This is a genomic window from Oliverpabstia intestinalis, assembly GCF_009696065.1.
In the GTDB taxonomy this organism is placed as follows: Bacteria; Bacillota; Clostridia; order Lachnospirales; family Lachnospiraceae; genus Oliverpabstia; species Oliverpabstia intestinalis.
On sequence record NZ_VUMS01000023.1, the window covers coordinates 1 to 44130 of the forward strand.

Below are 44130 nucleotides of genomic sequence, written 5' to 3' on the forward strand. Positions count from 1 at the left end.
ATTTTAAAAAGAACTTTCGAGGAATGTGTTTCACTGTTCAGTTATCAAAGATCAGTTTTGCATTGCCGTTTGTCTCAAACAGCTTTGCTATTATATCATGTCGTTTCCTGCCTGTCAAGAACTTTTTTCAACTTTTTTGAAGTTGTTTTTGTTTCTCTCTTGCAACAACTTTGATATCTTATCACATCCAACCGGCTGTTGTCAAGAACTTTTTTTCATTTCTTTTTTATAGTTCTCTGTCAGACGCAACTCGCTTATGTTATCACGAGCCTTTTCAGATGTCAAGAACTTTTTTCATTTCTTTCCATCAACGCAGAAGGAGGGATTTGAACCCTCGCACGGCGCAAACCGTCTATACCCTTAGCAGGGGCACCTCTTCAGCCACTTGAGTACTTCTGCACGTCACTGATTACTCAGTGAGCAAAATCAATTATACTAAAACATTTTACATTTGTCAACGGTATTTTTTACATTTCTTCAAATTCTTTAATTGTTTCTTCGATTCGTTGTTTTACCATCGCCGCAATCTCCGTTGTCTTCATCCCCTGGTATTTTTCATACTGGATTGGCTCCAGAAAATGTACCTGTACCGTCAGCTTCTTAATAGAATTCGTATCAAAGGATTTGTACGAATCGATCAGAGCCACCGGCACGATGGGGCACTGGGCTTTGACTGCACTTTTAAAACTCCCGCCTTTAAAGTCCAGAAGCTGATTTCCCTTCCGGCTTCTGGTTCCCTCGGCAAAGATCAGATAGTTCCGGCCTTCTTTCACTTCTTCTGCTACCTGTTTGATCACCTGCAACCCCTGACGTAGATCATTTCGATCTAACGGAATGGCTTTCATGCAGGCAAAGACCTGTTTTAAGAACGGTACATTCTCCACTTCTTTTTTCATCACTACCGAAAACGGACGTGGGCAGACTTCGAGTATTGCCAACACATCATATAGCCCCTGATGGTTTGGAAAAAACATGAATCCATCCTGCTTCGGGATGTTTTCCACTCCATAGGCATCGATGGTGATACGACCGCCGATATTCGCCCGGCGGTCGATCATTTTTAATATCTGATATCTTTCTTCTTCGGTGTATTTTTCTACGTGGGCTGCCGTATAGCACAGTTTAAACCAGCCATACGGAACAAACCACAGATTCCGTAACACCATTAACAGAATTCGTTTCATTCTTCAGACTCCGTATCTTCCTGTTCGTTTACTTCTGTATTTTCTTCTTTTTCCCGTACTTTTGCGATACTCGCAACAGAAACTTTCTCATCCAGGTTCATCAGTTTGACACCAGATGTGATTCTTCCCAGAATTGAGATATCCGAGCAGGCAATCCGGATAATGATTCCTTCGGTGGTGATCATCATTACTTCATTGTCATCATTGACTGCCTTTACCCCTACCACATTACCGGTCTTTTCAGTAATCTTATAGCATTTCACACCTTTTCCGCCACGATTCTGTACGGAGAATTCGCTCATGGAGGTACGTTTACCCATACCTTTTTCCGATACGATCAGAAGGTAATCACCCTGGGAGCACAGCTGCATGCCGATGATTTCATCCCCGTCACTAAGGTTGATACCACGAACACCCATGGATACTCTTCCGGTGCTTCTGACATCCGTATCTTTAAAGCGGATACACTGACCGTATTTGGTTGCCAGAATGATATCTTTCTTGTTATCTGTGAATTTTACTTCGATCAGTTCATCGTCATCTTTCAGAGAGATAGCCGCAAGACCTGTCTTTCTGACATTTGCATAATCCTGGATCGGTGTTTTCTTCACGATACCGCTCTTGGTTGCCATGAACAGGTACTGACCCTGGCTGTAATCTTTCAGGGACAGAACCGCTGTGATCTTCTCGCCCGCCTGTAACTGTAACAGGTTGATGATTGCCGTACCACGGGCAGTTCTTCCTGCTTCCGGAATCTCATATGCTTTCAGGCGGTACACTTTACCCATGTTGGTAAAGAACATCAGATAATGATGGGTCGTTGTCATCAGCAGTTCATCGATATAATCGTCCTCGATAGTCTGCATACCCTTGATACCCTTGCCGCCACGGTTCTGGCTTCGGAAATTATCTACGGTCATTCGTTTGATATAGCCTAATTTTGTCATGGTAATGACGGTATTTTCATTCGGAATCATATCCTCCATGGAAATATCGAACTCGTCAAATCCGATGGCTGTCTTTCTCTCATCACCGTACTTTTCACTGATAGCAAGGATCTCCTCGCGTATCACGCGAAGCAGCAGATTTCTGTCTGCCAGGATGGCTTCCAGTCTGCGGATACGAGCCATCAGTTCTTTGTATTCTGCTTCCAATTTTTCTCTTTCCAGACCGGTCAGTGTACGAAGACGCATATCTACGATGGCCTGTGCCTGTGCATCGGAAAGTTCAAAACGTTCCATCAATCTGGCTTTTGCCACCTGAGTATTCTCAGAACCACGGATGATACGAATCACTTCATCGATATTATCCAACGCCTTTAAGAGCCCTTCCAGAATATGAGCACGTTCTCTTGCTTTGTTCAGATCGTACTGGGTTCTTCTGGTCACAACCTCTTCCTGATGAGCCAGATAATGTTTCAGTATCTCCATCAGATTCATGACCTTCGGCTGGTTGTTGACCAGTGCCAGCATGATCACACCAAAAGTATCCTGTAACTGCGTATGTTTATACAGTTTGTTTAACAGTACATTTGCATTGACATCTCTTCGCAGTTCGATGCAGATACGCATACCTTCTCTGCTGGAATGGTCATTCAAAGCGGTGATACCGTCTATTTTCTTTTCTTTTACCAGATCTGCGATTTTTTCGATCAGTCTGGCTTTGTTGACCAGATACGGAAGTTCCGTAACAATAATCTGGCTCTTTCCGTTTGGTAATGTCTCAATATTCGACACTGCGCGGACACGGATCTTGCCGCGGCCTGTCCGGTACGCTTCCTCGATACCTCTGGTTCCAAGGATCGTTGCTCCGGTTGGAAAGTCCGGTCCTTTTACAATCTTTAAGATCTCTTCGATCTCGGTATCCCGGTTTTCTTCCACGATATTATCAATGATCTTCACCACCGCAGCAATAATCTCTTTTAAGTTATGTGGCGGAATGTTGGTCGCCATACCTACCGCGATTCCGGAGGTACCGTTTACCAGAAGGTTCGGATAACGGGCCGGAAGTACCGTCGGCTCTTTTTCTGTTTCATCAAAGTTCGGAGCAAAGTCCACGGTATTTTTATTGATATCCGCAAGCATCTCCATGGAAATTTTACTCAGACGCGCCTCAGTATATCGCATGGCAGCCGCGCCGTCTCCATCCACAGAACCGAAGTTTCCATGGCCGTCAACCAGCGGATAACGGGTGGACCAGTCCTGTGCCATATTAACCAGGGCTCCATAGATAGAACTGTCACCGTGCGGATGATATTTACCCATGGTATCACCAACGATACGTGCGCATTTTCTGTGTGGTTTATCCGGACCGTTGTTCAATTCAATCATAGAGAACAGTACTCTTCGCTGTACCGGCTTTAATCCGTCTCTGACATCCGGCAGCGCACGGGATGCGATGACACTCATGGCATAATCGATATACGATTCTTCCATTGTCTTTTTCAGATCCACCTCATGAACCTTGTCAAAAATATTGTCTTCCATCTTTTTCTCCTATTCGTAACTGTTCAGTACCTTCAAGGAATATTTCTTACTGAACAGTTATCTTTTTCATCCTTTGGATTAAATATCAAGATTTTTAACTTTTAATGCATTTTCCTCTATGAACTCACGACGCGGTTCTACTTTATCTCCCATCAGAGTGGTAAAAGTAAGGTCAAGTTCCGATGAAGTCTCATCGTCCATGGTCACACGAAGAAGCACTCTTCGCTCCGGATCCATGGTGGTCTCCCACAGCTGATCCGCATCCATCTCACCCAGACCTTTGTATCGCTGGATCTTGTTGTTACCGTCTCTTCCGATCTCAGTCAGGATATTATCCAGTTCCTTATCGTCGTATGCATACCAGATTTTCTTATTTTTCTCAATTTTATACAGCGGTGGCTGCGCCAGATACACATATCCCTGTTTGATCAGTTCCGGCATAAAACGATACAGGAACGTCAACATCAGGGTAGCAATATGTGCACCGTCCACATCGGCATCGGTCATGATGATGATCTTGTGATACCGCAGTTTGGAAATATCGAAATCTTCATGGATACCGGTACCAAATGCAGTGATCATGGCTTTGATCTCCGCATTGCCGTAGATTCGATCCAGACGGGCTTTCTCCACATTCAGGATTTTTCCACGAAGCGGCAGGATCGCCTGGGTTGCACGGCTTCTCGCTGTCTTGGCAGAACCGCCGGCAGAATCCCCCTCTACGATGTAGATCTCACAGTTTTTGGGATCTTTATCCGTACAGTCTGCCAGTTTTCCCGGAAGAGACAATCCTTCCAGTGCAGATTTTCGTCTGGTCAGATCACGGGCTTTTCTCGCCGCATCTCTGGCACGTTGTGCCAGTACAGATTTGTCCACGATGGTTTTTGCCACAGACGGATTCTGCTCCAGAAAAATCTCCAGCGTTCTGCTTACCACCGCATCCACTGCACCTCTCGCCTCACTGTTACCCAGCTTCTGTTTTGTCTGTCCTTCAAACTGCGGTTCTTCAATTTTTACACTGATGATGGCGGTCAGACCCTCACGGATATCTTCCCCTGCCAGTTTTTCGTTTTCTTTTAACAGTTTGTTTTTCCTGGCATACTCATTAAAAGTCTTTGTCAATGCATTACGAAATCCAACTACATGGGTTCCGCCTTCCGGTGTGGTGATGTTATTAACAAATCCATAGGTGGTTTCATTGTAGGAATCGTTATGCTGCATCGCCACTTCCACCGCCACGCCGTCTTTGTTTCCCTCACAGTAGATAATTTCCGGATATAACGCTTCCTTACTACGATTTAAGTACGTAACGAATTCTTTGATTCCGCCCTCGTAATGAAACTCTTTGACCAGTTCCTTTTCTCCACGCTCATCAGTAAGACGGATTTTTAATCCTTTGGTCAAAAATGCCATCTCACGGAATCTCTGTTTCAGGGTATCAAAATCAAACACCGTTTCTTCAAAAATCTCTTTATCCGGCAGAAACGATACCATAGTTCCTGTTTTTTCCTGCTCACACTCTCCGATGACTTTTAATTTGTATATGGTTTTTCCCCGTTCATATCTCTGACGGTATACCTTGCCCTCATGGTAGATCGTAACTTCCAGCCACTCGGAAAGTGCATTGACTACGGATGCACCTACCCCATGAAGTCCTCCGGATACCTTGTATCCTCCACCGCCAAATTTTCCTCCTGCATGAAGGATGGTGAATACAACTTCCACGGCCGGAATCCCCGCTTTGTGATTGATTCCCACAGGGATACCCCTTCCGTTATCTATGACGGTAATGGAATTATCTTCCTGAATTTTGACATCGATTACATCACAAAATCCAGCCAGTGCCTCATCAACTGCATTATCTACAATCTCATAGACCAGATGATGAAGTCCGCGGATCGATGTACTTCCGATGTACATACCGGGTCTTTTTCTGACCGCTTCCAAACCTTCCAATATCTGGATTTGATCTGCTCCGTATTCTGTACTCATCCTTATCCTCCTAAATTTTTATTTAAAAATCAATTTTTCCTTCGGTCACCCGAAATACTCTGTCAATCGAAAAATTATTCTCGATCAGTTCATCCAGACCAGTACATGTGATCACCGTCTGGATATTGTGAATGCTCTGCAGCAGATAATTCTGCCTGCTGCTGTCAAGCTCCGACAACACATCGTCCAGAAGAAGGACCGGATGATCCTTCGTCACCTTTTCCACCAGATAGATTTCTGACATTTTTAAAGAAAGAGCTGCCGTACGCTGTTGCCCCTGAGAACCATACTTTCGAATATCGATTCCGTTGGTCTGTACACAAAAATCGTCTCTGTGAGGACCTACGGACGTCACACGGAAACGAAGATCTTTTTCTCTCGCACTCTGCAGTTTTTCTTCAAATACTTTCTCTTCCACATCCGGTTCATACAACAGCCGGATCTCTTCTTTCTTCCCGGTCAGGTTGCTGTGGATCTGCCGGATAATCTCTCCCAGTTCTTCCATAAACTGCCTTCTCAGAGAAATGATCTTCTTCCCGTAAGAAACCAGCTGCATATCCCACACATCCAACGTCTCCGTCAATCCGGGCTGAAAACCGATGTCTTTTAACAGCTTATTTCGCTGATTTAACACCTTATTATAACTCGTCAGCTCCTGTAAGTAAACTTTATTTAACTGACAAAGTTCCAAATCCATAAATCTTCTCCTCTCGGAAGGCCCGTTTTTGATGATATTCAGGTCTTCCGGAGAGAATGCCACAAGATTCACGATGCCGAAAAGTTCTGCTGCTTTCCTGATCGGAATCCCGTCGATGGCGATGCCTTTGGCTTTATTTTTTTTCAGATGCATATCGATCTTATGCGATACACCATCCTTCTTTACCATCATCCTGATATGTGACTCGTCCTGTTCAAACCGGATCATCTCTTTATCCTTACTTCCCCTGTGAGATTTTGTGGTTCCGCAAAGATAAACAGCCTCGAGCACATTTGTCTTCCCCTGAGCATTATCTCCATAAAGGATATTCGTCCCCGGGTCCAGAACAATAGACAGTTCCTCATAGTTTCGAAAATTTTTCAATTCCAACGATTCAATGTACATACTTTTTATTTTTCAATCCGCAGTTCCTGTCCGTCAAAAGAAACCACATCTCCGTCGTATAATTTTCGTCCTCGTCTTATGTCAACCTCGTTGTTTACCTTTACTAAACCATCCTGGATCACCAGTTTGGCTTCCACGCCGTCTTCCACCAGGTTCGCAGCTTTCAACGCCTGCCCGAGTTTGATATATTCGTCTCTCAGTTTAATTATTTCCATTTTTTCTCACTTTCTTACCGTGCGGTATTAAAATTCACCGGAAGAATCAGATAAATATAGGATTCTTCTTCGTTTTTGATGAAACAAGGAGCCTTTGGATTGACCAGATAAATAGAAATTTCTTCATCATCGATCACTTTCAGCGCGTCGATTAGAAACTTTGGATTGAATCCGATCATAATATCTTTTCCTTCTTTATCGATATCGATTTCTTCATTCATGGAACCCATCTGGGAATTGATGTTCAGCTGCATACCGGTATCATCGATCGTAATAATGATCGGTTTTTTGTCACCTTCTTTTACAAAAAGTGTGGCACGGTCGATACAATCGAGGAATTCCCGTTTATTAATCTTCACTTTTGTCTCATAATCGCTGGAAAGCATCTGATCGATCCGGAAATATTCTCCTTCGATTAGTCTGGAAACAACTACTGTATCATCAAATTCAAAAACAATATGATTGTCTGTAAAGAAAATCTTTACCTGATCTTCTACTTCACCCGAAAGGATCTTGCTGATTTCATTTAATGTCTTTCCAGGAACGACAACCTTTCTTGAAGGGTAATTATTTTTCAATTCAATTTTCCGAATAGCGATCCGGTGACCGTCCAGTGAAACTACTTTCAAGATATTTTCTTTCATTTCAAAGAGTTCGCCGGTCATTAGTTTGTTATTTTCATTTGCTGCAATTGAGAATATTGTCTGACGAATCACCTCTTTTAATGTAAACTGCGAGATTTCAATACCTTCGCTACGTTCAATAACTGGCAGATAAGCGAAATCATCTCCAGATTTTCCTGGAATTGTGAATTTTGCTTTTTCACAGGTAATTGTTGTATTCAGGTTAGTATCTGTTTGAATGCAGACATCACTGTCCGGAAGTTTACGGATAATATCAGAAAAAAGTTTTGCATCAAGAGCAACAATACCTTTTTCTTCAATGATACCTTTCACTTTTGTTTCAATACCCAGTTCCATATCATTAGAGGTAAAAGTGATTTCCGTTGCAGAAGCATCTATCAGAATACATTCTAGAATGGGCATGGTTGTTTTAGAAGAAACAGCCTTCAGTGAAATGTTGACGCTCTTTAATAATTCGTTTTTGGCACAGATTAATTTCATAATGTGAATAACTTCCTTCCCTGAACCCGAGGGCTCATGTATAAAAAAATAATAAGAAATTCGTAGTATTCGTAGTAGAGGCTGTGAAAATGTGTAAAAGCAGTATCAGCCCCGAAAATATAAGGAATTTTCCATTGGATAACTGTGTGCATCCTGTAGAAGATGCCTGTGTATGATTTGTGGATGCCCGAAGCCCGATTACTTTGTCCACACAACATACACAGGGAATTCACAAACAGAATGTGGATAACTCATACTTTCTAGGAAGGGCATTTAATTTCCCGGCTGAAGCTTTTTCTTCAGAATTTCAATTGCTTTTTGAGTTGTCTGTGAATTCTGTAATTCCTGTTCGATTTTGTCGCAACCGTGCATGATAGTTGTATGATCACGATTTCCCATACACTGACCGATGGATTTCAGCGGAATATTGGCCAGCTCACGGCAAAGATACATGGCAATCTGCCGAGGATAGACGACTTTACTGTTTCTTTTTGTACCAATAATATCCTCCGGTGTGATGTCATAATGTTCGGCCACAGCATTGATGATATATTCCGGAGTGATGATCTTCTTATCATTTGGAGAGATGATATCTTTCAGTACGGTTTCGGCCAGCTCCATCGTAACTTCCCGTTTTTCCAGGTTTGCATAAGCGATAATTTTATTTAAAGATCCTTCCAGTTCACGAATATTGGACTTAATGTTCTTGGCAATATATTCAATAATGGAATCATCCAGGTTGTAACCGTCCATTTCTTCTTTTTTCCGGAGAATCGCAACACGGGTCTCGTAGTCAGGAGAAGAAATATCAGCCAACAGTCCCCATTCAAAACGAGAACGGATACGATCTTCGAGAATTTCCATATCTTTTGGTGGTTTATCACTGGAGATAATGATCTGTTTTTTAGCACTGTGCAGAGCATTAAAGGTATGGAAAAATTCTTCCTGTGTAGATTCTTTTCCGATGATGAACTGGATATCATCGATCAGTAAAACATCGATGTTTCGGTACTTTTCACGGAATTTTGTCATTGCGGTATTGTTACCGTTTCGGATTGCTTCGATCAGTTCATTTGTGAATTCCTCACTGGTGGTATACAGAATCTTGGTGGAAGGATTTCTTTCTAATATAAAGTGTGCAACGGAATGCATCAGATGAGTCTTTCCAAGACCAACACCTCCATATAAAAAGAGAGGATTGTAGATTTCTCCCGGAGATTCTGCCACGGCCAGGGATGCAGCATGGGCAAATTTGTTGTTGCTTCCGACGACAAAGGTATCGAAGGTGTATTTTGGATTCAGGTTTGCTATTTCCATGCTGGTATTATAATTAGTAGAAACAGGGACGTCTTTTTCTACATTTTGTATATCTTCCGGCAGGACGAACTTAATGTCGTAGTCGGACCCGGTTAGTTCTGAAATAGCAACTTTCAGTGGGAGGGCGTACTTTTTGCTGATATAGTTAAGTCCAACCTGCTGAGAAGGAACCAGTATGGTAACCACCTGGTCATCGATACTGTGAATCGTCAGCGGTTTTAACCAGGTTTTAAAAGAGACATCTGATAATTCGTGTTCTGTCTTTACTGTTTCCAATATTTCGTCCCATTTTTCGTAAATAATGTTCATGATTTCCTCCATAAGTGCAAGGCAGCTGATAGAACGAGCTACTTTCTCTACCATATCTTATAATAAAATGTGGATTTTAGCAACGACTAAATGTGGATAAGTCGATAAAAAAACAAAGGACAAATACTTATCCCGTGGATAAATAAAAAGGCAGCGGAAGTTATGCACATAGAAAAAGACAGAAAAACAGGGAATTATGGGAATTGTCCAAAATGTATACACATCAAATACAGTAGTTATCCACAAGTTATCCACATCGGGTGGATAACTTACGTAAACCATGTGTACAGTCGGTGTAAAGATGTGTGTAACCGAATATGGGAATCAGCAGTGTTCTATCCAGGGCAGTATTATCTGCGGGAACAGCAGGAGCAGGAGATACTTATTTTAGCAATAAATTGAAAAAAATCAGGAAAAAACGGCGATTTTACTTGACGTAGCATTTATTTATGAATATAATTGAAACGATGTTTTCTGACATACATGAAAAGACGATCATAACCGAATAATGGATATTAAAGGAGGTGCCTTAGATATGAAAATGACATTTCAGCCGAAAAAGAGATCCAGAGCAAAAGTTCACGGATTCAGAGCAAGAATGAGTACAAAAGGTGGCAGAAAAGTACTGGCTGCCAGAAGATTAAAAGGAAGAAAAAGCTTATCAGCATAAGACATAAGACCGCATACATTGTGGTCTTTTCTTCTATCTAAAAGATTTAAAAAAATTTTCTTTAAAGGTAAGGAATTTCTATGAAATATAAAGATGCAGAGAGCTTAAAAAAGAACAGAGATTTTCAGCTGGTATATAAAACAGGAACATCTTATGTAAATAAATATTTAGTCATGTATGCAAGAGAGAATCAGCTGGGGAAAAACAGAATCGGAATCTCCGTCAGTAAAAAAGTGGGCAACAGTGTAGTGCGCCACCGGCTCTGCAGACTGGTAAGAGAAAGTTACCGGCTGCATGAGGATGTATTTCGTAGAGGGTTTGATATTGTTGTGGTAGCCCGCGTGAGTGCAAAAGAGAGAACGTTTCGTGAGATTGAGAGTGCATTCCTACACCTTGGCAGGTTACATCACCTTGTAGAAAAGGAAGAACATGAAAGCAATATTGATTAAAGGAATCAGATTCTACCAGAAATATATTTCCCCTTTAAAGAGTACCAAGTGTCCTTATTTTCCGTCCTGTTCGCAGTACGGACTGGAGGCAATTGAAAAATACGGAGCGTTTAAGGGCTCTCTTTTAGCGCTATGGAGGATCTTACGGTGTAATCCGTTCTCCAAAGGCGGAGTGGATCCGGTTCCGTAGATTGATGTAATGGGAATTACATTTAAGGAGGAAACATAATTGAATATCGTAATGACGAAGGTTTCGATGCCTATTATCGGATGGGTAAGTGAAATTCTGGGATGGATGATCAATGTGATATACAGCGGTCTTGAACTGATCGGGATCACAAACATCGGTTTGTCCATTATTTTATTTACACTGGTTGTATATCTTCTGATGACTCCGTTGCAGATCAAACAGCAGAAATTTTCCAAGTTAAATGCTGTTATGCAGCCTGAGATCCAGAAGATCCAGAAGAAATACAATGGTAAAAAAGACCAGGATTCTATGATGAAGCAGAATGAGGAGATCAGTGCTGTATATCAGAAATATGGTGTATCTCCAACAGGAAGCTGCGTACAGCTGTTGGTTCAGATGCCGGTTCTGCTGGCTTTGTACCAGGTAATCTATCACATTCCTGGATATATCTCCGGAGTAAGAAACGTATTTACCGGACTGACCGCAAAGATAATGTCTGTCGATGGATTTGGCAGTATCATCAGTCAGTTCTTAACCGACAACAAGATCACAATGACCGGAATCTCAGCCAATACAGAATTTACCAAGACAACAACGATTGATTTTCTGTACAAACTGTCCCCGTCACAGCTGGAAAAATTCTCACAAATCAGCGATTTCAGCGGATTTTCCGATCTGTTCGATAAAGTAGCGCAGCAGACCAGCCATATGAATACGTTCCTGAACCTGAATATCTCAGACACCCCGCTTGCCATCATCAAGAGCGGTATGGCACAGGGCGGAGCAGCAGGATACCTTCTGGTATTTTCCGCTGCCATGGTTCCGATCCTTGCATGGCTGACACAGTGGATGAACTACAAACTGATGCCACAGCCACAGCAGGCAGCGAACAGTGAACCGAGTGCAATGGAAGCTTCTATGAAGAGCATGAATACGTTCATGCCGATCATGTCTGCCGTATTCTGTTTCTCTTTCCCGGTAGGTATCGGTATTTACTGGGTAATCGGTGCTGTGATCCGTTGTATCCAGCAGCTGGTGATCAACCGTAAGATGGAGCAGATGGATATGGAAGACCTGGTTCGCCGGAATCAGGAAAAGATGAAGAAAAAGATGGAAAAAAGAGGTGTGTCTGCACAGCAGATCAACCAGCAGGCAAGAATGAATGCAAGAAACATTCAGGCACCTGATAAAACATCCGGTCTGAGTCAGGAAGAAAAAGCTGCACAGAGAAAGAAAGCAACGGAATATTATAATAACGCCAATGTAAAACCGGGCAGCCTTGCTGCCAAGGCAAACATGGTAAAACAGTTTGATGAAAAGAACACAAAGAAGAAATAGGGGGAGAAAGGGCTATGGAATTCAAAGAGATTACTGCGAAAACCGTTGATGAAGCCATCACAAAGGCTTGTCTGGAGTTTGAAACTTCCAGTGATAACTTAGAGATTCAGGTTGTCCAGGAGGGTACTTCCGGTTTCTTGGGATTTATCGGCAGCAAACCTGCCGTGATTAAAGTTCGTAAAAAGGTGCAGGAAGAAGAGTTTGACATCTTAAAAGAGCTTGCAAAAGAAGAGAAAAAGGAAAAGAAAGCCCCTGTTAAGGAAGAAAAGAAAGAACCCAAAAAAGAAATCAAAAAAGAAACGAAACCGGTAAAAGAGCAGAAAAAAGGAACTGTCACAAAAACACAGACAGAGAACAAGGAAGTAAAACCGGTGGCAAAAGAAGCGCAGCCGAAGCCGGAACCGAGAAAACCGGTTGTCCGTACCGAAGAACAGGTACAGCAGATGAAACAGGATGCAGAAAAATTTCTGACCGGCGTATTTGGTGCAATGGAACTTCCGGTGGAGATTACCATGAACTATGATAAGACCGCCGACTGCCTGGAAATTGATTTTGCCGGAGAGGATATGGGTATTCTGATCGGTAAGAGAGGACAGACACTGGATTCTCTGCAGTATCTGACCAGCCTGGTTGTCAACAAAGAGCAGCAGGACTATGTCAGGGTGAAAGTAGACACAGAAAACTACAGAAGCCGCAGAAAAGACACGCTGGAAAACCTGGCAAAGAACATTGCTTTCAAAGTGCGTAAAACAAGAAAGCCGGTAGTGTTAGAACCAATGAATCCTTATGAGAGAAGAATCATCCATTCTGCACTGCAGGGAAACAAGTACGTGGAAACATACAGTGAGGGCAATGAACCTTACCGTCATGTAGTAGTTGTTTATAAAGGTAAATAAGTTGTTGAATGGAAAAGATGTTATTTCACGGGGTGTGAGTAGCATCTTTTCCTGCTTTAAGAAGAATATAATGCTCTGAAAGGAGTAGGACAGAGATGACAGGAGATACGATTGCAGCAATTGCCACAGCGATGAGTGCTTCAGGAATCGGTATTATCCGTATCAGCGGTGACGATAGCATGGAGATCATCAGCAAAGTATACCGCTCAAAGGGCGGAAAAAAGCAGATAAAAGAAGCCGAAAGCCATACGATTCATTATGGATTTATCTATGACAACGATACAATGATCGATGAAGTCCTGGTGATGATCATGAAGGGGCCGAGAAGTTACACCGGAGAAGACACCGTGGAGATTGATTGTCATGGCGGTGTCCTGGCGATGAAAAAGGTTCTTGAAGCGGTGATACATGCAGGGGCAAGACCTGCGGAACCAGGAGAATTTACCAAGCGAGCTTTCTTAAACGGAAGGATCGACCTGTCTCAGGCGGAGGCGGTCATCGATGTGATCCAGGCGAAGAATGAGTATGCACTGAAAAGCTCGTTAAGCCAGCTGAAAGGTTCTGTCTTAACATCTATTAAAGAGATCCGAAGCAGTATCCTGTACCATATTGCATATATCGAATCCGCACTTGACGACCCGGAACATATCAGTCTGGACGGGTACAGTGAGAAACTTGCGCAGACCGTAGAAAAAGAAAAAAAGAAGATTCGTTGTCTGGCGGATTCCTTTGATGAAGGAAAGATGATCAGGGAAGGTATCCGGACGGTGATCGTAGGAAAACCAAATGCGGGAAAATCTTCTCTGTTAAATTATCTGGTGGGAGAAGAAAAAGCTATTGTAACAGATATAGCAGGGACAACGAGGGATGTTCTGGAAGAGACTATCATGCTGCAGGGAATCTCTCTTCGGATGATGGATACGGCAGGAATCCGGGCAACGGAAGATGTTGTGGAAAAGATCGGTGTGGAGAGAGCCAGGGCTTACGCAAAAGACGCGGATCTGGTATTATATGTGGTGGATTCCTCCATTCCGTTAGATGAAAATGATGAGGAAATTCTGGAGATTCTCCGGGAGAAAAAAGCAATCATTCTGTTAAATAAGAGTGATCTGACTCCGGTGGTAACGAAAGAAATGCTGGAGGCACGTACAGACATGCCGGTAATAGCAATCTCCGCAAGACAGGAACAGGGTGTGGAAATTCTGGAAGAACAGATCAAATCCATGTTCTTTGCAGGAGAATTATCCTTTAACGATGAAGTATATATTACAAATGTCCGCCATAAGACAGCGCTCGAGGAAGCATATCAGAGCCTTACAATGGTGGAAAAAAGCATTGCCATGGAGATGCCGGAAGATTTCTTTTCCATCGATCTGATGAACGCATATGAAGCGTTGGGAAGGATTGTGGGAGAGTCAGTGGGTGAGGATCTGGTCAATGAGATCTTCAGCAAGTTCTGTACCGGCAAGTAAGAGTGGTAGAAGGAGAAAGAAATGAACAAACTGGTGGAATATATAGATGTTGCAGTAATCGGAGCCGGACATGCGGGCTGCGAGGCATCACTGGCAGCAGCCAGACTGGGGCTTGAGACTATGGTATTTACCGTCAGTGTGGACAGCATCGCAATGATGCCGTGTAACCCGAATATCGGAGGAAGTTCCAAAGGACATCTGGTAAAAGAAATCGATGCACTGGGCGGAGAGATGGGAAAAGTCATTGATAAAACATTTATCCAGTCCAAGATGTTAAACAAATCCAAAGGACCGGCGGTACATTCCCTGCGTGCCCAGGCAGACAAGAAAAATTACAGCAATACCATGCGTCAGGTACTGGAGAATACACCACATCTGACGATCAAACAGGCGGAAGTGACGGAACTGATTATAGAAGATGGTACGATTAAGGGAGTAAAAACATATTCCGGCGCAACGTATTATGCAAAGGCAGTTGTTCTGTGTACCGGAACGTATCTGAAGGCGAGATGCATCTATGGAGATGTAAGTAATTATACCGGTCCGAACGGACTGCAGGCGGCCAATTACCTGACGGACTCTCTGAAAGCGAACGGTGTGGAGATGTTCCGTTTCAAGACCGGAACACCGGCACGTATCGATAAACGGTCGATCGATTTTTCGAAGATGGAAGAGCAGAAAGGGGATGAGAGAGTTGTTCCGTTTTCTTTCTCCACTGATCCGGAAAGCGTTCAGATCGATCAGGTATCCTGTTGGCTGACCTATACCAATGAGAAAACTCATGAGATCATCCGGGAAAATCTGGATCGCTCTCCGCTATATTCCGGTATGATCGAAGGAACCGGTCCACGATATTGTCCGTCCATCGAAGATAAAGTGGTCAGATTTGCAGATAAATCCAGACATCAGGTATTTATCGAACCGGAAGGGCTGAACACAAATGAAATGTATGTTGGCGGTATGTCAAGTTCTCTGCCGGAGGATGTCCAGTATGACATGTACCGCTCCGTACCGGGACTTGAACATGCGAAAATCGTGAGAAATGCTTACGCGATCGAGTATGACTGTATCAACCCGAGACAGCTGATGCCGACACTGGAATTTAAAAATATCAAAAATCTGTTCAGCGGCGGACAGTTTAACGGAAGTTCAGGCTATGAAGAGGCAGCTGCGCAGGGGCTGATCGCGGGTATCAACGCGGCATTGAAAGTCAAAGGTGAGGAACTGCTGGTACTTGATCGATCCGAAGCTTATATCGGAGTATTGATCGACGACCTGGTAACAAAAGAAAACCATGAGCCATATCGTATGATGACAAGCCGCGCCGAGTATCGTCTGCTGCTTCGCCAGGACAATGCAGATCTCAGACTCCGGGAAAAAGGCTACCGTGTCGGACTGATCAGCAAAGAACAGTATCAGGATATCCTGAAGAAAGAACAGCTGATCAAAGAAGAAATCGAACGGGTGGAACACGTAAATGTAGGAGCATCGAGACCGGTTCAGGAACTCCTTGAACAGTATGGAAGTACACCGCTGACTTCAGGATCCACTCTGGGTGAACTGATCCGCCGTCCGGAACTGAACTACGAAGTGCTGGCACCAATCGATAAAAACCGTCCGGAACTCCGCTATGACATCCGGGAACAGGTCAATATCAACATCAAGTATGATGGATATATCACCCGTCAGTTAAAACAGGTGGAACAGTTCAAAAAACTGGAAAGCAAAAAGATCCCGGAAGATATGGATTATGATCAGGTCAAGAGTCTGCGTATCGAAGCCGTACAGAAATTAAAACTGTACCGCCCGGTAAGCATCGGCCAGGCCTCCCGTATCGCAGGGGTATCTCCGGCGGATGTATCGGTGCTGCTGGTATATCTGGAAAGTCATCGCGCGTAAAATGAGATATGTGTGTGGCAGCAGAAGTTTCTGCTGCCGCCTGCCTTAGAGCGTGTCTGAAAAATCATTTCCGCAATCTGCAAGCCCCACTTTGCGGTATATTTTACCCTCATTCGGTTGCCGTAGCCCGCTACGCCGCCCTCATTCGGATAAAATCTCCCACAAACTGGGACTCGCAGCTCACGAAAAGCCTTTTTCAAACACGCTCTAACGCAGATGAAAGAAGTATGAAAAAAATGTAAGATAAGAAGTAACTATTCAGCAGGTAGTAACTGTGAATGTACTGGACTACTGGACAGTTACGATAAGAAAAGAAAGGAACAAGCATGGCTCAATACGATACCACATGGTTTGAAAAAGGACTTGCCGAGCTGGAGATCACATTAAATGAAAAACAGATCGAACAGTTTCTGACCTACTATGAACTTCTGGTGGAATGGAACAAAGTGATGAACCTGACGGCCATTACCGAATACGAAGAAGTCATCACCAAACACTTCCTGGACAGCGTAGCGTCTGTCAAAGTGTGTGATTACAGCAAACCGATGAAAATCCTGGATCTTGGAACAGGCGCCGGATTTCCCGGCATACCGTTAAAAATCGCTTTTCCGGATCAGGAGATCGTCCTTCTCGATTCCCTGAACAAGCGTGTTAAATTCCTGAACACCGTCATTGAAACCCTCGGTCTCAAAGGAATCCGCGCTATCCACGGAAGAGCCGAAGACTACGCCCGTCATGCAGACTACAGAGAACAGTTCGATCTGTGTGTATCACGCGCTGTAGCCAACCTGAGTACGCTATCCGAATACTGCCTGCCCTATGTAAAAACAGGTGGTCACTTCATACCGTACAAGTCCGGCAGAATCCAGGAGGAACTGACCGAAGCCCAAACCGCCATCAAAATCCTTGGCGGCAGCCTGGAAAAAACCGAAAAATTCCAGCTGGCAGACACCGACATGGAAAGATCCTTCGTAGTCATCCGAAAAATCCAACCAACCGGAAAAAAATTTCCAAGAAAAGCCGGCCTTCCATCAAAAGAACCGATTAAATAACAAAAGAACTCAAGAAAACCCCGTGAGAAGCCGAAAAACGGCTCGAAACGGGGTTTCTTTGCACAAGTCAACAAACATATCGGATCAGATAGTAAAAACGTCAATATAGGGAAAATACGAGAAAAGTAAAAAATAAGATCATTAGAAATTAGTGGAAGAAAACAAAACGTTATATACCATAAAATTGAAAACTGAAATAAGACATAACCCCGTGATCGGATCTGAAAATAACTATGAAACAATAAAGACGGAGAACAGATGTAAAGCGTCAGGTATGCGAAGCTGAAAACAGAGCAGAGAAAAATCACTCCCATGAGCAATCTTCTACTACGCGCATCTAAAATTCATACAAATCATATAAGATATTCTTTCGAAAATGATTTTAAAATATCAACTCTGAATGTAGGCCATAAATGTAACCCCATAACATTCCGTCTACGCCGTGCCACACATTTTAACTCGCGCATTTCCTGAGCTATTCTCCAGTCAAAAAGCCAAAAATCTCCGTCCCCAACAGCTCCCATAAATATCAGCCAATAACGTTCCCCATACACCTCCTCTCCAGCTTTGAATACCCAGCTCAGATCCCTCGTATCTTCCCCAGATGAGCCGCTTGTCGAGCACGAGTTTGAGACTACAGGCTCAAACCGAGCGCAGACCCGGCCACCTGGGGAAGATACGAGGGATCTGAGCGTCCGAGTATTCAAAGTCGCACACATTTCACAAAGAAAACACAAACATTTCGAAACTTCATCACACTTTTTATATAAAATAATACCAATAAAGGAGGTAACAAACTGTGATAGAAGTGAAGAATTTAGTAAAGAAATACGGTGATCACATCGCTGTCGATCACCTGTCATTTCACGTGGACAAAGGTCAGATCTACGGTTTCTTAGGTCCAAACGGTGCCGGAAAATCAACAACCATGAACATTATGACCGGCTATATCGCATCCACATCCGGCGAAGTCCTGATTGACGGACACAACATCCTTGAGGAGCCGGAAGCTGCGAAAAAATGCATCGGATACCTGCCGGAGCAGCCACCGCTGTACTTCGATATGACGGTAGCTGAATACCTGAAGTTCGCTGCAGAACTCAAAAAAGTTTCGAAATACGAAAGAGAAACCCAGATCGAACAGGTCATGGAACTGACAGGCATCACCGCGATGGAAAACCGTCTGATAAAAAATCTGTCAAAAGGATACAAACAGCGGGTAGGACTTGCCCAGGCGATCCTCGGCTATCCTGAAATCATCATCCTTGATGAACCAACCGTAGGACTTGATCCAAAACAGATCATTGAGATCCGTGAACTGATCAGGAAACTCAGCGAAGAACATACCATTATACTAAGTTCTCATATTCTGTCAGAAGTAAGTGCTGTGTGTGATTACATCATGATCATCAACCACGGTAAACTGGTTGCGAGCGATACCACAGAAAACCTGATGAACCATTCACTGGGAAGCAACACCCTGGAGCTTACCGTAAAAGGAGAAAAACAGGATGTTGAAAAAATGTTGCGCGACGTAGAAGAAATACAAAAATTAGAGTGGAAACCGGGAGAAAACGAAAAAACAGTAAGTATGGTGATCACAACAGAAGAAAAGACGGATATCCGTGAAAAACTGTTTTATATGATGGCAGAAGCCAAGATGCCGATCATGAATATGCAGTTTACGAAAGTATCCCTCGAAGACATCTTCCTTGAACTGACACAGAACGAAACAGCCCCTGTTCCGGATGAACAAGGCACCAAGCCGGAGTCTGCACCGAAAGATGAGACCGGTACAGATACGGAAAAAGAGAATGAAACAGAACAGGAGGCTCATGATGAAAGCAATTTATAAGAAAGAAGTAAAAAGTTATCTGACCTCTATGATCGGATATGTATTTATATTTTTCATTCTGCTTCTGGAAGGCATCTATTTTACTGCCTATAACCTGCAGAATGCCTACCCGTTATTTGGAACCACATTAAGTGCCGTTACCTTTATTTTTCTGATTCTGGTGCCGGTTCTGACGATGAAAACAATTGCAGAAGAACGGAAACAGAAGACCGATCAGCTGCTTTTGACAGCTCCGGTATCAGTCAGTGAGATTGTTCTTGGAAAGTTTCTGGCAGTAGCTACGGTTTATGCGATCCCGGTACTGATCATCTGTCTGTACCCGATGATCATGGGAAAATATGGTACCGTATCTTATGCGATGGCATATACGGCAGTGCTCGGGTTTGCCCTTCTTGGATTTGCCCAGATCGCAGTTGGAGTCTTCTGGTCCTCCGTTACAGAAAATCCGGTCATTGCAGCAGTCGTAACCTTTATCGTACTGTTTGTCTGCTATATGATCACGGGTATCGGATCTCTGATCCCGGACAGTTCCATGGCGTCTCTGGCGTGCTATATGCTTCTGGTGCTGCTGGCTGCTGTGTGGATATACCATATGATCCGGAATCTGTGGATCGCAGCAGTTATCGGTATCGCAGGAGAAGCGGCACTTGCCATCACCTATGTGGTAAAATCCACACTATTTGAGGGAAGCATTCAGAAATTCCTGGCTGTTTTCGATATTACCAGTCACTTTGATAACTTTACCAACGGTATTCTGGACCTGCAGGGAGTGGTATATTTCCTGTCTGTGATCATTATTTTCCTGGTTCTTACGGTTCAGACCATTACCAAGAGAAGATGGAATTAGGAGGCTGGAAGAATGAAAATCAATATCAAAAAGAAATTAAAATCGGCGGGAAGCACCATCAAAGGAATGGGAAGCATCGATAAAAAATCCCTGAAAAACGGTTCTTACAGTATGGGAATCACTGCTATTGTGATCGCGGTGCTGGTCGTTATCAACCTGATCGTTGGACAGATTCCGGAAAAATATACCCAGGTGGATGTAAGTACCCAGAAGCTGTATACGATCTCTGATACGACAGTGAAGTATCTGAAAGATATGAACACGGATGTTACGATCTACCATATCGTACAGTCAGGAAAAGAAGACTCGGTACTGGAAAAAATGCTGATCAGATACGAAGAGGAGTCCAAACATATCAAAGTAGAGAAAAAAGACCCGGTGTTATATCCGAACTTTACTTCACAGTATACCAGCGATGATGTGGCAGATAACAGTCTGATCGTGGTTGCAGGGGAGAAGAGTAAGGTGATCAGTTACAGCGATCTGTATGAAACAGAAATGGATTATACAACCTACCAGACCAACACTACAGGGTTTGACGGGGAAGGACAGATTGACAGTGCGATTTCTTATGTCACTTCCGAGAATCTGCCGGTAATATATACGCTGGAAGGTCATGAGGAACTGGAATTAAACAGCAGTCTGACAGACAGCCTGCAGAAAGCTAATTATGATGTACAGAGTCTGAATCTGCTGACACAGGATGCGGTTCCGGAGGACACCGGATGCCTGCTGATCGCGGCACCGCAGAAAGATCTTTCTGAAGAAGAAGCACAAAAGATCATTACCTACATGGAAGCCGGCGGAAAAGTGATGATTTTTACAGAATATACCGGAACAGATATGCCGAATCTGAAGAGTGTACTGGAAAATTACGGTGTAACCACAGGGGACGGTGTGATCATGGAGGGAGATACCGGACATTACATTATGCAGAGACCGTACTATATTGTTCCGACTATTGACAGTTCTGATATTACTTCCGACATTAAGAGTAACAACCGCTATGTGCTGGCACCGATCTCACAGCCGGTAAAAACACTGAGCGATTACCGTGATACGCTGCAGATTTCTTCTCTGTTATCAACATCTGACGAAGCGTATATAAAGACAGATGTACAGAATATGACCACATATGAGAAAGAAGACAGCGATGAAGAAGGCAGTTTCCAGGTTGGTGTTTCTGTAACCGAGCAGGTGGATGATGATAATACCACACAGCTGGTGTGTTTCGGCTGTGCCAGCCTTCTGGACGAAGCTACCGATCAGCAGGTATCCGGAGGCAATACGGATCTGGTGCTGGCAGCGCTGAGCTGGATGTGTGAAAACGATGCACCGGTCATCGATGTGACGAGCAAGAGCCTGACCATGAGTTATCTGACTGTTCCACAGTTTGATGCGGCATATTGGAGTATCATCGTGTGCGGTGTGATCCCGGTGGCATTTCTGCTGATCGGTACGGTGATCTGGTTTAAGAGGAGAAAACAGTAATGAAGAAAAAAAGGGGCTTATTTGTAATTCTTGCGGGGGTTGTTCTTCTGTGTGTCTTGATCGTGTGTTATTTTGCACTGTTAAAAGCGAACAGCAGTGAGGAAGAGACAACGGAAGAAGAGACCACGCAGGAAGAAGTGGCGGCAATCGCCAGTGATGATATCAGCACATTGACTTTTGAGGCGGGGGATCAAACAGTCACCTTCCAAAAAGCGGAAGACAGCTGGACACTGGAAGGTCAGGAGGATTTTCCGGTGGATGCTTCGAAAGTAGACAGCGTAGTATCCTGTCTGGCATCCGTCAAAGCGGATCGTACCCTGACGGATGTGGAGGATCCGGGAGAATACGGTCTGGACGTTCCGACCAATGTGATCGAGGTGGTAAAAACAGACGGAAGCAGCGAAAAGATTACAGTTGGTGACAAGAACAGTTCCACCGGTAATACGTATATCTGTCTGAATGATGATGCTTCAACCGTGTATACGACCAGTACGGATTTTGGAAGCACTTTTTCAGGCGGCCTGTACAATTATGCAGAAAGTGAGAGTTATCCAACCATCACATCTTCAACGATCAGCAAGATTGTTGTGAAAAAAGACAACAATTCGTATACGGTTACGAATAACGGAAAGTCTTCTACAGGCTGGTATGTACAGGAAGAGGATAACAAGAAACAGGAAGCGGATTCCACGCAGGTGGGAACCCTGCAAAATACCGTTGCCGGCCTTAGTTTTGCCGGATATTACAACTACAACTGTACGGACTGGGCAACATATGGCCTTGAGAAGCCGAAAATGGCCCTCACAGTCGATTATACCGAAGAAGTGGAAGCTGAATCCACAGACGACGCAGAAAGCGATTCTGATGCAAATACGGACGATACAGACGATTCAGGTGAAACTACCACAGAAACCGTGGACAGAGAACTGGTTCTGTATGTGGGAAATATTAACGAAACCGATGGAAATTATTATGTGAGACTGGGTGACTCCGGTGAACTTCACGGAATTTCTCAGGCATCCCTGGATACGCTGATGAACGGAAAAGCATTTGACTACTGGAAAACATCTATTGATTCTATGACGATCAGTGACCTGGATCATCTGGATGTGACCTATCAGGGAACCACTTATACACTGAAACGGGTTGTAACAGAAGAAAAAGTGGAGAAAGATAAGAGTGAAGACACAGACAATGATGCAGATGATGATACAGATGCGGACAGCGAGGACGTAGATGACGAAGAAGAGAAGAAGACCGTGACCACTTACTATGTGAATGATCAGGAAGCAGACAGTGATAACTTCACCGCGTTCTACCGGGCAGCAGCAGCTATGGTATGCCAGAACCGTCTGGAAGAAAATACGACAAAAGGTGATGCGGAACTTACACTTTCTTATCATGGAACGGACGGAAGTAAGATTACAATCTCCTACACGCCAAGAGATTCCAGTTTTTATGTGATGGAAGATCAGGATGGAAACTGCGGTCTGGTTAATAAAATGAATGTAAAAGATCTGATCGATACGTTCCTGACACTGACCGAAGGTGAAAAATAGTTGTAACAAAACATAAAATAAAAAAAGAAACCGGATGGTTTCTTTTTTTATTGCGTTGCATATCAATAGTTGGTCCGGTGGACCGATTTTGATTAAACTGATTTAACTGATAATACGACTCATGTTCTTTACTGCGCTTTCAATCAGTGCATTTGCGTTATTGACATAAATAACATCCTGAATATTGTTATCTTTTACAAGATCGACCAGGTTGCCACTGAAGTAACGGTAGTCGACAACGTGTACGGTCTGGTAACTGTTGACCAGGAATGGTATGAAAGCGTTACCGTAAGATTCCTTGATAACTACGCAGGATGATCCGTCGGTGATGTTCGGGTTATCGATGCGTTCGTACGGCTGATCACCGCAGATGAAGCACAGATATTTGTTGGCTTCGGAGTACTTCGTTGCATCTGAGACTACATATCCCGATACCTGTTGTCCATCTGTATTGGTGTAAGTCAGATCATTGCAAGTCGGTGTGTAGGCAACAACCGTATCCGGATTATTTTTCAGTGTTTCAGACTGATTACTGTACTGATAGAAGGAACCGACGAATCCCGGATATTCGCTCTTCGTGTAATCGGTCAGAGGAGAAGGCGTCATGCCTTTGGCTTTCATCAGCTCTTTGTAAGCATAGTAGGCACCGTCAGCGGTCCAGTGATGGTCCGTCTTAAAGTAAAGATATTCACTGTTATGGTTCTTTAAGGCATCCAGAACAGCTACCTGGTTGATGGAAGCATCCAGATGTCCGTTTACATAAGCGAATGTGTCTTCCTGGCTGTTGGAGCCGACTTTCTGCTGATTTTCCTGATCGATATTGACTGCGATACTGGTAGGAACCAGAATATCATAAATGGTTGCGATATCTTTTAACTGGGTGGCAGCAGAGTTCATCATGTTGATGTAAGCGTCTGCGCCCGCCCGGCTGAAGCCGTAAAGTTCAAAACCGCGGTTATCGGCGATATAGATGGTTCCCAGTCTTTCCGGTTCCGCATGGATGGTTCCGTCCTCTTCCTGAATATCTTCTTCAGGTGTTGGAGTGGGGGTGGTTTCCATCTCCGCATCCGCATCCGGGATCTCATCTCCCTGAGCACCGTCTCCGTAGATTTCCTGTGTGGTGATACCATAGAATTTTTTCATGCTGGCATTGGCACGCATCAGTTTCTCGCGTAACGGAAAGGTATCTGCATACCAGGTGCTGATGTCAGAGAAAAATCCGCCGTTTAACACGGTAGAAACAGTTGGTTTCGGGAATTTGGAAAGTTCACGCTTCTCCAGTTCCGATTCTTTCGGTCTAAGAGGAAGCAGAAGTCCGATAAAAGCGATCACAAAAAGGAACACGAAGAAGGTTCGGATTCCGATCTGCCAGAATCGCTTGTGGACGGCATTGTTTTTATTAATAAATTTTTCTTTTTTATTTGTATTCATGTTCAGACAGATCCTTTAAAACTGGAAGTATAAAAATGGATTGTAACTGTTTCCGACCAGCGCAAGGAGTGAAAGAATCAGCAATACAGGAGGTATTACAATCTCATATGCGTAGGTCAGATAAGGAATCCGGTAATGCACAAGGTCAAGTCGTTTGATGTAAGTGCCTATATTTTTCAGCAACGGTGTGGAAGCGATGATACAGAAAATCAGCAGATACAGATTATTCTGGAAAAGAACAGAGGTCGAAAGATCGATAAAACCGTTGTGGTTCAGACCAAACATTCCTTTCAAGATAGCTCCAAGATTGCCCAGAGATTCACAGCGGAACAGCACCCATCCGAAGTAAACCACGACCATGGCATACAGATGGCTCACAAAGCGCGGAAGGCGGGAAAACTTTTCCAGAAGGAAGGTGTTCTCCATGTAGATGAACAGGAAGAAATACAGTCCCCAGAAAATAAAGTTCCAGCTGGCTCCGTGCCAGAATCCGGTAAGTCCCCAGACAATCAACAGGTTGATGGTACGTCTGCGGGCACCTTTTCGATTACCACCGAGCGGAATATAGACATAATCACGGAAGAAGGTTCCGAGGGAAATATGCCATCTGTTCCAGAACTCTTTGATGGAACCGGAGATGTACGGGTAATTAAAGTTCTCGTCGTAGTGAAAACCGACCATAAGCCCCATACCGATTGCCATATCGGAATAGGCAGAAAAATCAAGATAAATCTGCAATGCATAGAACAACATACCAATCCACAGACCGGCTGCAGGAATCTCGGCGATGTCCTTGGCGAGTGTTGGAACCAGGGTATCTGCTACAGATGCACAGCCGTTTGCCAGAATAGCTTTTTTGGCAAGCCCAATGGTAAAACGTTTGATACCCCTGTATAATTCATCCGTTTTCACTTTACGGTTCTCAATCTCATCAGCAACCAGCTGGTAACGAACGATTGGTCCGGCGATACACTGATGAAACAGGGAAGCATACAGCAGCAGATTTACGAATTTGCGCTGCGGTGCCACTTCCTCGCGATATACGTCGATGACGTAAGAGAGCAGCTGGAAAGTGTAGAAAGAAATACCGATTGGCAGAGCAATCTGCGGAATTTCTTTTGGAAAATGGAAGATCGTGTTTGTGATGGATGAAAAGAAGGTCAGATATTTGAAAATACAAAGCAGACCTAACATAAATACACAGTCACAGATCAAAAATATTTTACTCAGTCCTTCTTCCCGGTACTGATCAATCAATAAGGCGAACAGCCAGGAGGCAAAGACCATGCTGAGCAGAAGCAGAAGATATTTCGGTCCTCCCCAGGAGTAAAACACCAGAGAAAAACCGAGGAGAACCATATTTTTCCGCTTAATACCATCAGCAAAATGATAGGCGATCAGATTTAACGCCAGAAAGAAAAAAACAAAAAATAAACTCGAAAAAACCATAAAACTCCTTTTGTATTTGCAGATGTAAGCATAATGAAATTGTGTGCAGAAAAGATTCTGCGCTGGGTTAGCGGGTAAGATTTTCAGATCGTTTAAGAAAGGCATATACATTCTTGATACCGTCTGTCGGGCACTGTTTTGCATGGAAAATCGTGTGTAAATGATATAAGTAATCAGTAAAATAGATATCAGTTGAATGTAAAAACATATGTATCTATGCCATGATGCGACGAAATTCCACATAAACCAACAAAAAAGTGCTGTACCTATTATAATATAATAACAGTGTAAGCATGTCAACAAAATAACAGGTGAAAAAGATGGGAAAACCGTTGATTTTAAAGGGATTTTGGAACGTTAGAAGATTGAAAAATATCGACAGAAAAAATTAAAAATTGGCAGGGAATGTGGTAAAAGTAAAAAAATATTATGTAAACTTTCAGAAAAATATAAAATGAAAGCAATGAAAACGACAGAAAAGCAAGAATACCTTTTCGAATATTCTTGCTTTTTCTTTAAAAATAGTATATCGTTTTCGAAATAACTGTATCATTCACGTAGGATACAGTTATTTCAAAAACGATATACTGGATATTTTAGCATTGGACGATAGAATTTATGAGGCAAAAAAGATGTTAACAGCTTCCAGTACCTGTTCGGGTGCTTCTATCTGAGGCAGGTGTTTGGTGCTTTTTATCATCTCGGATTCGATTGCGGGATTAATAGAAGTATATAAAGCAACACTTTCTCTGGCACGGGGTTCAGAATCACCCTCCAGGATATAGATACTGTTGTCAATGGTCTTCAATGCGTGACTGATATTACAGTAAATGTACTTCCCGGTAATGCTCGCGAGCAAGTACTTTCCGGCACCATTTTCCAGGTGCGAGGACTCATAATAGAGATCTTCCAGTTCTGTATCTACATGAAATGGGTTATGAAGATACTTTTCGGTAAATGCCAGATCAATATTTGGACGGGAATTCAGAATGTTATAAACCAAAGTACCAATCAGAGGAAGTTCAAGCAGAAATTTAGATGCTTTGGATTGTCTGTCAGGAATCTGATTCAACACTGCGAGATCTTCCGGGTTGATCATCATGATTCGGCGGATAATGGATGAATCATTTTTGCATGCCATGACAGCAAAAGAACCGGATAATCCACTGGTCAGTACATCCGTTGGCTGTTTGATGACAGCTTTGATAAAATCGGTGATCAACTGAACATAAAGAAAGTTTGTATAAGTGATTTTCGGACGATCAGAACATCCACAGCCCAACAGATCCATGCAGTATACTGTGTGATCTTTTGCGAGCTGCTTTTTGAGAAATTTCCATTCGACAGAGCTGCTTGCAGGGGAAAGATCATGTAAAAGTAACAGTGGAGAACCGGAACCTTCAATCGTGTAATGAATGCGTCCAAATTTCCAGTCGTAGAAATACTGAGATTTATTATGCAACGCATTGCGGATTACAGCGGAAGCGTTGATCAGTTTATTTATAGCAAAAATACCAGCACCGGTCATAGAAGTCAGAATGCTGATTGTTAGTAAGCGCTGAACATTTTTCTTCATGATAGATTACCTCCTTGTTTGAATGGCAATTGTTATATCTATTATAATTCATACGGAGAAAAGATACAAACATTTTTTAAATCTCTTAGTGGAAAAGCAGATGATTTATAACTGTTTACAGGTAATGTCGAGAGAGACCTTTTAATATAAATATGCCGTAACTGTTCAGTACCTTCACAGTTACGAGCCAAAATGCATTTAAACGATAAAATCACGCTTTGCGAGTTTTTATCGCTATCGCGGCACTCCTCAAGGTTCCGTGCAAGCACGGACTTTGACTCGTTGCTCGCGTAAATCATCTTCGGTGATGGTATTTTGGCTTGTATGCCTCGGGATTTTGACATATTCATGTCAAAACATCTCGTGGGACAGTGGTTACTGAATAGTTACAATATGTCAAAATTCAGAGATATACGATACAAAAGTCTGCTATTAAAGAGGATTGAGTTGACAACAAAATTTTATTCAGGTGGAAGCAAAAAGAGTGAATAGTAACTATGTTTCACGTGAAACATTCAAAAATAGTAGAATTTTATGAAAAGATGACAGTCTATATGTTTCACGTGAAACATTCAGGAAATAAGTCGTAGCTGTTCAACACTTTTACAGTTACGACAGCACTACTGGACATTAAATAATTAAAAAGATTCACGCATGTAATAAAACACTTCAAAAAAATACAATAATATGATGTTATGGTCAAAAAGTATTTTACCCCCCTTTGATACCGAATTATTCCGCGCTTCGCATTCTCACAATTAACAAAAACATTCACAAATTGTTCGTCCTTTTGAAAATAACTACTTACTCATACTTTTGACGAACCCTATGTTCAAAAATCTTATCACAAGTAAATCCACATCAAATCTAAGAACTTATGATCCTGGCATCATAATATTACTAAAACAGAAACAGGAAACGAATGCTTTTTGTATAAAAAAGAAAAAATGTTTCACGTGAAACGTTTTGTGTGGAATAATAGAAAATCAAGTGATATAATAGAACCAGCAATTGATGTATAAAATAAATCTTAAAACAGTTGCACGTAAATTAAAATTGTACAGAAAAATACAGATGAAAACGAACTGGAAGGAGTACAGTTATGGGAAGAGCAATAGCAATTGCAAATCAGAAGGGCGGCGTGGGAAAATCCACGACAGCGATTAATTTATCCTCCTGCCTTGGTGCCATGGGCCAGAAGGTTTTGACAATAGATCTGGATCCACAGGGAAATACAACCAGTGGTCTGGGGGTAGAGAAGGATGCGGCAGAGAATACAGTATATGAATTGTTACTTGGTGAGTGTGAAGTAGAAGAATGTCTGCAGAAATTGGAATTCGAAGGAGTGTCTTTAATTCCTTCCAATGTCAATTTAGCGGGAGCGGAGATTGAACTGATTGGTATCGAAGATAAAGAATATATATTACAGAATAAAATCAGCAAGATCCGAGATCAGTTTGATTTTATTATCATTGACTGTCCGCCATCATTGAATATGTTGACCATCAACGCAATGACAACTGCAAATACCGTTCTGGTACCGATTCAGTGTGAATATTACGCACTGGAAGGACTTTCTCAATTGATGCACACAATCGAACTGGTGCAGGAAAGACTGAATCCGGATCTGGAAATGGAAGGTGTTGTATTTACTATGTATGATGCGAGAACTAATCTTTCTTTACAGGTAGTAGAAAATGTTAAGAATAATCTGAATCAGACAATCTATAAAACTATTATTCCGAGAAATGTACGTCTGGCAGAAGCACCAAGTCATGGACTCCCGATTAATTACTATGATGCAAGATCCACAGGAGCAGAAAGTTATCAGCTGTTAGCAGAAGAAGTGATACACAGGGGGGATGAAGAATGGCAGTGAAAAAAGGTGGCCTTGGAAAAGGATTGGATTCTTTGATTCCATCCGGAGCTCCGAAAAATAAGAAAAATATAACAGAAGAAAAAAAACAACCGGTAAAAGTAGTAGAAAAAGTAGTGGAAAAGATCGTTGAGAAACCGGTTGAAATGAAGATGAAAATCACAGAAGTAGAGCCTAATAGAGAACAGCCAAGAAAAAATTTTGATGAAGATGCTCTTCTGGAACTGGCAGAATCTATCAAACAGTTTGGCGTTTTGCAACCACTGCTGGTTCAGAAAAAGGATGATTACTATGAAATTATTGCCGGGGAACGCAGATGGCGAGCTGCAAAACTGGCAGGGTTGAAAGAAGTACCTGTTATTATCAAAGATTTTTCAGATCAGGAAGTTGTAGAAATTGCACTGATTGAGAATATTCAGAGAGAGGATCTGAATGCAATTGAAGAAGCGGTTGCCTATAAACGGTTGATGGAAGAATTCCATCTGAAACAGGATGAAATTGCAGAGAGAGTATCCAAAAGCAGAACTGCGGTTACGAATGCGATGCGACTGTTGAAACTGGATGAGAGAGTGCAGGATATGCTGATTCAGGATATGATTTCTCCGGGACATGCAAGAACACTTCTGGGAATCGAAGACAAAGACCAGCAATATAATCTGGCGATGCGAATCTTTGATGAAAAACTGAGTGTCAGAGATACAGAAAAAATCGTGAAAGATCTGCAAAAACCCAAAAAAGAAGAAAAGAAAAAAGAAGCAGATCCGCAGATGGAAGTAATCTATCAGCAACTGGAAGAACGAATAAAATCGATCGTGGGAACCAAGGTGGCGATCCAGCACAAGAATAAGAATAAGGGTAAAATAGAGATTGAGTATTATTCTCAGGCTGAACTGGAACGACTGATTGATCTGTTCGAATCTATAAAGGAATCTTGAAAAACGTCCGCTAAGAAATAAGTGTAAGGAGCATAAGAAGGATACTTGTAACTGTTCAGTACCCTCACGGTTACGAGTCAAAATGCATTTCTAATCACCTTCGGTGAAGGCATTTTGACATAAAATATGCAAAAACACCTCGCGGAATGCTACCTACTGAATAGTTACGGAGAATCATTTTGGTAGTGGCAGCTGATAAATAGAAAGGGTAGATTGACACATGAATAATTTTTTTGATGCAATAGGTATTGACCTGGGAATTCTGGTAGTCATGCTTATGGTATTGGTACTGGTATTGATTGTACTGGTGTTAAATGTTTCTCTGGGACTGCACCGGCAGAGACGTCGTTACAATATGTTTATGAAAGGCGCGGATGGACAAAGCCTGGAGAGAGTATTTTCTCAAAAATTAAAAGAAGTAGACAGGCTTTCAAGAGCAAACGAACAGAGTCTTGAAGAAGTCAGGGGACTGAAGGATATGCTGTCCAGGTCTCTGACAAAATACGGGATCGTAAAATACGATGCTTTCGATGACGTAGGAGGAAAACTGAGTTTTGCAATCGCTCTTCTGGATATGAACAATACCGGATTTATCCTGAATGCAATTCACAGCAGAGATAACTGTTTCTTCTATATCAAAGAAATAGTAAAAGGAGAGTCCTACATTCTGCTCAGTTCAGAGGAAATGGATGCCTTGCGTCAGGCAGTACATTTTGGAGAGAATAAGGTTCGATAAGAGAAAAGAAAAAAGATTGCAGAAAGCAGATGGAACGAAAAAAGTTTCATCTGCTTTTTTGGTCATGGGATAACGAGGCAAAGCCTATCCTGTGAGAGAATTGTATTTATCCAAGAACCGTGTGAATCCCACTTGAAAAAAAGGCAATACTATTATAAAATAAAGAGAATGATTACTTATTATAATAAAGAACAAGAATAGTAACCTGAAAGAGGGAGGAAAATATGTTAGATATCAAGTTTGTCCGGGAAAATCCGGATGTGGTTAAAGAAAATATTCGTAAAAAATTCCAGGATCAGAAAATCCCGATGGTAGATGAAGTCATCGCTCTGGATCAGGAAAACAGAAATATTAAGCAGGAAGTAGAATCCCTGCGTGCAAATAAAAACAAAATCAGTAAACAGATCGGTGCACTGATGGCACAGGGTAAAAAAGAAGAAGCAGAAGAAGTGAAGAAAGAAGTTGCAGCTTCCGGTGCAAAAATTGATGAACTGTCTGCAAGAGAAAAAGAAGTAGAAGAAAAAATCAAAACAATCATGATGACAATCCCGAATATCATCGACCCTTCTGTCCCGGTTGGAAAAGATGACAGCGAGAACGTAGAGATCGAACGTTTCGGCGAGCCGGTTGTTCCGGATTATGAAGTTCCGTATCATGCGGAGATCATGGAATCTTTCGATGGGCTGGATCTGGACAGTGCGAGAAAAGTGGCAGGTAATGGTTTCTATTATCTGATGGGAGACATCGCAAGAATCCACTCCGCAGTTATCTCTTACGCAAGAGATTTTATGATCAACAAAGGATTTACTTACTGTGTACCGCCTTTCATGATCCGAAGCGATGTAGTTACCGGTGTTATGAGTTTTGCTGAGATGGATGCCATGATGTATAAAATCGAAGGCGAAGATCTGTATCTGATCGGAACCAGCGAACATTCCATGATTGGTAAATTCATCGATACCATTCTGCCGGAAGATACGCTGCCGAGAACTCTGACAAGCTATTCTCCTTGCTTCAGAAAAGAAAAAGGTGCACATGGTCTGGAAGAGAGAGGTGTATATCGTATCCATCAGTTTGAAAAACAGGAAATGATCGTTGTCTGCAAACCGGAGGACAGCAAGATGTGGTTTGATAAACTGTGGCAGAACACTGTTGAGCTGTTCCGTACCCTGGATATCCCGGTTCGTACTCTGGAATGCTGTTCCGGTGACCTGGCTGATCTGAAAGTAAAATCCATCGATGTAGAGGCATGGTCTCCAAGACAGAAGAAATACTTCGAAGTAGGAAGCTGCTCCAACCTGGGTGATGCACAGGCAAGAAGACTGAAAATCCGTGTAAATGGTGAAAATGGTAAGTATTTCGCACATACTTTGAATAATACTGTAGTTGCGCCGCCGAGAATGCTGATTGCCTTCCTGGAAAATAACCTGAATGCAGACGGAAGTGTAAATATCCCGAAAGCACTGCAGCCATATATGGGTGGAATCGAAAAAATCGTACCGAAACATAAATAAGAGATGGAATGCAAGTCAAAATGCCATCATCGAAGGTGATTAGAAATGCATTCTGACTCGTAACTGTGAGGATACTGAACAGTTACGATGGAATAATAAAAAGACAGCGGCTGTTACGGACACCAGATATCCGAAGAACAATGGATATCTGGTGTTGGCATGCGGAGAAAAGTTACCGGGTCATTCCTGTGATGTGGTAACAGAAAATGGATAATAAGAAAGGAGGAAGACTGTATGCACAGTTATCTTCGGGCTATAGGATTTTCAAAACTGGAGCAGAAAGATCTGGATCAGATCCTGCAAGAGGTGATTGTTTCCTGCGATGAGAAAAAGATCGCAGAGCAGGGAAAAAACGAGATTTTTGCGGAATTGTCCCGATATTTTGGTATGAATATCGGACTGCGTGTCTGTGGAACTTATGATGAGCAGGATCAGTTTCGGATGGAATATTATTTTCCGTATTTTGCCGGAAGCGGTATCACCAGTCAGGAAGATGTGATGGTAGAACAACGTTCTGAAAAAGTCTGTTTTTCCGGAGCGTGTGACGATGTGCGTGTGGGTGTGACTCTGATCTTTTATCTGGCAAATGCAGGAGAATATCTGACAGAACGTACCAAGGGGACACCGGGGGAAGGTTTCAGCAACCTGACCTTATCCGGTCTTTCTACGGAGGGCAAGATTTTGTTGCCAATTCAAAAAAATATTGCCCAGAGAGAACGGGATCAGCAGCTGACCCGGAAGAGAACACAGATGATCTACGAAGCGCGCCGGGGAAATGAAGAAGCGATGGAAAATCTGACTATGGATGATATGGATACGTATGCCATGATTTCAAGAAGAATCGCTAACGAAGATATTTTTTCTATTGTAGATACGTATTTTATGCCTTATGGTATGGAGTGCGACCGGTATAATGTAATGGGAGAGATTCTTGAATGGATGGAAACCACGAACAAACTGACCGGCGAGAAGCTGTATCAGATGACAATCAACTGCAACGACCTGATCTTCGATATCTGTATGAACCAGGAAGATCTGATGGGAATCCCGGAAGTTGGTCGAAGATTCAAGGGAATTATCTGGTTGCAGGGAAGCCTGAATTTTTAAGGTTGTCATTTCAGGCATTCTATAGTAGAATAAATATATCTGTGAAGGTAGCGAACAGTTACCGAAATAATCTGTAGATTGACAACTCGAAAAAGAGTTGATAATCTTATATATGGCCGAAGGGAAAATCCCAGAAACCCAGTAAAATCAAGGGTTTTCGGCATGTGTCGTCATAGCTCAGCTGGATAGAGCACTCGCCTCCTAAGAAGGAGCCGCGGCTGAACCCTGAGGGAAAACAGAAAAAAGAACTTGGAGTTCGAATCTATTCTGGAAGAGACAAAATTAACAACGGAGCTTTCCCCATTTTGGCGGATGTTCTACTGTTACAATTTCATAATCTGATGATCTGCAGTTGATTAAAAATCAGCTGAAAATCATATATCGGTTACCGAACCAAAAGGCTGAAAACTTAGTGTTTAAGCCAAAAATCGGTACTTGTCTTCGTAGCTCAGCTGGATAGAGCACTCGCCTCCTAAGCGAGGGGTCAGAGGTTCAAATCCTCCCGGAGACGGTATATCAAGCGGAAAATGGTTAGCAAAATTAGCAAAACCATCTTCCGCTTTTTATTATTTTCGATGAAGAAAAAGCAAGTGAGAAATGAATTTCCAGCTAATTTGAAGTGATATTCGTTAGCTGGCAGCTAATCAAAATTGCTGTTTTGCAAACGGGAAAAAATGAACTTCCTGCTAACATCGGGGTTCGTTCCTGTTGAAACCTCAGATTGGGGATGTAAAACAGGGTAAAGCGGTGTAAAATCCTTCTATAAAAGGAACTTCTGCAAACTTCTATTAGCTGAAACAATAGAATGTTTCATTAGCTGTAGCTAATGGCAAACGGGATGCTCGTTTGGATCAGATTCAAATAAAAGAATCTAATCTGAACGGGCATTTTTTGTTTGGATTACAGGAAAAGGAGGAGTTTAATGGCAGGAAAAGAAGCAGCTACTCAGTTTGATGATGAACAGATAATTGAAATTGAGATTGAAAGGCTCAGATCTTTTAAAGATCATCCATTCAAGGTTGAAGATGATAAGGATATGCATCTTCTGAAAGACAGCATAAAAAAATATGGTGTTTTAAATCCGCTGATCGTAAGGCCGGTACCAGATGGTGTATACGAAATCATTTCTGGTCACAGAAGAAAATATGCAGCACAGCAGCTTGGATATCGGAAAGTGCCTGTGATTATTCGGGTAATGAACGATGAGGAAGCCATTATAAAAATGGTGGATTCTAATCTTCAAAGGGAACGGATCAGTTACAGCGAGAAAGCTTTTGCTTACAAAATGAAGAATGATGCTATGAAAAGGACTGCAGGAAGACCGCGTAGCCAAATCGACCACAATTTAAAAGGAAAGAGAACAGTGGAAATTATCGCAGAAGAAACAGGTGAAAGTCCAAAGCAGGTGCAAAGATATATTACTCTCACGAACCTGATTCCAGAGCTTTTACAGCAGTTAGATGATGAACTGATTTCCTTCAATCCGGCAGTTGAACTGGCAGCATTAAAGGAAAAGGAACAAAAACAGCTAATCGAAGCCATGGATTATGCTCAGTCAGTGCCCTCTCTTTCTCAGGCACAGCGAATAAAAAAATTGAGCAAAGATGGAAAGCTGACTTTAGAAAAGATGCAGGAAATTCTCAGTGAAATAAAAAAAGGAGAAATAACAAGAGTCACATTTACAAATGAACAGCTTCACAGATATTTTCCCAACAACTATACACCGGAAATGATGAAGCGTGAAATCGTAGCAATCTTAAAAATATGGATGGAACAATACTGGGACAAATAAGAAACGGAGGAATGAAGAATGTGTAAAGTAATCGCTGTTACAAATCAGAAAGGCGGGGTCGGAAAGACAACGACAACAGTAAACTTAGGGATCGGCCTGGCGAAAGAAGGGAAAAAGGTGCTTTTGATTGATGCGGATCCCCAGGGAAGCCTGACAGCCAGTCTTGGGTATGTGGAACCGGATGATCTTGGTACTACCCTGGCAACAATTATGCTGGCAGTTATTAATGAGGAAGAAATAAAACCGGAGGATGGAATTCTTCATCATGAGGAAAATGTGGATCTGTTACCGGCAAATATTGAATTGTCAGCCTTGGAAGTAACGCTGGGAAATGTGATGAGCCGGGAAATGATCATGAAAGATTATATCGAAATGATGAGAGAACGATACGATTATATCCTGATCGACTGTATGCCCAGCCTTGGCATGATGACGATCAATGCACTGGTTGCTTCGGATGCAGTTCTGATTCCGGTACAGGCAGCATATTTGCCGGTGAAAGGTCTCCAGCAGCTGATCAAAACCATTTCTATGGTAAAGAAAAGACTGAACAGGAAATTGCAGATTATGGGAATTCTGCTGACGATGGTAGATTTCCGAACAAATTACGCAAAAGATATTTCAACCATGCTCCACGTTACCTACGGTTCAAAGATCACGATTTTTGAAAATGTAATACCGTTATCGGTAAAGGCGGCAGAAACAAGTGCAGAGGGAATCAGTATTTATGCTCACTGTCCTAGGAGCAAAGTGTCCAATGCATATAAGAGTCTTACACAGGAGGTTTTAGAAAATGAAAAATAGAAGCGGCGAGAAAATCAAACTGACAAGTATTGATGAACTTCTGGGAGTTGTAAATGAAGAGTCTGCAATGGAGATTGAGATTGATAAAATAAAGTCCTTTGCAGGTCATCCATTTAAAGTAATTGATGATGAGAAAATGCAGAATCTCATAGAAAGCATCAGTGAATCAGGAGTTTTGACCCCGGTTCTGATCCGTCCGGATCAAAATGATGGATATGAAATGATCTCCGGCCATCGTCGGATGCATGCGGCACAGAAGGCGGGGTTAATAACAATACCGGCAATTGTCAGAGAAATGACGGATGATGAAGCTGTGATTGCCATGGTAGATGCCAATATCCAAAGAGAGGAGTTGCTTCCGAGTGAGAAGGCATTCGCTTATAAAATGAAAATGGAAGCAATGAGACATCAAGGTGAAAGGACTGATTTAACTTTGGGACAAAATGTCCCAAAGTTTAAAAGAACAACAGAAGCAATTGCTCAAGGAACCGGAGAAAGCTATAAACAGGTTCAAAGATACATCCGCTTGACAGAACTTATCCCAGATTTACTGGAATTGGTAGACAAGAAACGTCTGAACTTTACCATTGCTGTTGATATATCATATATTCCACCGGATGTACAGAAATGGATTTATGAATATATCTGTGACAATGGATTTATCAAACCGAACCAAATTGCAGCTTTAAGAAATTATCTTGGACAAGGACCGGTTACCCAGAGTCTGATGATCAGTATTCTGAATAGCCATATTCCGGTAAAGGCTCCGGCAAGAAAGGTAACTTTGAATGAAAAGAAGCTGACGAAATATTTTCCAAAGAATTATACATCGGAAGACGTGGAGAAAGTGATTGAATCATTATTGGAGAAATGGAAACAGGAACAGGAGGTAATGTGATGGATTTTAAATATATGTATGGAAAACAGGCGGATCAGTATTCTTTTATACATATTCCAAAGATGCTAGTTACTGAAAAAATATTTACGGGAATTACCATTCATGCAAAAGTTCTCTACGGTCTTCTTTTAGACCGTATGGGAATGGCGGTGAAGAATAAATGGGTCGATGAAAGAAACCGGATGTATGTTGTTTATCCGATTCAGGAAATCCAGAAAGACATGGGAGTAACCAGAAAAAAAGCAAGGGAATGTCTGACAGAGCTTGAAAATGCCGGACTTATAGAAAAGCATTTTAGAGGCATGGGGCTGCCAAGCATTTATTACGTAAAAGACTTTGCGGTAGCGTGAGTAAGAAATGTCCATTATGGAACTACTACCGCAGGAAAGGAGAAAATATGGATCAGAAATTGACATTTCGATACTTTTACGGGAATGAAGCTGATCAGTACAGCTTCTACCGGATACCAAAACTTTTATTCAAAAATGAATATTTTAAAAATCTGAGCAGTGATGCAAAGATATTATACGGTCTGATGCTGGATAGAATGTCTTTGTCCATCAAAAATCAGTGGTTTGATGAACAGAACCGGGCATACATCTATTTTTCCATTGAAGATATCATGGAACTGCTGAACTGTGGAAGGAATAAAGCTGTAAAATCGCTGCAAGAACTGGATGATGAGAATGGAATCGGTTTGATTGAAAAGCGCAGGCAGGGATTTGGAAAAGCAAACATCATATATGTAAAAAGCTTCATGGTCTATGAGGAACAGGCGGAACAATCAGCAGAGGAAGCACAGAAGTTTACAAAACAAACCAATGTTGATACTCTGGAAGATGCAGAAGTTTATAAAACAAACTCCATGAAGTCCCAAAAACAAACTTCAAGAAGTCCTGAAAATAAACTTCAAGAAGTTTGCAATTCAAACTCTAATTATAATAATACTAGCGATATTAAAGAGAGTAAGAATAAATCTGATCAAATCATATCCGATAGACAGAGATCAGATGTTGATGTGATGAATACGGTATCCGCTTATCAGGATCTCATCAAGGAAAACATAGATTATGAGTCATTACTTATTGCGCATCAGTATGACGAAGCATTGATTCAGGGCATTTATGAGCTTATTTTGGAAACAGTTCTGTGCAGTAGCGAAAAGATTCTGATCGCAAGCAACTGGTATCCGGCAGAACTGGTACGCAGCAAGTTTTTAAAACTGAATTATTCCCACATCGAGTATGTTCTTGACTGTTTCAAGAAGAATACATCAAAGGTGAAAAATATCAAGAAATATATGCTGGCAGCATTGTTCAATGCCCCGACAACAATCGATGGGTATTATAAGACAGAAGTGAATCATGACATGCCACAGTTTGCTGTCTGACTGAGAGGAGGAGAAAGATGTTTTGTTTAAAAATCATTGGAAAAATATTATTGATTCCGGTCTGGTTTATTCTCATAATCGTGGGAATACTCGTTAAGCTGGTTGTGAATATGGTTTCAATTGCTAAATCATTTGTGGTGCTTGGACTGGTAGCTTTGGCAATAGGAACGATTATCTGTTACCAGGATTGGGCGCAGGTTGTATTTTTGTTCTGCCTGATCGTTTCAGCATTTCTGGTTTTGTATGTAAGTGTATTTATAGATGCTGCGATTGATCTGGCCCGGGAAAAATTAGTGAGAATATTGTTAGCATAGAGGAGGAGAAGAACCATGATTAAAGAAAATAATTATATCCAATTACCACCGCTTCGTAGAGATACGGATTTGAAAGTGGTTATGGCATTGTGGGAATATGTAAAGATGCCAGAAGAATCCAGGCAAAAGGTCTTAGCATTTTTAGATGAATCAGAAAAGTATAATCCAAGTGGGGAGCTTCCCCCACTTGATTATCTGCAATCACTTCCTGTTGAAGATATCAATGATTTTGATAAAGTTATGGGAAAGATTATTAATGACATTATTGTAGAAGCATGTGATCTGGCTTGTTGGGTATATGTCTGTAAGTTTATAGAAGGATTGTCATTGGAACAGATTGTGGAGCAGAATAGAAGCGCAGAACAGTTTATTGCTGCTCTATTCTCTATGTTTGATAAATACATAGATATTCCTGATAACGATAGTAATAATATCAGACCATCATGAGTAAATTGATGCAGAACTGGGAACAAATATGATATACTAATGTAGTTCCTTATTTTTTTACCTGTATACTTCGTTATACCTAAGTATTTTGCATTGGAATATACAATCTGATAAGTTTCCTTAATTATAAGTACAATAAGGGTATCATATCGGAAATGAGGTATAGAATACTTGCAAGCTGAGAACTATATTATTGCCAGGATTGAGCAGTTGTGTGAAAAAAAGAAATTTAGTAGGTACAGACTCGCTTAGAAATCTGGAATTGCCCAGTCATCTATTTCTACATTGCTAAACAGGAAGAGTGTTCCAACGATTCAGACGCTTGAGAAAATATGTGAGGGATTCGATATCACCCTTGCCCAGTTTTTTGCAGGTGATGAAGAAATTCCTGATTTAACAGCAGATCAGAAACAGCTGCTTTATGACTGGAATGCGATGGACGAACATCAAAAAGAGCTGGTAAAAGCGTATATACAGGGCATTATTAGAAAATAGGGACGTCTGTGCTGAGGGATGGCATAGTACGTCCTTATTTCAGCTTCGGGGGTTTTTATGAAAAGAAGTAATATTTTATGCTTTGTACTTATATTAGGGATTACTCTTTGTGGTTGTCAGACGCAGCCTGCAAAAACATCAACAACAAAACAACAGTTGGATCAGATGGATTATGAATCTGATGATGACTTTGAACTGTCTCTTCAATCATCAATCGGTAAAGAACAATGCTTTATTTGCGGAACACCGGCTGGTGGACTTTTGGAATATTATAGAAAATTCGATTCAATTGGGATTATCCATTGGGCCGATATGTCAGTCACTGACACCCGGATCCGAGAATATGATGATGATGGAAATGAAAAGATTGATTCTGGGCATATGAGCACAATGGTAAATTCTTTTGGAGAGGATTATGGTTCTATTATGACACACTCTCAACCGGATAGATGTATTGCGGAACCCAATATACACCTTGGAGAGAAAGATACGATAGACTGTGAAACTCTCAAAGATCAATTGTGTCAGGATTGTCTGGATAAGGTGTGTGAATTTTATGAAGATCAGGTAAACAGTGATAATGATGAATATCTGGAAAGCACAGGGTACTCACTAATTGATTTTACAACAGGAGAACTTTATACCCTATCTGATCCGTATCGGGGATATAGTATTCGGGATTATATGATCCGGTATGATTATAGAGAACAGGGAGACGGAGAAAAATATATAGATTTGCTGATCTTCTATGCTCCGATCCGGGGAGAGGAAGGTTAAGAAAAGAGGAAACTATGCAGACAAGGCAGGAGGCAATACAATATTGCCATTCATTTCAAGATGTATATGAAGATTATCCTTTTCATGATGATAACTGGTGTGTTATGCGTCATAAGGGAAATAAGAAAACATTTGCGCTTATTTATGATAAAGATGGTTATGTATGGATAAATGTAAAATGTGATCCGGAATGGAGAGAGTTCTGGAGAAATGCTTTTGAATCTGTGATCCCAGCTTATCATATGAACAAGACACACTGGAATTCTATTATCTTGGATGGCTCTGTTCCTGATAAAGATATCTGGCGGATGATCGGGGAAAGTTATGATCTGACGAAAGGAAAGAAAAAATGAGGATATTAGTAGATGCGGATTCCTGTCCTGTGGTGTCAATCGTAGAAAAAACAGCAAAGAAATATGAAATCCCTGTTGTTCTTTTATGTGATACAAACCATGTTTTATATTCAGATTACAGTGAAGTAATCACAGTGGGAGCCGGTGCTGATGCAGTAGATTTTAAACTGGTCAGTCTGTGCCAGAAAGGAGACATTGTTGTAACGCAGGATTATGGTGTCGCGGCAATGATTCTGGGTAAAGGTGCATATGGTATCCATCAGAGCGGTAAATGGTATACAGATGAAAATATAGATCAGATGCTGATGGAACGACATTTGACGAAGAAAGCCAGAAACTCAAAGAAAAAACATCATTTGAAAGGTCCGGCAAAGCGGACAGAGGCAGACGATAAAAGGTTTGAAGTGTCTTTGAATAAATTGATCGAGATGTATATTAAGGATAGGTAGTACAAAAATCAGGACGTAGGTTTTCGAGACTGTGAGAAAAAGTCTGTAAATAAGATTCTTCTATGATATGCAAGGGTGGCAAGCCTGAAAATCAGGCTTCTCACCCTTGTTTTATATATAACAGTTGTTGAATGGCATGTCAAGAGCAGGCGGTTTTCCGCCCGTCTTATTCGCCTGTTTATTCGTTACTCTGGGAGGCGTCCTTCGTACATAATACTCAGTTCACCATACACCTGTGCCCAGTTGCGGATCGTACTGGTCCATTTCTTCGTAGCTTCAAATGTGGCAAGATACAGTGCCTTTAATAGAGCTGTATCGCTTGGAAATACGCTTCTCTGGCGATTCAGTTTCCGGTAGGTAGAATTCAGGGATTCAATAGCATTTGTAGTATAAATCACCGTTCTGACCGTCGTTGAAAATTTAAAGATCGGCGAGATTGCGTCCCAGTTATCCTTCCAGCGCTTCATGGAATTCGGATATTTCGGTGTCCATTTTTCTGTTACACGCTCTAAGGCTGCCAGAGCTTTCTTTTCATCTGTGGCCTGATAAATGGTTTTCAGATCCGTAGCGAAGGCTTTTCTGTCTTTATCCGGGACATATTTCAACGTGTTTCTTACCTGGTGTACAATACAGCGCTGGTATTCCGTCTTTGGAAAAGCTGCTGTAATCGCTTCTTTGATTCCGGTTAAACCATCGGCACAGATGATTAATACATCTTTGACACCACGATTTTTCAGTTCATTCATAACGGAAAGCCAGTATTTTGCGCTTTCGTTATCGCCAACACTGATGGTTAAAACTTCTTTTTTTCCTCCGCTTCTTTCCAGATACGCCATTTCCTGTCCTCCCGTCCGTGGTTGTATGCCATTCTTACTTCCTCCAATCAGAATTGATTGAGAGGGCAGAGAAAAGCCCCCTCATCTTCCCAAAGGAAAAAACAAGGGGGCTGAACGCCTTAAATTTTAATTTTCTATTATCTTTCTTAGTTTTATTAGGATTCTGGCTTTGCGTTTGTTTACAACGCTCTGGGTTATGCCCAACCTCGCCCCGACTTCACGCTCGGAAAGTCCGTCAAAAAAGATTGCCTGTATCAGCTCCTGTTCACTATCCGACAGCAAAGGCAGGGCGGCTTTCAGCCTGTCCACCATGACCGCATTGACAACGGTTTCTGCAATGTCCACCGCTTCATCAGTGATAAAGTCCAGAGGATTCCCCTCGCTGTCCGTAAATCCGTCGAGAGATAGCAGTCTATTCTTTGTATCTAATTTTTGCAGATAACGCCACCGTTCCTTGTCACGGTAGAAGTCTGTGTATTGCTCCCTCACGACTTCAAGCAGACAGCCTTGAATGGGGATAAACAGCTTGTCCATATAGGTCTGGTCGGATTCCCTGCAACGGCAGAACTCCGTGTAGGATAATTCCACATAGCCGCCACTTTCTCTGATATATACCTTTCTTGGTGCATATTTCACCATAAATACCTCCCATCTGAATTTTTGAAATGTAAAAAATCCAGATGGAGAGGCGGAGAACGACACCGCATATCAGAAACAGCCCTACGGCACTTTCCAACAAAAATCGACAAAAGAAAAACCGCAAAGGCTTTGTGACCTTTACGGTTATGGGAAATACTAATTCTGTTGTATGGAGATTGTACTTCTACCTTCATGGTGGGAAGTACCGTTGCACTGGCAGGGATTTTTTTAACTGGCTTCCCGCCATTCCCTGATGTGCTATGTATAAATTGGTGCTAGAATATAAATAGTACAAGTCAAAATGAGAAGTTCCAAATATATATAAGCATGGTACAATAGAAACATGCTGAAGGAGGATCTCATTATGGCAAAGCAACATGACAAACAGTTTAAACTTGATGCAGTCCAGTACTACCAGGATCATAAAGAGTTAGGAGTACGTGGATGTGCAGAAAACCTCGGAATCGGATACAGCACATTAACAAAGTGGCTGAAGGATTTCCGGGAATCTGGTGATATCCCTGTTCGCGGTTCTGGCAATTATGCATCCGATGAGCAGAAAGAAATCGCCCGGCTCAAACGCGAATTGCGTGATGCCAAAGATGCACTTGATGTATTAAAAAAAGCAATCAACATTCTGGGAAAATGACAGAAGCCATTTATCTCGAAGTGTCTGAGAAGACGGAAGCTGCCAAAAAGGCTGGACGCCGGGTTTCCGTCTCCGGAATGTTGAAACTTCTAGTGTACTGACACGTTGATATTTGAATTAATGTTCTTTTCTTGATATAATTGCCATAGATGATAAAATATGTCTATGGAGGTTATTATTATGGCACGCCCTAAGAAAAATAGAGTTCAATTATCT

The 44130-nt window shown here is 42.0% G+C and carries 41 protein-coding genes, 2 tRNA genes and 2 pseudogenes; 31 read left to right on the plus strand and 14 right to left on the minus strand.

Annotated elements, in window-relative coordinates:
• Positions 1-311: 311 nt before the first annotated feature.
• The 8 genes from FYJ57_RS11480 to dnaA all read right to left on the minus strand — a co-directional run bounded on the left by FYJ57_RS11480 (position 312) and on the right by dnaA (position 9729).
• Positions 312-399: transfer RNA gene (locus FYJ57_RS11480), tRNA-Ser, on the minus strand.
• Positions 400-467: 68 nt separating this feature from the next.
• A complete protein-coding gene (locus tag FYJ57_RS11485; protein WP_154432752.1) occupies positions 468-1184 on the minus strand; it encodes a lysophospholipid acyltransferase family protein in 717 nt (238 codons plus the stop codon).
• Positions 1181-3670 carry a DNA gyrase subunit A gene (gyrA, locus tag FYJ57_RS11490; protein WP_154432753.1) on the minus strand — a complete coding sequence of 830 codons (2490 nt, stop codon included), beginning with the start codon at positions 3668-3670 and terminating at the stop codon, positions 1181-1183. The genes FYJ57_RS11485 and gyrA overlap by 4 nt, the downstream gene beginning before the upstream one ends.
• A 78-nt stretch (positions 3671-3748) precedes the next feature.
• Positions 3749-5662, minus strand: a complete 1914-nt coding sequence (gyrB, locus tag FYJ57_RS11495; protein WP_154432754.1) for a DNA topoisomerase (ATP-hydrolyzing) subunit B — start codon at positions 5660-5662, stop codon at positions 3749-3751.
• 22 nt (positions 5663-5684) lie between these two features.
• Complete coding sequence (recF, locus tag FYJ57_RS11500) at positions 5685-6764, minus strand: DNA replication/repair protein RecF (protein ID WP_118568321.1); 1080 nt, start codon at positions 6762-6764, stop codon at positions 5685-5687.
• A 5-nt stretch (positions 6765-6769) separates the two neighbouring features.
• Positions 6770-6979, minus strand: a complete 210-nt coding sequence (locus tag FYJ57_RS11505; RefSeq protein ID WP_022171427.1) for an RNA-binding S4 domain-containing protein — start codon at positions 6977-6979, stop codon at positions 6770-6772.
• Between the two features lie 14 nt (positions 6980-6993).
• The gene (gene dnaN, locus FYJ57_RS11510; RefSeq protein WP_154432755.1) at positions 6994-8103 is read right to left on the minus strand and encodes a DNA polymerase III subunit beta; all 1110 of its coding nucleotides are present in this window, start codon (positions 8101-8103) and stop codon (positions 6994-6996) included.
• Positions 8104-8376: 273 nt separating this feature from the next.
• On the minus strand, positions 8377-9729 hold the full coding sequence (dnaA, locus tag FYJ57_RS11515) for a chromosomal replication initiator protein DnaA (protein WP_154432756.1): 1353 nt from the start codon (positions 9727-9729) through the stop codon (positions 8377-8379).
• Between the two features lie 535 nt (positions 9730-10264).
• Between dnaA and rpmH the strand changes: the two genes are divergently transcribed.
• The 7 genes from rpmH (at position 10265) to mnmG (ending at position 16643) form a co-directional block, all read left to right on the plus strand.
• A complete protein-coding gene (gene rpmH, locus FYJ57_RS11520) occupies positions 10265-10399 on the plus strand; it encodes a 50S ribosomal protein L34 (protein WP_022171424.1) in 135 nt (44 codons plus the stop codon).
• Positions 10400-10479: 80 nt separating this feature from the next.
• A complete protein-coding gene (rnpA, locus tag FYJ57_RS11525; RefSeq protein WP_022171423.1) occupies positions 10480-10848 on the plus strand; it encodes a ribonuclease P protein component in 369 nt (122 codons plus the stop codon).
• A complete protein-coding gene (yidD, locus tag FYJ57_RS11530; RefSeq protein ID WP_106492082.1) occupies positions 10829-11038 on the plus strand; it encodes a membrane protein insertion efficiency factor YidD in 210 nt (69 codons plus the stop codon). Before rnpA ends, yidD begins: the two co-directional genes overlap by 20 nt.
• A gap of 39 nt (positions 11039-11077) precedes the next feature.
• Positions 11078-12376: a YidC/Oxa1 family membrane protein insertase gene (locus FYJ57_RS11535; protein WP_235904569.1), complete on the plus strand. Its 1299-nt coding sequence runs from the start codon at positions 11078-11080 to the stop codon at positions 12374-12376.
• Between the two features lie 14 nt (positions 12377-12390).
• Positions 12391-13272, plus strand: coding sequence for an RNA-binding cell elongation regulator Jag/EloR (jag, locus tag FYJ57_RS11540; RefSeq protein WP_154432757.1), 882 nt, complete (start codon positions 12391-12393; stop codon positions 13270-13272).
• Positions 13273-13367: 95 nt separating this feature from the next.
• On the plus strand, positions 13368-14744 hold the full coding sequence (gene mnmE, locus FYJ57_RS11545; protein ID WP_154432758.1) for a tRNA uridine-5-carboxymethylaminomethyl(34) synthesis GTPase MnmE: 1377 nt from the start codon (positions 13368-13370) through the stop codon (positions 14742-14744).
• 21 nt (positions 14745-14765) lie between these two features.
• On the plus strand, positions 14766-16643 hold the full coding sequence (mnmG, locus tag FYJ57_RS11550; protein WP_154432759.1) for a tRNA uridine-5-carboxymethylaminomethyl(34) synthesis enzyme MnmG: 1878 nt from the start codon (positions 14766-14768) through the stop codon (positions 16641-16643).
• Here the strand turns inward: mnmG and FYJ57_RS16330 are convergent.
• Positions 16631-16783, minus strand: a pseudogene (locus FYJ57_RS16330) (DUF6783 domain-containing protein); the annotation flags it as partial. The gene mnmG and the pseudogene FYJ57_RS16330 sit on opposite strands and share 13 nt — an antisense overlap.
• On the opposite strand from FYJ57_RS16330, the gene FYJ57_RS16335 reads away from it, so the two are divergent.
• The 6 genes from FYJ57_RS16335 to FYJ57_RS11575 all read left to right on the plus strand — a co-directional run bounded on the left by FYJ57_RS16335 (position 16742) and on the right by FYJ57_RS11575 (position 23447).
• On the plus strand, positions 16742-16885 hold the full coding sequence (locus FYJ57_RS16335; RefSeq protein ID WP_328597481.1) for a DUF6783 domain-containing protein: 144 nt from the start codon (positions 16742-16744) through the stop codon (positions 16883-16885). The pseudogene FYJ57_RS16330 and the gene FYJ57_RS16335 sit on opposite strands and share 42 nt — an antisense overlap.
• An 84-nt stretch (positions 16886-16969) precedes the next feature.
• The gene (gene rsmG / locus FYJ57_RS11555) at positions 16970-17695 is read left to right on the plus strand and encodes a 16S rRNA (guanine(527)-N(7))-methyltransferase RsmG (RefSeq protein ID WP_154432760.1); all 726 of its coding nucleotides are present in this window, start codon (positions 16970-16972) and stop codon (positions 17693-17695) included.
• A gap of 799 nt (positions 17696-18494) precedes the next feature.
• Entirely contained in the window at positions 18495-19550 is a 1056-nt protein-coding gene (locus FYJ57_RS11560) for an ABC transporter ATP-binding protein (RefSeq protein WP_328597480.1), read from the plus strand.
• The gene (locus FYJ57_RS11565) at positions 19534-20397 is read left to right on the plus strand and encodes an ABC transporter permease (RefSeq protein ID WP_118619842.1); all 864 of its coding nucleotides are present in this window, start codon (positions 19534-19536) and stop codon (positions 20395-20397) included. Before FYJ57_RS11560 ends, FYJ57_RS11565 begins: the two co-directional genes overlap by 17 nt.
• A gap of 12 nt (positions 20398-20409) precedes the next feature.
• Positions 20410-21888, plus strand: a complete 1479-nt coding sequence (locus tag FYJ57_RS11570; RefSeq protein WP_154432761.1) for a GldG family protein — start codon at positions 20410-20412, stop codon at positions 21886-21888.
• The gene (locus FYJ57_RS11575; protein ID WP_154432762.1) at positions 21888-23447 is read left to right on the plus strand and encodes a DUF4340 domain-containing protein; all 1560 of its coding nucleotides are present in this window, start codon (positions 21888-21890) and stop codon (positions 23445-23447) included. The genes FYJ57_RS11570 and FYJ57_RS11575 overlap by 1 nt, the downstream gene beginning before the upstream one ends.
• A 102-nt stretch (positions 23448-23549) precedes the next feature.
• Here FYJ57_RS11575 and FYJ57_RS11580 read toward each other — a convergent pair whose 3' ends face one another.
• From FYJ57_RS11580 to FYJ57_RS11590, 3 genes are all read right to left on the minus strand, one after another.
• Positions 23550-24878: a DHHW family protein gene (locus FYJ57_RS11580; RefSeq protein WP_154432763.1), complete on the minus strand. Its 1329-nt coding sequence runs from the start codon at positions 24876-24878 to the stop codon at positions 23550-23552.
• A gap of 15 nt (positions 24879-24893) precedes the next feature.
• A complete protein-coding gene (locus FYJ57_RS11585) occupies positions 24894-26327 on the minus strand; it encodes an MBOAT family O-acyltransferase (protein WP_106492092.1) in 1434 nt (477 codons plus the stop codon).
• 616 nt (positions 26328-26943) lie between these two features.
• On the minus strand, positions 26944-27903 hold the full coding sequence (locus FYJ57_RS11590; protein WP_022171411.1) for an alpha/beta fold hydrolase: 960 nt from the start codon (positions 27901-27903) through the stop codon (positions 26944-26946).
• A 1102-nt stretch (positions 27904-29005) separates the two neighbouring features.
• Here FYJ57_RS11590 and FYJ57_RS11595 point away from each other — a divergent pair.
• The 17 genes from FYJ57_RS11595 (at position 29006) to FYJ57_RS11675 (ending at position 41790) form a co-directional block, all read left to right on the plus strand.
• A complete protein-coding gene (locus FYJ57_RS11595; protein WP_022170961.1) occupies positions 29006-29782 on the plus strand; it encodes a ParA family protein in 777 nt (258 codons plus the stop codon).
• On the plus strand, positions 29773-30714 hold the full coding sequence (locus FYJ57_RS11600; protein ID WP_022170960.1) for a ParB/RepB/Spo0J family partition protein: 942 nt from the start codon (positions 29773-29775) through the stop codon (positions 30712-30714). The genes FYJ57_RS11595 and FYJ57_RS11600 overlap by 10 nt, the downstream gene beginning before the upstream one ends.
• 220 nt (positions 30715-30934) lie before the next feature.
• A complete protein-coding gene (locus FYJ57_RS11605; protein ID WP_154432764.1) occupies positions 30935-31450 on the plus strand; it encodes a DUF4446 family protein in 516 nt (171 codons plus the stop codon).
• Positions 31451-31674: 224 nt separating this feature from the next.
• Positions 31675-32964, plus strand: coding sequence for a serine--tRNA ligase (serS, locus tag FYJ57_RS11610; RefSeq protein WP_022170958.1), 1290 nt, complete (start codon positions 31675-31677; stop codon positions 32962-32964).
• A gap of 234 nt (positions 32965-33198) precedes the next feature.
• On the plus strand, positions 33199-34071 hold the full coding sequence (locus tag FYJ57_RS11615) for a DUF3881 family protein (protein WP_022170957.1): 873 nt from the start codon (positions 33199-33201) through the stop codon (positions 34069-34071).
• Positions 34072-34508: 437 nt separating this feature from the next.
• Positions 34509-34582, plus strand: a tRNA-Arg gene (locus tag FYJ57_RS11620).
• Positions 34583-34993: 411 nt separating this feature from the next.
• On the plus strand, positions 34994-35863 hold the full coding sequence (locus FYJ57_RS11625) for a ParB/RepB/Spo0J family partition protein (protein ID WP_154432765.1): 870 nt from the start codon (positions 34994-34996) through the stop codon (positions 35861-35863).
• An 18-nt stretch (positions 35864-35881) separates the two neighbouring features.
• Positions 35882-36667 (plus strand): ParA family protein, encoded by a 786-nt coding sequence (locus tag FYJ57_RS11630; RefSeq protein WP_154432766.1) that lies wholly within the window; start codon positions 35882-35884, stop codon positions 36665-36667.
• Positions 36657-37565: a ParB/RepB/Spo0J family partition protein gene (locus FYJ57_RS11635; protein WP_154432767.1), complete on the plus strand. Its 909-nt coding sequence runs from the start codon at positions 36657-36659 to the stop codon at positions 37563-37565. Before FYJ57_RS11630 ends, FYJ57_RS11635 begins: the two co-directional genes overlap by 11 nt.
• The gene (locus tag FYJ57_RS11640) at positions 37565-37915 is read left to right on the plus strand and encodes a replication initiator protein A (protein WP_154432768.1); all 351 of its coding nucleotides are present in this window, start codon (positions 37565-37567) and stop codon (positions 37913-37915) included. The genes FYJ57_RS11635 and FYJ57_RS11640 overlap by 1 nt, the downstream gene beginning before the upstream one ends.
• Positions 37916-37962: 47 nt before the next feature.
• Positions 37963-38955, plus strand: a complete 993-nt coding sequence (locus tag FYJ57_RS11645; protein ID WP_154432769.1) for a DUF6017 domain-containing protein — start codon at positions 37963-37965, stop codon at positions 38953-38955.
• Between the two features lie 17 nt (positions 38956-38972).
• Positions 38973-39269, plus strand: coding sequence for a hypothetical protein (locus tag FYJ57_RS11650; protein WP_154432770.1), 297 nt, complete (start codon positions 38973-38975; stop codon positions 39267-39269).
• Between the two features lie 15 nt (positions 39270-39284).
• On the plus strand, positions 39285-39716 hold the full coding sequence (locus tag FYJ57_RS11655) for a hypothetical protein (protein WP_154432771.1): 432 nt from the start codon (positions 39285-39287) through the stop codon (positions 39714-39716).
• Positions 39717-40001: 285 nt separating this feature from the next.
• A complete protein-coding gene (locus FYJ57_RS16575) occupies positions 40002-40211 on the plus strand; it encodes a hypothetical protein (RefSeq protein ID WP_154432772.1) in 210 nt (69 codons plus the stop codon).
• 57 nt (positions 40212-40268) lie between these two features.
• Positions 40269-40988, plus strand: a complete 720-nt coding sequence (locus tag FYJ57_RS11665) for a hypothetical protein (RefSeq protein WP_154432773.1) — start codon at positions 40269-40271, stop codon at positions 40986-40988.
• A 14-nt stretch (positions 40989-41002) separates the two neighbouring features.
• Entirely contained in the window at positions 41003-41341 is a 339-nt protein-coding gene (locus tag FYJ57_RS11670; protein WP_154432774.1) for an MmcQ/YjbR family DNA-binding protein, read from the plus strand.
• Entirely contained in the window at positions 41338-41790 is a 453-nt protein-coding gene (locus FYJ57_RS11675) for a YaiI/YqxD family protein (protein ID WP_154432775.1), read from the plus strand. Before FYJ57_RS11670 ends, FYJ57_RS11675 begins: the two co-directional genes overlap by 4 nt.
• A gap of 185 nt (positions 41791-41975) precedes the next feature.
• Here the strand turns inward: FYJ57_RS11675 and FYJ57_RS11680 are convergent.
• Both FYJ57_RS11680 and FYJ57_RS11685 read right to left on the minus strand, forming a co-directional pair.
• Positions 41976-42602 (minus strand): annotated as a pseudogene (locus FYJ57_RS11680) (IS256 family transposase); the annotation flags it as partial.
• Between the two features lie 150 nt (positions 42603-42752).
• Positions 42753-43262, minus strand: coding sequence for a sigma-70 family RNA polymerase sigma factor (locus tag FYJ57_RS11685; protein ID WP_105116765.1), 510 nt, complete (start codon positions 43260-43262; stop codon positions 42753-42755).
• Positions 43263-43629: 367 nt separating this feature from the next.
• Here FYJ57_RS11685 and FYJ57_RS11695 point away from each other — a divergent pair, with 367 nt between their 5' ends.
• A complete protein-coding gene (locus tag FYJ57_RS11695; protein WP_205839966.1) occupies positions 43630-43914 on the plus strand; it encodes a transposase in 285 nt (94 codons plus the stop codon).
• The last annotated feature ends 216 nt before the right edge of the window (positions 43915-44130 follow it).

Bases quoted from the DNA above. Each gene is read 5' to 3' on its own strand.
- FYJ57_RS11485 (WP_154432752.1), bottom strand. From the start codon at position 1,184: ATGAAACGAATTCTGTTAATGGTGTTACGGAATCTGTGGTTTGTTCCG.
- gyrA (WP_154432753.1), bottom strand. From the start codon at position 3,670: ATGGAAGACAATATTTTTGACAAGGTTCATGAGGTGGATCTGAAAAAG.
- gyrB (WP_154432754.1), bottom strand. From the start codon at position 5,662: ATGAGTACAGAATACGGAGCAGATCAAATCCAGATATTGGAAGGTTTG.
- recF (WP_118568321.1), bottom strand. From the start codon at position 6,764: ATGTACATTGAATCGTTGGAATTGAAAAATTTTCGAAACTATGAGGAA.
- FYJ57_RS11505 (WP_022171427.1), bottom strand. From the start codon at position 6,979: ATGGAAATAATTAAACTGAGAGACGAATATATCAAACTCGGGCAGGCG.
- dnaN (WP_154432755.1), bottom strand. From the start codon at position 8,103: ATGAAATTAATCTGTGCCAAAAACGAATTATTAAAGAGCGTCAACATT.
- dnaA (WP_154432756.1), bottom strand. From the start codon at position 9,729: ATGAACATTATTTACGAAAAATGGGACGAAATATTGGAAACAGTAAAG.
- rpmH (WP_022171424.1), top strand. From the start codon at position 10,265: ATGAAAATGACATTTCAGCCGAAAAAGAGATCCAGAGCAAAAGTTCAC.
- rnpA (WP_022171423.1), top strand. From the start codon at position 10,480: ATGAAATATAAAGATGCAGAGAGCTTAAAAAAGAACAGAGATTTTCAG.
- yidD (WP_106492082.1), top strand. From the start codon at position 10,829: ATGAAAGCAATATTGATTAAAGGAATCAGATTCTACCAGAAATATATT.
- jag (WP_154432757.1), top strand. From the start codon at position 12,391: ATGGAATTCAAAGAGATTACTGCGAAAACCGTTGATGAAGCCATCACA.
- mnmE (WP_154432758.1), top strand. From the start codon at position 13,368: ATGACAGGAGATACGATTGCAGCAATTGCCACAGCGATGAGTGCTTCA.
- mnmG (WP_154432759.1), top strand. From the start codon at position 14,766: ATGAACAAACTGGTGGAATATATAGATGTTGCAGTAATCGGAGCCGGA.
- rsmG (WP_154432760.1), top strand. From the start codon at position 16,970: ATGGCTCAATACGATACCACATGGTTTGAAAAAGGACTTGCCGAGCTG.
- FYJ57_RS11565 (WP_118619842.1), top strand. From the start codon at position 19,534: ATGAAAGCAATTTATAAGAAAGAAGTAAAAAGTTATCTGACCTCTATG.
- FYJ57_RS11570 (WP_154432761.1), top strand. From the start codon at position 20,410: ATGAAAATCAATATCAAAAAGAAATTAAAATCGGCGGGAAGCACCATC.
- FYJ57_RS11575 (WP_154432762.1), top strand. From the start codon at position 21,888: ATGAAGAAAAAAAGGGGCTTATTTGTAATTCTTGCGGGGGTTGTTCTT.
- FYJ57_RS11580 (WP_154432763.1), bottom strand. From the start codon at position 24,878: ATGAATACAAATAAAAAAGAAAAATTTATTAATAAAAACAATGCCGTC.
- FYJ57_RS11585 (WP_106492092.1), bottom strand. From the start codon at position 26,327: ATGGTTTTTTCGAGTTTATTTTTTGTTTTTTTCTTTCTGGCGTTAAAT.
- FYJ57_RS11590 (WP_022171411.1), bottom strand. From the start codon at position 27,903: ATGAAGAAAAATGTTCAGCGCTTACTAACAATCAGCATTCTGACTTCT.
- FYJ57_RS11595 (WP_022170961.1), top strand. From the start codon at position 29,006: ATGGGAAGAGCAATAGCAATTGCAAATCAGAAGGGCGGCGTGGGAAAA.
- FYJ57_RS11600 (WP_022170960.1), top strand. From the start codon at position 29,773: ATGGCAGTGAAAAAAGGTGGCCTTGGAAAAGGATTGGATTCTTTGATT.
- FYJ57_RS11605 (WP_154432764.1), top strand. From the start codon at position 30,935: ATGAATAATTTTTTTGATGCAATAGGTATTGACCTGGGAATTCTGGTA.
- serS (WP_022170958.1), top strand. From the start codon at position 31,675: ATGTTAGATATCAAGTTTGTCCGGGAAAATCCGGATGTGGTTAAAGAA.
- FYJ57_RS11615 (WP_022170957.1), top strand. From the start codon at position 33,199: ATGCACAGTTATCTTCGGGCTATAGGATTTTCAAAACTGGAGCAGAAA.
- FYJ57_RS11625 (WP_154432765.1), top strand. From the start codon at position 34,994: ATGGCAGGAAAAGAAGCAGCTACTCAGTTTGATGATGAACAGATAATT.
- FYJ57_RS11630 (WP_154432766.1), top strand. From the start codon at position 35,882: ATGTGTAAAGTAATCGCTGTTACAAATCAGAAAGGCGGGGTCGGAAAG.
- FYJ57_RS11635 (WP_154432767.1), top strand. From the start codon at position 36,657: ATGAAAAATAGAAGCGGCGAGAAAATCAAACTGACAAGTATTGATGAA.
- FYJ57_RS11640 (WP_154432768.1), top strand. From the start codon at position 37,565: ATGGATTTTAAATATATGTATGGAAAACAGGCGGATCAGTATTCTTTT.
- FYJ57_RS11645 (WP_154432769.1), top strand. From the start codon at position 37,963: ATGGATCAGAAATTGACATTTCGATACTTTTACGGGAATGAAGCTGAT.
- FYJ57_RS11650 (WP_154432770.1), top strand. From the start codon at position 38,973: ATGTTTTGTTTAAAAATCATTGGAAAAATATTATTGATTCCGGTCTGG.
- FYJ57_RS11655 (WP_154432771.1), top strand. From the start codon at position 39,285: ATGATTAAAGAAAATAATTATATCCAATTACCACCGCTTCGTAGAGAT.
- FYJ57_RS11665 (WP_154432773.1), top strand. From the start codon at position 40,269: ATGAAAAGAAGTAATATTTTATGCTTTGTACTTATATTAGGGATTACT.
- FYJ57_RS11670 (WP_154432774.1), top strand. From the start codon at position 41,003: ATGCAGACAAGGCAGGAGGCAATACAATATTGCCATTCATTTCAAGAT.
- FYJ57_RS11675 (WP_154432775.1), top strand. From the start codon at position 41,338: ATGAGGATATTAGTAGATGCGGATTCCTGTCCTGTGGTGTCAATCGTA.
- FYJ57_RS11695 (WP_205839966.1), top strand. From the start codon at position 43,630: ATGGCAAAGCAACATGACAAACAGTTTAAACTTGATGCAGTCCAGTAC.